This is a genomic window from Zobellella iuensis (assembly GCF_016746085.1).
Lineage (GTDB): Bacteria > Pseudomonadota > Gammaproteobacteria > Enterobacterales > Aeromonadaceae > Oceanimonas > Oceanimonas iuensis.
This window is the reverse complement of the sequence record NZ_JAERTZ010000031.1, coordinates 1-42556: the sequence shown is the minus strand read 5'-3', so window position 1 is coordinate 42556 and position 42556 is coordinate 1. Positions and strand designations below refer to the sequence as shown.

32 protein-coding genes are annotated in these 42556 nt (G+C 62.9%); 13 read left to right on the top strand and 19 right to left on the bottom strand.

All coding sequences use genetic code 11. From position 1 onward, the window contains the following. Positions 1-234 precede the first annotated feature (234 nt). Positions 235-2139 carry a biosynthetic arginine decarboxylase gene (gene speA / locus JKV55_RS17655; RefSeq protein WP_202088190.1) on the bottom strand — a complete coding sequence of 635 codons (1905 nt, stop codon included), beginning with the start codon at positions 2137-2139 and terminating at the stop codon, positions 235-237. Positions 2140-2580: 441 nt separating this feature from the next. Here speA and olsF point away from each other — a divergent pair, with 441 nt between their 5' ends. Then, a complete protein-coding gene (olsF, locus tag JKV55_RS17650) occupies positions 2581-4314 on the top strand; it encodes a bifunctional ornithine lipid synthase OlsF (protein WP_202088189.1) in 1734 nt (577 codons plus the stop codon). On the opposite strand, the gene JKV55_RS17645 is transcribed toward olsF, so the two are convergent. The 3 genes from JKV55_RS17645 to JKV55_RS17635 all read right to left on the bottom strand — a co-directional run bounded on the left by JKV55_RS17645 (position 4294) and on the right by JKV55_RS17635 (position 5958). Further along, positions 4294-4566, bottom strand: a complete 273-nt coding sequence (locus tag JKV55_RS17645; protein WP_202088188.1) for an Rdx family protein — start codon at positions 4564-4566, stop codon at positions 4294-4296. The genes olsF and JKV55_RS17645 overlap by 21 nt on opposite strands. Positions 4567-4653: 87 nt before the next feature. Further along, on the bottom strand, positions 4654-5382 hold the full coding sequence (locus JKV55_RS17640) for a hypothetical protein (RefSeq protein ID WP_202088187.1): 729 nt from the start codon (positions 5380-5382) through the stop codon (positions 4654-4656). Between the two features lie 15 nt (positions 5383-5397). Next, complete coding sequence (locus JKV55_RS17635) at positions 5398-5958, bottom strand: YceI family protein (protein ID WP_202088186.1); 561 nt, start codon at positions 5956-5958, stop codon at positions 5398-5400. 623 nt (positions 5959-6581) lie between these two features. Here JKV55_RS17635 and JKV55_RS17630 point away from each other — a divergent pair. Further along, positions 6582-7460, top strand: a complete 879-nt coding sequence (locus JKV55_RS17630) for a LysR family transcriptional regulator (RefSeq protein WP_202088185.1) — start codon at positions 6582-6584, stop codon at positions 7458-7460. Positions 7461-7475: 15 nt separating this feature from the next. Here JKV55_RS17630 and folE read toward each other — a convergent pair whose 3' ends face one another. Continuing rightward, positions 7476-8132, bottom strand: a complete 657-nt coding sequence (gene folE, locus JKV55_RS17625; RefSeq protein ID WP_202088184.1) for a GTP cyclohydrolase I FolE — start codon at positions 8130-8132, stop codon at positions 7476-7478. A 165-nt stretch (positions 8133-8297) separates the two neighbouring features. On the opposite strand from folE, the gene moeA reads away from it, so the two are divergent. Both moeA and moeB read left to right on the top strand, forming a co-directional pair. Beyond that, on the top strand, positions 8298-9539 hold the full coding sequence (moeA, locus tag JKV55_RS17620) for a molybdopterin molybdotransferase MoeA (RefSeq protein WP_202088183.1): 1242 nt from the start codon (positions 8298-8300) through the stop codon (positions 9537-9539). Further along, positions 9539-10312 (top strand): molybdopterin-synthase adenylyltransferase MoeB, encoded by a 774-nt coding sequence (moeB, locus tag JKV55_RS17615; RefSeq protein ID WP_202088182.1) that lies wholly within the window; start codon positions 9539-9541, stop codon positions 10310-10312. Before moeA ends, moeB begins: the two co-directional genes overlap by 1 nt. 81 nt (positions 10313-10393) lie before the next feature. Here the strand turns inward: moeB and queE are convergent, their stop codons facing one another. From queE to ppsA, 6 genes are all read right to left on the bottom strand, one after another. Continuing rightward, the gene (gene queE, locus JKV55_RS17610; RefSeq protein WP_202088181.1) at positions 10394-11113 is read right to left on the bottom strand and encodes a 7-carboxy-7-deazaguanine synthase QueE; all 720 of its coding nucleotides are present in this window, start codon (positions 11111-11113) and stop codon (positions 10394-10396) included. Beyond that, entirely contained in the window at positions 11110-11466 is a 357-nt protein-coding gene (locus JKV55_RS17605) for a 6-pyruvoyl trahydropterin synthase family protein (RefSeq protein ID WP_202088180.1), read from the bottom strand. Before JKV55_RS17605 ends, queE begins: the two co-directional genes overlap by 4 nt. Then, entirely contained in the window at positions 11454-12161 is a 708-nt protein-coding gene (gene queC, locus JKV55_RS17600; protein ID WP_202088179.1) for a 7-cyano-7-deazaguanine synthase QueC, read from the bottom strand. The genes JKV55_RS17605 and queC overlap by 13 nt, the downstream gene beginning before the upstream one ends. Before the next feature lie 86 nt (positions 12162-12247). Beyond that, positions 12248-13075 carry a helix-turn-helix transcriptional regulator gene (locus JKV55_RS17595; protein ID WP_202088178.1) on the bottom strand — a complete coding sequence of 276 codons (828 nt, stop codon included), beginning with the start codon at positions 13073-13075 and terminating at the stop codon, positions 12248-12250. Beyond that, entirely contained in the window at positions 13072-13680 is a 609-nt protein-coding gene (locus JKV55_RS17590; RefSeq protein ID WP_202088177.1) for a LysE family translocator, read from the bottom strand. Before JKV55_RS17590 ends, JKV55_RS17595 begins: the two co-directional genes overlap by 4 nt. Positions 13681-13811: 131 nt before the next feature. Then, positions 13812-16190, bottom strand: a complete 2379-nt coding sequence (ppsA, locus tag JKV55_RS17585) for a phosphoenolpyruvate synthase (RefSeq protein WP_202088176.1) — start codon at positions 16188-16190, stop codon at positions 13812-13814. Between the two features lie 198 nt (positions 16191-16388). On the opposite strand from ppsA, the gene ppsR reads away from it, so the two are divergent. Both ppsR and JKV55_RS17575 read left to right on the top strand, forming a co-directional pair. Continuing rightward, entirely contained in the window at positions 16389-17201 is an 813-nt protein-coding gene (ppsR, locus tag JKV55_RS17580) for a posphoenolpyruvate synthetase regulatory kinase/phosphorylase PpsR (RefSeq protein ID WP_202088175.1), read from the top strand. Between the two features lie 352 nt (positions 17202-17553). Then, on the top strand, positions 17554-18966 hold the full coding sequence (locus JKV55_RS17575; protein ID WP_237332981.1) for a uracil-xanthine permease family protein: 1413 nt from the start codon (positions 17554-17556) through the stop codon (positions 18964-18966). Positions 18967-19097: 131 nt separating this feature from the next. Here JKV55_RS17575 and malG (JKV55_RS17570) read toward each other — a convergent pair whose 3' ends face one another. The 3 genes from malG (JKV55_RS17570) to malE (JKV55_RS17560) all read right to left on the bottom strand — a co-directional run bounded on the left by malG (JKV55_RS17570) (position 19098) and on the right by malE (JKV55_RS17560) (position 22864). Continuing rightward, complete coding sequence (gene malG, locus JKV55_RS17570; protein WP_202088174.1) at positions 19098-19988, bottom strand: maltose ABC transporter permease MalG; 891 nt, start codon at positions 19986-19988, stop codon at positions 19098-19100. A gap of 16 nt (positions 19989-20004) precedes the next feature. Next, positions 20005-21588 (bottom strand): maltose ABC transporter permease MalF, encoded by a 1584-nt coding sequence (malF, locus tag JKV55_RS17565; RefSeq protein WP_094040786.1) that lies wholly within the window; start codon positions 21586-21588, stop codon positions 20005-20007. Between the two features lie 91 nt (positions 21589-21679). Beyond that, positions 21680-22864, bottom strand: a complete 1185-nt coding sequence (malE, locus tag JKV55_RS17560; RefSeq protein ID WP_094040785.1) for a maltose/maltodextrin ABC transporter substrate-binding protein MalE — start codon at positions 22862-22864, stop codon at positions 21680-21682. Between the two features lie 390 nt (positions 22865-23254). Here malE (JKV55_RS17560) and JKV55_RS17555 point away from each other — a divergent pair, with 390 nt between their 5' ends. The 5 genes from JKV55_RS17555 (at position 23255) to malT (ending at position 30575) form a co-directional block, all read left to right on the top strand. Continuing rightward, positions 23255-24226, top strand: coding sequence for an alpha-amylase family protein (locus JKV55_RS17555; protein ID WP_202088173.1), 972 nt, complete (start codon positions 23255-23257; stop codon positions 24224-24226). A 3-nt stretch (positions 24227-24229) separates the two neighbouring features. Continuing rightward, positions 24230-25336 (top strand): maltose/maltodextrin ABC transporter ATP-binding protein MalK, encoded by a 1107-nt coding sequence (gene malK / locus JKV55_RS17550; protein ID WP_202088172.1) that lies wholly within the window; start codon positions 24230-24232, stop codon positions 25334-25336. A gap of 85 nt (positions 25337-25421) precedes the next feature. After that, the gene (locus tag JKV55_RS17545) at positions 25422-26648 is read left to right on the top strand and encodes a maltoporin (RefSeq protein WP_202088171.1); all 1227 of its coding nucleotides are present in this window, start codon (positions 25422-25424) and stop codon (positions 26646-26648) included. Between the two features lie 183 nt (positions 26649-26831). After that, positions 26832-27659: a MalM family protein gene (locus JKV55_RS17540; protein WP_202088170.1), complete on the top strand. Its 828-nt coding sequence runs from the start codon at positions 26832-26834 to the stop codon at positions 27657-27659. A 204-nt stretch (positions 27660-27863) separates the two neighbouring features. Further along, positions 27864-30575: an HTH-type transcriptional regulator MalT gene (gene malT, locus JKV55_RS17535; RefSeq protein ID WP_202088169.1), complete on the top strand. Its 2712-nt coding sequence runs from the start codon at positions 27864-27866 to the stop codon at positions 30573-30575. A gap of 88 nt (positions 30576-30663) precedes the next feature. Here the strand turns inward: malT and ovoA are convergent, their stop codons facing one another. The 5 genes from ovoA to malE (JKV55_RS17510) all read right to left on the bottom strand — a co-directional run bounded on the left by ovoA (position 30664) and on the right by malE (JKV55_RS17510) (position 38642). Further along, entirely contained in the window at positions 30664-32781 is a 2118-nt protein-coding gene (ovoA, locus tag JKV55_RS17530; protein ID WP_202088168.1) for a 5-histidylcysteine sulfoxide synthase, read from the bottom strand. Between the two features lie 88 nt (positions 32782-32869). Next, a complete protein-coding gene (locus JKV55_RS17525; protein WP_094040184.1) occupies positions 32870-34795 on the bottom strand; it encodes a hypothetical protein in 1926 nt (641 codons plus the stop codon). A 145-nt stretch (positions 34796-34940) separates the two neighbouring features. Next, a complete protein-coding gene (malG, locus tag JKV55_RS17520) occupies positions 34941-35831 on the bottom strand; it encodes a maltose ABC transporter permease MalG (protein WP_202088167.1) in 891 nt (296 codons plus the stop codon). 1 nt (position 35832) lies between these two features. After that, positions 35833-37407 carry a maltose ABC transporter permease MalF gene (gene malF / locus JKV55_RS17515; protein ID WP_202088166.1) on the bottom strand — a complete coding sequence of 525 codons (1575 nt, stop codon included), beginning with the start codon at positions 37405-37407 and terminating at the stop codon, positions 35833-35835. Between the two features lie 68 nt (positions 37408-37475). Continuing rightward, on the bottom strand, positions 37476-38642 hold the full coding sequence (gene malE, locus JKV55_RS17510) for a maltose/maltodextrin ABC transporter substrate-binding protein MalE (RefSeq protein ID WP_202088165.1): 1167 nt from the start codon (positions 38640-38642) through the stop codon (positions 37476-37478). Positions 38643-39101: 459 nt separating this feature from the next. Between malE (JKV55_RS17510) and JKV55_RS17505 the strand changes: the two genes are divergently transcribed. Continuing rightward, a complete protein-coding gene (locus JKV55_RS17505; RefSeq protein WP_202088164.1) occupies positions 39102-40232 on the top strand; it encodes an ABC transporter ATP-binding protein in 1131 nt (376 codons plus the stop codon). Between the two features lie 21 nt (positions 40233-40253). Beyond that, positions 40254-41945 carry a glycoside hydrolase family 13 protein gene (locus JKV55_RS17500; protein WP_202088163.1) on the top strand — a complete coding sequence of 564 codons (1692 nt, stop codon included), beginning with the start codon at positions 40254-40256 and terminating at the stop codon, positions 41943-41945. Positions 41946-42556 lie beyond the last annotated feature (611 nt).

The window sequence follows — 42556 nt, the reverse complement described above, 5'->3', positions numbered from 1 at the left end:
GGAGAGTGGGAGGGTAAGAAAAGAGCTTGGCGGCCATGAGTATGGTGCACCAAGCCCGTGTAAAAATATGAAAAATGTCAACAAAAACTTGTGACTAAAAGCCAGGCTAGAAGCCGGAAGCCGGAAGCTAGAAGCCGGAAGCTGGAAGCCGGAAGCTAGAAGCCGGAAGCTAGAAGCCGGAAGCTGGAAGCCGGAAGCATTGCGCCTCCGGCCTTTGGCGTTACGCCGAACGTATCAGAGCTCTTCTTCCAGGTAGGCGTAGCCTTCCAGGCCGGCGGAGAGCTCCTTCAGCAGCATGGCGCGGGTTTCCTCGTCCAGATCCGGGTGGCTGGCCTGCAGCTCGTACTGGGCGTTGATCACGCTGGGATCGATGTCCACATAGCGCAACAGCTCGGCCACGTTGCTGCCGGCCTTGATGTTGTTGATCTGCACCTGGCCCTGTTCATCCAGCACCACCTCGGCGCTGTGGGTATCGCCGAACAGGTTGTGCATGTCGCCCAGGATCTCCTGATAGGCCCCCACCAGGAAGAAGCCCAGGTACTGGGGCTGACCAGGCACGAACTCCGGCATCGGCAAGGTGGTTTCCACCCCCTGGCCGTCCACATACTGATCGATGGCACCGTCGGAATCGCAGGTGATGTCCAGGATCACCGCCCGTCGGGTCGGCGGACGATCCAGCCCGTCCAGCGGCAGCACCGGGAAGATCTGATCGATACCCCAGGCATCGGGCAGGGACTGGAACAGGGAGAAGTTGACGAAGCACTTGTCCGCCAGCTTCTCGTTCAGTTCGTCCATGATGGGACGGTGCGCCCGGTTGACCGAGTCCAGCCTGGCCTTGATGCCGAGGCAGATATTGAGGTGCACTTCCTCGGCCCAGGCCCGGTCCTCCAGGCTCATCAACCCCATGTTGTACTGCTCGTGTACGTCGGCCAGCTCGGCCACGGTATCGTGGTAGATTTCGAGCAGAGGCGGATCTTCCCGGCACAGATCTTCCCAGGTTTCCCACATGTTCTGCAGCAGGAAGGGGGCATCGTCCGCCGGCGTCGCCGGCTGGGTCGGGGTGGCCGACTCTATGCTGATCACATTGGCCACCAGCAGGGCATGGTGGGCGGTAATGGCCCGGCCCGACTCGCTGATGATTCGAGGGTACGGCAGATCGAACTCGCGACAGACGTTGCCGATGCCCCATACCACGTTGTTGGCGTATTCGCGCAAATTATAATTGGCGGAGCAGTAGCTCTGGGAACGGGTCCCCTCGTAGTCCACGCCCAGGCCGCCGCCCACGTCCACTATGTCCACCGGCACATCCAGCCGGCGCAGCTCGGCGTAAAAGCGGCCGCATTCGCGGATCCCCTTCTGGATGTCACGGATATTGGCAATCTGTGAACCCAGGTGGAAGTGCAGCAACTGCAGCCAGTCGATACAGCCGGCGGCCTTCAACTGGTTGATCAGGGCCAGCACCTGGGAGGCACTCAGGCCGAACTTGGACTTCTCGCCACCGCTGGACTGCCACTTGCCGGCGCCCTGGGACGCCAGCCGGGCGCGCACGCCCAGGCGCGGCGTCACATTGATACGCCTGGCTTCTTCCATCACCAGGGTCAGCTCCGACAGCTTCTCGATCACGATATAGACCTGGTGGCCCATCTTGGTACCGAGCAGCGCCAGGCGTACGTATTCCTTGTCCTTGTAGCCGTTGCAGACGATTACCGACTCGGTTTCATGGGTATGGGCCAGCACCGCCAGCAGTTCGGGCTTGGAACCGGCTTCCAGTCCCAGCCGTGGCTTGTCTTTATAGGCCTTGGTGACCGCGTCCAGTACCCCCCGCTGCTGGTTGACCTTGATCGGGTAAACGGTCAGGTAGTCCCCTTCATAGCCATAATCTTCGATGGCGCCGTTGAAGGCGTTGAACAGGGCATCGATCCGGCTCTTGATGATATCGGGAAAGCGCAGCAACACCGGGGCGGCATAGCCCTCGGCCTTGAGCTGCTCAACCACCTCGGACAACACTACTTTTGCTTCGGGGCGGGTCTTGTCGGGAGTAACGACGACCCGTCCCTGGTCGTCCAGATGAAAGAAACCAGCGCCCCAGTAAGGCAGGTTATAAACCTTGAGCGCATCGTTTGCGGACCATTCTGCCATGTTCTTTGTCCCCGTCTATCGGTGTAAGGACCATAGAAGATCCGGGCCTCGGCAGGCCCGGAGCGATAATTGTTTGACGCCTCGATGGTATCGAGAACCCGCTGCCCGGGGCAAAAATACTCAAAACAGCTCTGTTTTATAGTAACGGGTCTTGCTGCCACTTACCCCGAAAGGTGCCATAAAAATCGGGGCAGGCGAGTGTACACAGAGACTTTAACCATGACCAGAGTATGACGGTGGCAGAAGACAATTTTATTGCGCGGCCAGCGCCTGAACCGCCGGCGGCTGGCTGATGACATCGCGGGCATCGTTAAAGCCGCGCCCATGGGCTTCCGTCATCTGCAGCAGATCGCCCCCCTGTCATAGAATGATCATGGCGGCGCAATACCACCGTCATGGGGGTTTCCTAGCTTGAATACCACTGCAAGGGAGGAAACCGTTATGTTATCTGTCGATATCCTGGCCGCCGAGTACCTGCCCAGATGGCAGCATGTACCCGGTTGTAAGGCGGTATTGCGTTACCTGTTGCACGAGCAGGCGTTTACCGACTTCGCCGCCCAGTATCCACACCTGCGCGGCCTCGACTTCGTCGAGCAGGTGCTCGACTATTTTCGTTTTCAGATCCAGTTGCGCGAGCAGGAGCTGGAGCACATTCCGGCTTCCGGCCCGGTGGTGATCATCGCCAATCATCCCATCGGCTCCCTCGACGGCCTCGCCCTGCTCAAGCTGGTGTCCCGGGTCCGGCCCGACACCAGGGTCATCGCCAACCAGATGCTGGCCCGGCTCGAACCCTTGTCTTCGCTACTGCTGCCGGTGGACAACATGACCGGCAAAACCGCCCGCACCCAGCTCGGTGCCGTCCACCGTCACCTGGACCTGGGTGGCGTGGTGATCGTTTTCCCCGCCGGCGAAGTCTCGCGTCTGGGGGCCAAGGGTATCCGCGACGGCCGCTGGCATTCCGGATTTATCCGTCTGGCCACCAAGGCCAGGGCGGCCATAGTGCCGGTGCATATCCGCGGACGCAATTCCGCCATCTTCTATCTCAGCTCACTGGCCTGCCGTCCTTTGGGCGGCTTACTGCTGGTACGGGAAATGTTCCGCCAGCAGGACAAAGCGATCTCCCTGCGCATCGGCCAGCCAATTGCCTGGGAATGCTGTCGGCAGAGCGGCCTCACCGACAAGGCCCTATGCCTGCTGTTTCGCCGCCACCTGTACCGGCTGGGCAAGGGCAAATCCGGCCTGTTCGCCACCCAGGTCGCGGTAGCACCGCCCGAGCCGCGACAGCAGTTGAAAAAAGCGGTGGAGCAATGCGAGTTGCTCGGCCAGACCCAGGACGGCAAAGCCATTTATCTGACCCGGGCCAGCCGGGCCGGCCATTGCGTGATATTGCGGGAAATAGGGCGACTGCGGGAGCTGTCGTTTCGTGCCGTGGGGGAAGGCACCGGTAAACGGCGGGACCTGGACCCTTATGACGATGATTATTACCAACTGCTGTTGTGGGATCCACAAGAGCTGGAAGTGATCGGCGCCTATCGCTTTATCCCCACCGCCGAACAACTCGCCCGAAAAGGTCCGAACGGCCTCTACAGCCACCATCTGTTCGATTACGGCGAAGAGATGGCCCCCTTCCTGGCCCAGGGCCTGGAGCTTGGCCGCAGTTTTATCCAGCCCGCCTACTGGGGGCGGCGCAGCCTGGATTACCTCTGGTTCGGCATCGGCGCCTTCCTCGCCCGCCACCCGCACTACCGCTACCTGTTCGGCCCGGTCTCGCTGAGCGCCGCCCTGCCGGTGGCGGCGCGGGATCTGCTGGTGGCCTTCTACCGCCTGTACTTCCCGGCCACCGCCGCCCTGGCCCGCTCCCGTCGCCCCCTGCCGCCGACGGCACCCGCCCTGCGCGATACCTTCGGCGGCAGGGATTACCAGCAGGATCTGACCCTGCTCAAACAGTTGCTGGACAATCTCGGGGCCGCCATCCCCACCCTGTACAAACAGTATTCGGAGCTGTGCGAGCCGGGCGGCGTACAGTTTATCGACTTCGGCACCGATCCGGAGTTTGCCGACTGTGTCGATGGCCTGGTCATGGTGGACTTGCAGCGGCTCAAGGCCGGCCGCTACCAGCGCTATATCGCGCCCCATCTGCCGCCGGCGGAGAAGTCAGCGGTCGCTGTGGCCTAGGCTGCGCTCGGGGGCGATTTTATCCCGCAGCCGCTGCTTGATGTCCTTGGCTTCGGGAAAGCCGTTGTCGGCCACCCGGCACCAGATCAGCGCGCCGTCCACATAAATCTGAAACTGGCCCTTGTCCCCCGGGATCAGGGCCACCTCCCCCACCTCGTCGGCAAAGGTCGACAATATCTCCTGAGCCAGCCAGGCCGACCGCAGCAGCCAGCGACACAGGGTGCAATAGCGGATCTCCACTCTGGGTTTCATGCTTTCTCCTCCCAAAAGGCGCAGCATGACCCAAGCCGCCGCCGGGGTAAAGCGCGAGAAAGCGCCCGAGGGCGCTTTCCGTACCGGTCAATACAGGGACACCTTGGGCCATACCAGCCAGAGACCGACGGCGCCGGCCAGCACCGCCGAGGCCAGGGCCCCCAGGGCCGCGGGCCAGGGGCCTCGGCCGCGCAAGCCCTGATCCACCAGCGGCGGCACCAGCGCCAGCGCCACCACCCACCAGTCCATGGGGATGAACTGCCAGCACAGGGCGAGCCAGAGCACATAGCCGGCGGTCATGTCCCGGTCGGACATCCTCCTGGTCAGTCCGGCCAGCCAGAGGAAACCGGCCAGCACCGCCAGGGCTCCGCCGGCCTGGGCCAGCAGCACGCTGCCGCCGATGGCCACCACCAGGGTGAACATGGCCGCCCCGGCCACGAAGCCGATCCCGCTTCCGGGGCCTGCACGCCATTCCCGCCAGCCCTGCCACAGCCAGAAGGCCAGCAGGCCGATAATGGCTTCGGGATAGCGGGGCAGCAGGGCCCACAGCGCCAGGACGAAGACGCCCCCGGCCAGCACAAAATGCAGTGCCCGGCTTACACCGGCCGGCACCAGCCCCGCCAGCGCCACCGCCCAGAACACGAAGGGAAACCAGTGAATACCCCGGGTCGGCCAGAAGTACCACTGGGTCGCCCATCCCAGGGTTGCCCATACCGCCAGCCCCGCTGCCCACCAGAACAAAGACGGGCGCCACCATCCGATGGCGCCCGCTATCGCAGCCGGCAGCAGGGTTTGAATCAGCAGATCCAAGCCCATGACAGCCTCCTTCGGTTACTGGCGAATACCTTCGATAAACAGCCTGATGGCTATCTCGTCACCCACGCCGGGCAGGCCATAGCTCATGCCGAAGTCGCTGCGCTTGATCCGGGTCTCGGCGCTGAAGCCATTGCGGTAGCCGCCCCAGGGATCCGCGCCTTCCCCGATAAAACGCACGTCGAAGGCCACCGGCTGGGTTACCCCATGTACGGTGAGGTTGCCGGCCAGGGTGCCGCTGTCCTTGTCACCTTCATAGCCGGTGCTTTCGAAGCTCAGGGTGGGATACTGACGTACGTCGAAGAAGTCGGGGCTGCGCAGGTGCTTGTCCCGGTCTTCATGGTTGGTGTCGATACTCTCGGCCTGAATGGTGAGACGAGCCCTGGCCGCGGAGGGATTGTCGCCGTCAAAATGATAGTCCCCCTCGAATTCGTTAAAGCGACCCACCAGGGTGCTGACTTCCAGGTGGCCCACCTCGAACACGACAGAGGTATGGGCCGGATCGACCTTATAATCGGCGGCCAGGACCGGGCCGGCCAGCAGCAGGGAAGAGAACAACAGGGTAGCGGTGGTTTTCATAACGATCTCCGTCATTATTGGTATGCTGCGTATCATTCGCAGATTTCTGTTCGCTGTTGATAGTAGAATGCCTTGCAAATGAGAACAATCTCGCCTGAAATAAAACATTATCTACTAATAGTAAATAATACTATGCTTTAGTCAGCGTCTGTATCGAGCCGGTGACCGACATGATACACAGGCCCAACTCGGCACCATGGTGGTCGGCTGTCTGTGAAAGCATAGTTCGAAGAGAAAGGCAGGCAGAGAGAAGAGGGTAAAAAATACCGGCGCTTGCGCGCCGGCTCGGGACCAGCTCGGCAGAACAAATTCAGGTCCCTAAAGGGCAATGCTTATGCAAGCACCCAGGGACGGCCGGATTCCAGCCTAATAAAACCCGTACCGCATCGCCGCTTGCATCAGCCTGGTTACTCTATAGGTTGCATAAGTATGAATTAAATGAATTATTAACATTTTTGCATGGCAGATTTTAATATTACTACTGGTGTTGTCCCTACCAGGGTAACAACCATGGATCAACGGCGATGAGTCGGACCACGCAACGACATCCATGCTGAAAACAGGAAAAAATCCTGCACACCGGCGAGCCAGGGCGTCCAGAACAGGCAACAGAGGAGATCGTGATGGATCAGCTATCCGCTATCCGGGTGTTTTGCAAGGTGGTCGAGCTGCACAGCTTTACCAAGGCCGCCCAACAACTGGAGTTGTCGGTAGCCATGGTATCCAAACAGGTCAGCTTGCTGGAGCAGCATCTCAACGCCCGGCTACTGATGCGCACCACCCGCCGGGTCAGCGTCACCGAAGCCGGGCATCTTTATTATGAGCGTTGCCACGCCATCCTGGCGGAGCTGGAACAGGCCAATGCCTTGATATCGGCGCACAGCCACCAGCCCAGCGGTCGCATCCGCCTCTCGGTACCCATGGATTTCGGCAACCTCAAGGTGGCGCCGCTGCTGGCGGAATTCAATCGACGCTATCCCGATATACAGCTCGATCTGGAATACAGCGATCGGCTGGTGGCCCTGGTGGAGGAAAACTTCGATCTGGCGCTGCGCATCGGTACCCTGGCCGACTCCTCATTGATCGCCCGGCCACTGGCGCAGGTATCGCTGCTCACCTGTGCCGCCCCCGACTACCTGGCCCGACACGGTACCCCCACCCACCCGGAGCAGCTCAATGAACATAACTGCCTGCTCTATACCCTGAGCGAACCCCAGTGGCTATACCATCACCATGGCCACCATTATCACATCAGACCCAAGGGAATCATGCGGGCCAACACCGGGCGTGCCCTGGCGCTGGCCGCCAGCCAGGGAATGGGGATCATCATGCAACCCCTGTTTATCGTGGAGGATTATCTGGCCAGGGGGGAATTGCAGCCCGTGCTGGAGGACTTCCAGTTGCCGGTGCTCAGCCTTAACCTGGTGTATCCGCACCGGCACTTCCTGCCCAGCCGGGTCAAATGCTTCGTGGACTATATGGAAGACTGTTTCAAACACTAGCGGCGCCGCCGGCGTTCAGCGCACCACGCCGCTCAGAAACTCCTGGCGGGTATCGGGTCGGCTCTTGAAGATGCCGCCCAGGGAGGTGGTGGTGGTGGTGCTGGTGGCATCCATCACCCCGCGCGCCTTGACGCAGTAATGGGTGGCGGTGATGCTGACCGCCACATCATCCGACTCCAGCAGTGTCTGCAGTGCCACCAGCACCTGCTGGTTCAGCCGCTCCTGTACCTGGGGCCGGCGGGCGAAAAACTGCACTATACGGTTAATTTTGGACAGGCCGATCACCTTGCCGCGGGGAATGTAAGCCACGGTGGCGGTGCCGTCTATGGTCACGAAGTGATGTTCACAGGTGCTGGTCAGGGTGATGTCCCGTACCTGCACCATTTCATCTACCTTCATCTTGTTGTCGATCAAGGTAATTTTCGGGAAATGCGCATAATCTAGCCCGGAAAAAATCTCCCGGACATACATCTTGGCAATACGATCCGGGGTTTCGGCCAGGCTGTCGTCTTCCAGGTCAAGCCCCAGCACGTCCATCATTTCGGTCATCAGCCCGGTGATGCGGGCTTGTTTTTCGTCCAGGGTCAGGTTGTTAGCCCGCATGGGGGTTTCCAGCCCCCGGGCCTCCAGGGCGGAACGAACCCGGATAGCGGCATCACTCAAAGCGGTCATGGCAGTCTCCGTTGGAGAATTGAAGAATCAAAACAGCAGGAATGGTAGTCCATTTGACGGCCGCTGTGAATGGCGTTTTCGCATCGCGGAATGCCCAAGAAATATGATAAAAGATGTCTTAATCTGAAATGATAACCCCGAGCCTTCTATAACCAGGTGATCCACATGGCCATTCACGACTGCTGCAGCCAACCCGGACTGCGTCCCTTTATTGATGCCAAGACCGATATGCTGAACCGCTTGGAAGCGATCCGCACCACCGAACTCATCCCCCTCGAGCAGGCCCTCAACAGCATACTGGCCGACGCCATCAGCTCTCCCATAGACGTGCCCTCCTTCGCCAATTCGGCGATGGACGGCTATGCCCTGCGCGCCGAGGACATAACGGCAGGCGTGGGCCTGCAACTGATCGGCACCAGCCTGGCCGGCCATCCGTTCAGCGGCCGGGTCGGCCCCGGTGAATGCGTACGCATCATGACCGGCGCCGCCCTGCCGCTCGGTGCCGACAGCGTGGTGATGCAGGAGAACTGCCGCTCAGAGCACAATGTGATCACCCCTGAAGGGCCGGTAAAAACGGGCCAGCATGTCCGTTTCCCCGCCGAGGATCTGGCCCAGGGCGAGACGGTGTTCGAGGCCGGCACCCGCGTCAATGCCCGGGTGCTGTCGGTGCTGGCGTCCCTGGGGCTGGAGCAACTGTGCGTATTCCGCCCGCTGACCGTGGCCCTGCTGTCCACCGGCGACGAGCTGAAAAACCCGGGCGAGCTGCTCGCTCCCGGCGATATCTACGATTCCAACCGTATCGGGGTGCGCGCCATGCTGGAGCGGCTGGGCATCAGGGTCATCGACTACGGCATCCTGACCGACGATCCCGAGCTTATCCGTACTCATTTCCTCAAGGCCGCCCGGGAGGCCGATGCGCTGATCACCTCCGGCGGCGTCTCGGTGGGCGATGCGGACTACACCAAACAGGTGCTGGAAGAGGTGGGCCGGATCGGCTTCTGGAAGCTGGCCATCAAGCCGGGCAAGCCCTTCGCCTTCGGCCATATCGGCGATTGCGCCTTCTTCGGCCTGCCCGGCAACCCGGTGTCCGCCGCCGTCACTTTCCACCTGCTGGTGCGCCCGGCCCTCGCCCGCCTGGCCGGCGAAGCCCTTGAACCCACCCCGCTGCTGCAGGCCCGCGCGCTGATGCCGTTCAGGAAAAGCCCCGGCCGCATGGACTTCCAGCGCGGCATCGTCAGCACCCAGCCGGACGGCAGCCTGGGGGTGGTGGCCGCCGGCTCCCAGAGTTCGGCGGTATACAGCGCCATGGCCGAGGCCAACTGCCTGCTGCACCTGGAGCAGGACAGGGGCAACGTGGCCGAGGGGGACAGCGTGACCCTGGAGCTCATCGACGGGCTGTACTGGTGATGAAGGAGCTCAGCGACCAGGAATGGCTGCGCTATAACCGCCAGATAGTGCTGCGCCAGTTCGATATCGAGGGCCAGGAGGCCCTGAAGAATGCCGCCGTGCTGGTGATCGGCGCCGGCGGCCTGGGTTGTGCCGCCGCCCAGTACCTGGCGGTGGCCGGCGTCGGCCGGCTCACCCTGGTGGACCACGATGTGGTGGAGCTGTCCAACCTGCAGCGCCAGGTGCTGCACCAGGATGCGGATCTGGGCCGGCCCAAGGTGGATTCGGCCGCCGACAGCCTGCGCGCCGCCAATCCCTGGCTGGAGGTGGCCACCCATGCCGCCCGGGCCGACGAGGCCCTGCTGCGTAGTCTGCTGCCACAGCATCAGCTGGTGCTGGATGGCACCGACAACCTGGACAGCCGCCAGCTGGTCAACCGCCTTTGCTGCGAAGCCGGGGTGCCGCTGATATCGGCGGCGGTGATCCGCATGGAAGGCCAGCTGTCGGTGTTCACCTACGGCGAGGACGAGCCCTGCTACGCCTGCCTGTCCCGGTTGATGGGCGGCGGCGTGCTGAGCTGCGTGGAGGCCGGGGTACTGGCCCCCATGGTGGGGGTGATGGGCGCCCTGCAGGCGCTGGAGGCGGTCAAGCTGCTGGCCCATATGGGCCGCTCACCGCGCGGCAAGCTGCTGCTGGTGGACGGCATGACCCTCAGCACCCGGGAGTTGACCCTGCCCAAGGCCGCAGACTGCCCGGTGTGCTCCCGCCCCGGGGGCAGTGGCACGCCAGCCTAGGGCTATCGTAGGGCGTAGGGCCCATTTCAATGGGCCACATTCGGTCGACTGAAGTCGACCCGCCCATAGGCTGGCCGCCGGCTAGACCCCCCGCTCGTTATTCCAGATCAGCACATGCAGTTGCGGCAGCACCCGGGCCCGGTACCAGCGATCGCCGGTGACCCTGTCGACCAGCCAGCGCAGCCTGGCATTGAGTTCCTGGGTATCGGTTTCCCGCTCCGGCTGCTCCGGGGTGGCCGGCGCCGGGTTGCAGGGCTGCAGGTAAAGCGGCAGTTGCGGATAGTCGTCCGCCAGGGCCCGCGCCCAGCGGTAGTCCGCCTCGTCGGCGATCACCAGCTTGAGGCTGACCTGGGTACCGGCCCCGGCGGCGGCGAGGCTCGCCTCGAACCGCTCCCGGTTGAACGCCATGCCCGAGGACGGCGGCTTGGGGCTCAGGGTCAGGTGATCGAGCATCTTAAACCAGGGTTGCGCCTTGCTGCCCTGGGTTTCCATGGCAAAGGTATGGCCCTGCCCGTGGCCGAGCCGCAGCAGTTCATCGAGCGGCTGCAGCGCCGGGTTGCCGCCGGAGAGCGTCACCAGTATGGGCGCGCCGCCACTCAGCCGGTTCACCTCGGCCAGTATGGCCGAGGCCGCCATGGGCTGCCAGTCGGCCTTGAAGCGCGGCTCCACCGCATAGAGGGTGTCGCACCAGCGGCAGCGAAAGTCGCAGCCGCCGGTGCGCACGAACACGGTGGGCACGCCGATCAGCGCCCCTTCCCCCTGGATGGTGGGACCGAAGATTTCACTGATGGCGATGCTCATGGCCGGTACTCGGCCCAGGTCTTGGGCGTCTCCGATACCGCCACCGCACTCACCTCGGGCCAGCGGGCATGGGCCCAGTCGAACAGGTACCTGGCCAGCCGCTCGGCGGTGGTGCACTCGTCGCCCAGCACCTCGTTGAGGTGGCGGTGATCCAGCTCGTGATCGATAAAGCGTTTGAAGTCCGCCAGCTCCAGGTAGTCGCGCACAAAGCCGTACTGGTCGAGCTGTTCGCTTTTCAGCTCGATCACCACCACGTAGTTGTGGCCGTGCAGCCGGGAACAGGGATGATGATCCGGCATCTGCTTCAGCTGGTGGGAAGCGGAAAAATGAAACTCTTTCTTTATGGTGTACATGCTTTCACCCTCGCCACCGCTTCCCGCCAGTACTGCTCGTCTTTATAGGGCGTGGGATCGGCCACCCCGGCCAGGGCCATGGCCTCGATGCGCTCCACACAGGTGCCGCAGCGGCCGCAGTGGATGTCGCCGCCTTCGTAGCAGGACCAGGTATCGGCCACCGGCACATTGAAGCGCGCCGCGTCCCGGGCGATCTCGGTCTTGTCGGCATCGACATAGGGCGCCAGCAGGGCCACCTCGGCCACCCCTTCCAGGGCACGGGCCTGCATCTCGCCGAACAGGCGGATAAAGTCGGGCCGGCAGTCGGGATAGATGAAGTGATCGCCGCCGTGCACCGCCAGGGCCACGGTGTCGAGGCCGCGGGCGGCGGCCACGCCGAAGGCGATGGTGAGCATGATGGCGTTGCGGTTGGGCACCACCGTCACCTTCATGTTCTCTTCGCTGTAGTGGCCGTGGGGTACCTCGATGTCGTCGGTCAGGGCCGAGCCCGACAGCTGGCGGCCGATATGGCCGATGTCCATCACCAGGTGCGGCACCGCGAGCCGCTCGGCACAGCGGCGGGCGGCATCGATTTCTTTCTTGTGGCGCTGACCGTAGTCGAAGGTCAGCAGGGCGCCGAGGGATTGCTCCGCCGCCAGCCGGTGGGCCAGGGTCACGGAGTCGAATCCGCCGGAGCAGATCAGTAAGGCGTTCATATTGTGTCCTTGTTTTGTCCGGGTAGGCTGCGACCGGGGGGGTAATGCGGAGGCCATTTTAACGGCCGGCCCCGCCTTGTCCATCATTATCTGGGCGGCGTGTCGCCATCCGGCGCCGGATGGCGGAAAAATCCCTGGTATTGGCCCGGGGTCAGCGCCAGACGGCGCTTGAAGTGGCGCTGAAAATGGGCCTGATCGGCAAAACCGAGTTCGCTGGCCACCCGGCTGAGCGCCAGGCCCCGGCGCAGCAAGCCCTTGGCCTTGTCGATGCGCCGGTCCAGCTGGTAGGCATGGGGGGACAGCCCGTAATACTGCTTGAAACCCCGGATCAGCTGGTAACGGCTCAAGTCCGCCAGTTCGCTCAGTTCACCCAGGGTCAGCGGCTCGGCCAGTTGATCCCGGATGCACTCCCCGACCCGGCGCAGGGCGGGAATATCCAACGCCGGCTCGGGCAGGGGCCCGAAACGGGGCATCAGGAAGTCGAGCAACGCCGTTTCCGCCGCCAGGGGTTCCCGCCCCCGCGCGAGCAGGGCAAACAGGCGATCGAAGGGCCGATAACCCAGTCCGGAGTCGTCCAGCGGACCGGCAAAGGGTCGAAAGTCCTGAGCGCCACCGAACAGTTCCCGCTGCAGCCCGCCCAGCCAGCGGCTGTCCACGAACAGCATACGGTAGGACCAGCGGCCAGCGTCGGGATTGCAGGAATGGGCATCGCCGGGGTTGATGGTGACCAGGCTGCCCCTCCCCACCCGGTAGTCGTGACGGCCATTGCGGTAGCGGGCCGCGCCCGCGTCGATGACGCCGAAGGAAAACTCGTCGTGGGCGTGGGTATGGTAACAGGCACGGGAAGCATGGGCCCGGCGCAGCTCCACCTGCGGCAGCGAGGGGCTGCGGCGAATATCCAGCTCTTCCATCATCTCCCTCCCGCAACGGGTAAGAACAGCCCTACCACGGTAACCGCCAGCAGCAGGCCCATCAAGCGATTAAAACGCCGCTGGCGCGGTCCGTTCAGCCAGTGCCCCAGCAGGGTACCGAAGCCGGCCCAGAGCCCCACGCCCAGCAGGCACATGGCGAAGGACAGGGCGCAGAACAGCATCAGGTAAAGAGAAACCGGCTCATGGGCGGTCACGAACAGCCCTACCCCCGACGCGGCCACCAGCCAGGCCTTGGGATTGAGCCACTGGGTCAGCGCCCCCTGCCACCAGGACGGTGCCACTCCCGGGTTCGCCTGCAGTTCGGCCACCGGTGCCAGGGCGATGCGCAGGGCCATGTACAACAGGAAGGCCGCGCCCAGATACCGCAGCAAGGCCGCCAGCAGCGGCTGCTCCTGCAGCAGTTGCGCCAGCCCCATTCCGGCGAGCAGCACCACCAGGGTATAGCCGAGGGTGGCGCCCAAGACATAAGGCAGGGTGCGCCAGAAGCCCACCCCCGCCCCGGCGCTGGTGGCGATCAGGTTGACCGGGCCGGGGGAGACGGCGCCGACAAAGGCGAACAGGATCATGGAGACAAGGGTACCGAGCATAATGGCCTCGCGATAAGTGACGAATGCCTGTCACTCTAACGGCCGTCCGCCCGGCGGTATTGAATGAAATTGCAGGGCGGAGAAAAAGCAAAGGGCGCCGCAGCGCCCTTTTATAGGATAACCGAATCGGCTTATTTCTCGCCGAACTGCTCGGCCAGGTACAGCCAGGTATCGATCACCGTATCCGGGTTGAGGGACACGGAATCGATGCCCTGCTCCACCAGCCAGGCGGCGAAGTCGGCGTGATCCGAGGGGCCCTGGCCGCAGATGCCCACGTACTTGCCGGCCTTGCGCGCCGCCTGGATGGCCATGGACAGCAGCGCCTTCACCGCCTCGTCCCGCTCGTCGAAGGAGCCGGCCACCAGGCCCGAGTCCCGATCCAGCCCCAGGGTGAGCTGGGTCATGTCGTTGGAGCCGATGGAGAAGCCGTCGAAGTAGGCCAGGAACTTGTCCGCCAGCAGGGCGTTGGAGGGCAGTTCGCACATCATGATCACCTTGAGCCCGGCTTCGCCGCGCTTCAGGCCGTTTTCGGCCAGGATGTCGATGACCGAGGCCGCTTCGGACAGGGTGCGCACGAAGGGGATCATGATCTCGACGTTGGTCAGGCCCATGTCGTTGCGCACCCGTTTCACCGCCTCGCACTCCATGGCGAAACAGGCCCGGAAGTCCTCGGAGACGTAGCGGGAAGCCCCACGGAAGCCGAGCATGGGGTTTTCCTCGTCCGGCTCGTAGGCATCCCCGCCCAGCAGGTTGGCGTATTCGTTGGACTTGAAGTCGGACAGCCGCACTATGACCCGCTCGGGCCAGAACGCACAGGCCAGGGTCGAGATACCTTCGGCCAGCTTGGCCACGAAGAACTCGCGCGGGCTGTCGTAACCGGCGATCATCTCGTCGATCTTGAGCCTGAGTTCGGGGCTCTGCTGATCGTATTCCAGCAGCGCCTTGGGGTGCACCCCTATCATGCGGTTGATGATGAACTCGAGCCGCGCCAGGCCCACGCCGGCGTTGGGCAGCTGGGCGAAGTCGAAGGCCCGGTCCGGGTTGCCCACGTTCATCATCACCTTCACCGGCGACAACGGCATGGCGCCCACCTCGGAGGTGGCCACCTTGAATTCGAGCTTACCGTCGTAGATAAAGCCGGTATCGCCCTCGGCGCAGGATACGGTGACCGCCTGGCCGTCCCGGATGCGGCTGGTGGCGTCACCACAGCCCACCACGGCGGGAATGCCCAGCTCGCGGGCGATGATGGCGGCGTGGCAGGTACGGCCACCCCGGTTGGTGACGATGGCGGCGGCCCGCTTCATGATCGGCTCCCAGTCCGGGTCGGTCATGTCGGTCACCAGCACGTCGCCGGCCTTGATCTGGTCCATCTGTTCGATGCTGTCGATGACCTTGGCCACGCCGGCGCCGATCTTGTGGCCGATGGCGCGGCCCTCGGCCACCACCTGACCCGTTTCATTGAGGGCGAAGCGCTCCAGCACATTGGCGTCCTGGCGGCTGCGCACGGTTTCCGGGCGGGCCTGGACGATATAGAGCTTGCCGTCGACCCCGTCCTTGGCCCACTCGATGTCCATGGGGCGATCATAGTGTTTTTCGATGATCAAGGCCTGCTTGGCCAGCTCCATCACTTCGTCGTTGGTCAGCGAGAACTGGCGGCGCTCTTCCTTGCTGGTTTCCTTGATTTCCACCTGCTTGCCGTGCTCCTCGGCGTTGGCGTAGATCATCTTCTGCAGCTTGGACCCCAGGGTCTTGCGCACCACCGCCGGCCGGCCGGCCTTGAGGGTGGGCTTGTGCACATAGAACTCGTCCGGGTTGACCGCCCCCTGCACCACCATCTCGCCCAGGCCCCAGGCGGAAGTGACGAACACCACCTGATCGAAGCCGGACTCGGTGTCCAGGGTAAACATCACGCCGGAGGCGGCGATGTCGGAGCGCACCATGCGCTGGATGCCGGCGGACAGCGCCACGCCGCGGTGGTCGTAGCCCTGGTGCACCCGGTAGGAAATGGCCCTGTCGTTGAACAGGGAGGCGAACACATGCTTGATGGCCACCATCACCGCGCCCAGGCCGCGCACGTTGAGGAAGGTTTCCTGCTGGCCGGCGAAGGAGGCGTCGGGCATGTCCTCGGCGGTGGCGGAGGAGCGCACCGCGAAGGAGGCTTGATCCCCGGCCTGGCCGGCCAGCTCGGCGTAGGCGCCGGCGATGGCGCTTTCCAGCGCCGGCTGGAAGGGGGTGTCGATCACCCACTGGCGGATGGTGCGGCCCGCCTCGCCCAGGGCGGCGATATTGTCCACGTCCAGCTGGTCGAGCAGGTCGTGGATACGGGCGTTGAGCCCGCTCTGCTCCAGAAATTCGTTAAAAGCGAAGGCGGTGGTGGCAAAGCCGCCGGGTACCGACACGCCGGCGCCGGCCAGTTGGCTTATCATCTCGCCCAGGGAGGCATTCTTGCCGCCAACCCGATCCACATCGTGCATGCCGAGTTGTTCGTACCAAATCACATAGTCCTGCACAGCCACGTCTCCAAAAAAGTTGTGTTCTCGGGGTTTCCGTATCTCACCGTATGTCACAGTGGTTCGCGTGCGTTGTTCCGGCCCTTTATTATTTGATTGCGACAGTGGGCCTGCGCACGCAATGATTCTACAATGGCGCCAAAAAGCAGGTAAACGTTTTACCCGGGACAAATGTTAAAAGTGAGATCTGGAGGCCCTGTGCACACGGTTTTTTATGTTTCCGATGGGACGGCGATCACAGCCGAGGTGTTCGGCCACGCGGTGCTGAGCCAGTTTCCCCTGCCCTTCGAGCAGTTCACCATCCCCTTTGTGGAAGACGTGGACAAGGCGCGGGCGGTGCAGGCCAGGATCAATGAGAGCTATCACCAGAGCGGCAAGCAGCCGCTGGTGTTCCATACCATAGTGGATGACGAGCTGCGCCGCATCATCACCGACAGCGATGCCATGTGCTACGACTTTCTCAATACCTTCGTGGCCCCCATCGAGCAGCAACTGGGGATCAAGGCCGAGCCGCGCACCCACCGCACCCACGGCATGGAAAACAAGCAACATTACGACGCCCGTATCGATGCGGTGAACTATGCGCTCGACAACGACGACGGGGTCAATACCAAGGAGTATGACGAGGCCGATATCATACTGGTGGGCGTGTCCCGCTGCGGCAAGACCCCCACCTGCCTGTACCTGGCGCTGCAGTTCGGCATCCGGGTGGCCAACTACCCCTTTATCGATCAGGACATGAGCCGGCTGAGCCTGCCGCCCGCACTCAAGGCCAACCGCCACAAGCTGTTCGGGCTGACCATAGACGTCAACCGGCTGCAGGAGATTCGCCAGCGCCGCCGGGCCGACAGCCGCTATGCCGCCATCGACCAGTGCCGCTACGAGCTCTCGCAGGTGGAGAAGCTGTTCCGCATGGAGGCCATTCCCTTTATCGACACCACCTACCACTCGGTGGAAGAGATCTCGGTCAAGATCCTGGAGCGCACCGGCATCCGCCGCCGCATCTACTGATTGCACACAACTTGAACCAAGAACATTGCGATACAAAACACATCATTGGACACAAAAAAGAACAAAACATTGATTTGTTGTTTACAAAAATGTATACATTAGTCCCAGTGTTTAACCCCGCCGTTAAACCTAACAATCATAATGAACATGGACGTCTGGTCCTTGCCTGTGCACAGGTTGTGTCTTCTTCCCCGTCGGCACAGCCCGTCACCGGCAAGCCGGTTCGTTCCACAGGGCAACCGGCGACGTGATGTCGGCACCGGTGGTTGCAGCCTTGCTCTCGCGATAACGAATAACAAGGCGTGAGCAGGAAGCTGACACTCACTCGAGCAATACCCAGGGACTTTTCGCAATGAAACACAGTCAAAGCAAGTCAGTATTCGATTACCATGGCAAGCCCTCGTTCGGCAAGGCACTGCCGCTCTCCTTCCAGCATATCCTGGCGATGATCATGGGGGCCGTGACCCCGCCGCTGATCGTGGCCGGCGTGGCCGGCGCCAGCGCCCAGGAAACCATGTTGCTGGTGCAGATAGCCCTGCTGTTCTCGGGCATCTCCACCCTGTTGCAACTCTACCCGGTCGGCCGCCTCGGCGCCGGCATGCCGACCATTTTCGGGGTCGGTTTCGCCTATGTGCCCAGCCTGATTGCCATAGGTACTGTATACGGTATTCCCGGTATTTTGGGTGCACAAGTCGCCGGCGGTATCGCCATGATAGTGGTGGGCATCTTTATCAAACAGATCCGCCACCTGTTCCCGCCGGTGGTGGCCGGCACCGTGGTGCTGGTGATCGGCCTCTCCCTCTACGATATCGCCATCAAGTACATGGCCGGCAGCGGCAATACCGCCGCCGAAGGTTTCGGCGGCGGCCAGAACTGGCTGGTGGGCCTGACCACCCTGGCGGTGGTGCTGTGCTGTTCCCAGTTCGCCAAGGGCTACCTGCGCCTGGCCGCCATCATCTGCGGCATACTGGTGGGCTATGTGATGGCCTTCTTCTTCGGCATGGTCGACTTCTCCCGGCTGCATGAAGCGCCCTGGGTGATGGTGCCGACTCCCTTCGCGCTCGGCATCGAATTCCACGCCTCCGCCGTGATCTCCATGGTGGTGATCTGCATCGTCAACTCGGTGCAAACCATCGGTGATTTGTCCGCCACCGCCGTGGGCGGCATGAACCGGGAGCTGAAGGACAAGGAGCTGTCCGGCGGCCTGCTGGGCAATGGCTTCTGTACCCTGGTCGGCTCCATCTTCGGCGCTCTGCCCACCGCCTCTTTCAGCCAGAACGTGGGCATAGTAGCCATGACCAAGGTGATCAGCCGCTATGTGCTGGGCATCGCCGCCGCCTTCCTGGTGCTGGCCGGTTTGCTGCCCAAGTTCGGCGCCGCCATGACCACCATTCCCTATCCGGTGCTGGGCGGTGCCACCATCATCGTATTCGGCATGATCACCATGACCGGTATCCAGCTGCTGGTGAAGGACGAGCTGTCTTCCCGCAATATCACCATAGTGGCGCTGTCGGTGGCCCTGGCCATGGGCATCAATACCGTGCCCGAAGCCATCGCCCAGTTACCGGACACCGCCCGCATGCTGGTCGGCTCCCCGGTGATCGTGGCCGCTACCGTCGCCTTTACCCTGAACATGCTGCTGCCGAAGAAGTCGCTGCAGGATGAAGCCCGTGAACGGGAACAGATAGAGCAAGACATGAACGGCGACGAAGCGCCCGCCGCCGCTTATCAAAACAAGCAGAGAAAGGTGGAAGCCGGCAACTGAAAGGGTCAGCCCCGGGGCAAGGATCTTCCCCCTGAATAGCGAGAAGCCGGTCACTGACCGGCTTTTCGTTTTATTGACTATCTGATAATTCCGGGAAAGCCGGCCAAAAGATCAACTCTGCCGATACCACCCTATCCCTTCACCCCACCGGAAGTGAGGCCGCCCACCAGCCAGCGTTGGGCCAGCAAAAACACCGCCGTGATGGGAATGGCGGAGAGCACGGCGGCGGCGGCGAAGTCGCCCCACAGGTAGTTCTGGGGATAGAGGTACTGCTGCATGCCCACCGCCAGGGTGTAGTTCTCCACGTTACGCAGCAGCAGCGAGGCCACCGGTACCTCGGTGATGGCGGCGATAAAGGAAAGGATGAACACCACCGCCAGAATGGGCACCGACAGCGGCAGCAGCACCAGCCGGAACGCCTGCCAGGGCGTGGCGCCGTCCAGGGCCGCCGCTTCCTCCAGGGAGCGATCAATGGTTTCGAAATAGCCCTTGATGGTCCACACGTGCAGGGCAATGCCGCCCAGGTAGGCGAAGATCACCCCGCCGTGGGTGTTGAGCCCCAGGAAGGGAACATAAAGCCCGATACGGTCGAACAGGGCATAGAGGGCCACCAACGACAGCACCGCCGGGAACATCTGGAAGATCAGCATGCCCTTAAGCAGGCTTTCCTTGCCGCGAAAGCGCAGCCGGGCAAAGGCATAGGCACAGGTGGTGGACAGGGCCACTATGCCGAGCGCCGTGATAACGGCGATTTTTACCGAGTTCCACAGCCACAGCAGCACCGGAAAGGGCGGCTGCGTCAGGCTGCCGTCCGGGTTGCTGACGGCGATGCCGAGCGCCAGCTTCCAGTGTTCCAGCGAAGGGTTGCTGGGAATAAGCTCGCCGGTGGCGTAGTTGCCGCTGCGAAAGGAAATGGCCACCACCACCAGCAACGGAAACATGATGAGGGCGCAAAAGGCGATAAGCCCCGCGTGGGCGGCCCATACCCGGTAACGCATCGATTTTGGTCTTACCATAGCCATGGTATTGCTCCTTGGGTTATTTCTCGCTTAGTTCCAGTTTGCTGGCCTTGATATTGAGCACGGCCAGGGCGCCCACCAGCAGGAAGATCAGGGTGGCGATGGCGGCGGCCAGGCCGAAGTCCTGGGTACCCGAGCCCTCGAAGGCGATGCGGTAGGTGTAGCTCACCAGCAGGTCGGTATAGCCGGCGGGGGTGGTGGTGCCTATCATGTCCGGACGGCCGTTGGTCAACAGCTGGATCAGGACGAAGTTGTTGAAGTTGAAGGCGAAGCTGGCAATCAACAGGGGCGTGAGCGGCCTCAGCAACAGCGGCAGGGTAATGCGCAGGAAGTTGTCCAGCGGGCCGGCGCCGTCCATGGCCGAGGCTTCGTACAAATCCTCGGGAATGGCCTTCAGCAGCCCCATGCACAGTATCATCATGTAGGGATAGCCCAGCCAGGTATTGACGATGACCAGCATGGTCCTGGCCAGGGTCGGATCGGTGAACCAGCTGGGGCTGATGCCGAACAGGCCCGAGAGCAGCATGTTGATTTCACCGAAGCTCTGGTTGAACAGGCCCTTGAAGATCAGGATGGAGATAAAGGCCGGCACCGCATAGGGCAGGATCAGCAGCAACCGGTAGGTGCCCTTGCCCCGGAGCGATTCCCATTGCACCAGGCAGGCCAGCACCATGCCCACCGCCAGAGTGAAAAACACGGTGAGCCCGGAGAACAGCACCGTCCAGATGAAGATGGAGATAAAGGGCCCCTGGATGCCCTTGTCCTGGATCACCCGCAGGAAGTTATCCCAGCCGATAACCACGGTAAAGCCGGGGCTGACCGGCTCGCCCACAAAGTTGCCCCCATCGTCGATGGGCTGGTAAAAACCGATGTCGAAGTTGGGTGCCAGCCGTTCGCCGGTGCGCTGGTTGAACAGCACAAAGTCGTCTTGCGGCACATAGACGGGCTCGCTGGCGGCAAAGCGGCGCAGCGAGCTCATGGTGAGCAGTTCACCGTCGGGCAGGGCCACCGCCAGCGCGGCCAGCGCGGCCCGGTTCTGGGTGATCACCCGCAGGGGCGCCGCCTCGCCGGCCGGTGCCTCGCTGGCCGGGCTCATGTCCAGGGGTTCCTGGGGCGGGGCCGCCAGGCTGAAGGCATCGCTCAGGTAGCGATCGCCGCTCGCGTCATCGGTCAGCCACAGGCGCCACTGGCCCTCGTCTTCCTGGTAGAGGGCAAAGCCCATGTCCCTGCCGGTCTGGAAGCGTTGTTGTTGCAGCACCTGCTGTACCCGTTCCAGGGTGAGCTGGTTCTTGCCGCTGTAGTTGGTAAAGGCGATGCCGATGGTGCACAGCAGCGGAAACAGCACGAACAGGCCCATGCCCGCCAGCCCCGGGTAGACATAGCGCCAGGAGTAACTGCGCCGGTTGGCGAATATATAGAGGCCGCTGCCCACCAATACCAGGGTCAGCATGGCGAAGAGGATTTCCCCCTGGGCGTACATCAGTATCACCAGCCAGGCGTTGACAAGGCCGATGCCCCCGATGCACAGCCATTTCAGCCAGGCGGATAACGGCGGCCACGCCGGGGATTTAGGGGGAAGTGTGGTCGTTTCTGATAACTGCATGATACTGCTCTGTTGATGTGCCTGGGCGGGATGCCCGTTTGATTCAAAAGGTACAGTGACCGCCACCGGCATGACCGGTGGCGGTTTTTTCTTACTCGGTGATCCGGGCGGCGGCGTCGTCAAGCGCGGCCTTCACTTCCTGGCGGCCGTTGATGGCGTTCAGGATGGCGCTGCGCTCGGCATACCAGAAGCCGGCCATTTCCGGGATGTTCGGCATGATTTCACCCTTCATGGCGTTCTCCATGGTGGCGCTGATCCGTGGATCGCTGGACAGCTTCTTCTGGTAGGAGCGCAGGGCCACGGCACCCAGCGGCTTGTCATTGTTGACCTGCTCCAGGCCCTTATCGGTCAGCAGGAAGTTTTCCAGAAACTCCTCCGCCAGTTCCTTGTTGGGGCTGGCCGCGTTGATGCCGGCGCTGAGAATGCCGGTAAAGGGCTTGGAAGGCTTGCCGTTGAGGGTGGGCAGGGTGGTCACGCCGTAGTTGATGCCGGCCTTGTCGATATTGGCCCAGGCCCAGGGACCGTTGATGGTCATGGCGGTTTCGCCCTTGTTGAAGGCGGCCTCGGCGATGGAGTAATCGACGTCGGCGGAAATATGCTTGTTGTTGACCAGATCAACCAGCGTCTGTAGGCCGCGCAGGGAACCGTCGTTGTTCACCCCCACATTCTTGGGATCGTAACGTTCACCGTCGAAATGGAAGGCATAACCGCCGTCGGCAGCGATCATCGGCCAGGTAAAGTAGGGTTCCTGCAGGTTCCACATGATGGCGGACTTGCCCTGGGCACGCAATTTAGTGTCCAGCTCCGGAATATCCTCCCAACTGGTGGGGGGCTCGGGCAGCAGGTCCTTGTTATAGATAAGCGACAGGGCCTCAACCGCCACCGGGTAGCCGATATATTTGCCGTCGTACTTCACCGCGTCCCAGGTAAACTCGTGCAGCTTGTCGATCAGTTCCTTGCTGGGGTTGATTTCGGCCAGCAGGCCGGACTGGGCGTAGCCGCCGAAGCGGTCGTGGGCCCAGAAGATGATGTCAGGGCCATCGCCGGAGGCGGCAACCTGGGAATACTGTTCTTCCAACTGGGCCGGATGCTCCACCCGCACTGGCACCCCGGTTTCCTGCTCGAACCACTGCCCCACCTCGGCCAGACCGTTGTAGCCTTTGTCGCCGTTAATCCAGATCAGCAACCGCCCTTCTTCGATGGCGGCGAGGGCGGAGGATGACATCATCAGGCCGGCCAAGACACCGAGGGCGACCTTACCCATTGCTTTTTCCATAGTTCATATCCTTATCCGTGAGGGGGGTAAAAACGAAAACCGCCGCACCGAGCATAACGGATTCCGATTATCCCCATCTTCCGCCGCCCGGACGGCCCCGGCATCCTCCTCCCCACTACGCCCCCCGGTCGCCAAACGTGAGTGAAGTCACAGACCCGCCGGTTATGTGATCCGACGCACATCGAAAACATCCGTTATCGTTAACCGGCTCACAAAAACAGCGCCAAAAAAACACTTGCCGCCCCACCCAGCCCGTCCCCCTCCCCCCAAGCGCCATTTCTCCTCCTCCCCCCTCCTCCCCCGCTAAAATTTGCCCGGACGGAGGATTCCCCCCCCTTTGCCTGCGGGCATGATGAGACCAATGACAATAACCCCGTGAGCCAGGTCCGAATGACATTCGATACCCGATCTTCAAGTCTGCCCCGTAACGCGACCCTGTATCGCGTGGACAGCGCCCACTTCTTCGACGGTGACGGCGACGGTCGGGGCGATCTGGCCGGGGTGTTGCTACAACTGGATTATTTTACCCGACTGGGGGTGGATGGGTTGGTACTGACCCGGCATGACCGGCGTGGTCTTGCGGAGGGATATTGGCAGGCGATCGCGGATCGGCTGCAACAGGCGGGATTATCACTTTGGCTGGAAGAATACCGGCACTACCGCTCCTGGCCACAAGGGCAGATCCTGCCCCTGTGCACCCTGGTCGATCACGGCCCCGTCGGGCTGACCCACTGGCTGGAAAAACGGGCCCAGGGCGGAGCGGCGATCTGGGCCACCGGCGGCCAGGATCTGGCCCGGGTGGTCAGCCGCTGCGGCGGTGGCGATCTCAAGGTCGCCCTGCCCTACCTGGCGCTGCTGGCCTGCCTGCCCGGCCCCGTCAGCCTGTGGCAGGGAGAAGAGCTGGGCCTGCCCCACGCCGCCGAACTGGGAGATACCCGGGGCAACCGCAGCCCCCTGCCCTGGGTCGAGTATCCCGAGCAACCGTCCCATCCCATGCAACGGCGGGTCGCCGCCGAGCACAGGGCCATGGCCATCAGTCGCCAGGAGCAGGAGCCCGACTCCCCCCTTAACCAGTGCCGCCGGCTGCTGCAGTGGCGCCGCCGGCAGCCGCTGGTGGCCAATGGCCGGATCGACGTGACCGGCCTGCACGATGGCCTGCTGTGGGTACGGCTGGTGGGAGAACAGCCATCGCTGACCGTCGTGCTCAACCTGCTGCCCTATCGCCAACACCATCATCTTCCCCCGCAAACCCGCGGCTGGCAAGCGGAGCTGACCCTCGGCCAGGCCGAGATGAGCGACGACCATACACTGAACCTTGGCGGTTTCGCCGCCGCCATCGTCAGGCCCAAGGAACAGGAGTAATTCATGGCCAATGTCACCCTGCACAATGTGTGCAAATCATACGGAGACGTCCATATCTCCAGGGATATCAACCTGGAGATCCACGACGGCGAGTTCGTGGTGTTTGTCGGTCCGTCCGGCTGCGGTAAATCCACCCTGCTGCGCATGATTGCCGGCCTGGAAGAGATCACCTCGGGAGAACTGCAGATCGGTGAAGCCCGCATGAACGAGGTGCAGCCCTCGGAGCGGGGCGTGGGCATGGTGTTCCAGTCCTACGCCCTCTATCCGCACCTGTCGGTGGCCGACAATATGTCGTTCGGGCTCAAGCTGGCCGGCGCCCCCAAGGCGGAGATCCGGCAGCGGGTCAACCACGCCGCCGAAATCCTGCAACTGGCCCATCTGCTGGAGCGCCGTCCCAAGGAACTGTCCGGCGGCCAGCGCCAGCGGGTGGCCATCGGCCGCACCCTGGTGGCCGAGCCCCGGGTGTTCCTGCTCGACGAACCGCTGTCCAACCTGGACGCCGGCCTGCGGGTGCAGATGCGCATTGAAATCGCCCGCCTGCACAAGCGGCTGAAGAGCACCATGATCTACGTCACCCACGATCAGGTCGAGGCCATGACCCTGGCCGACAAGATAGTGGTGCTGGACGCAGGCCGGGTGGCCCAGGTGGGCAGGCCGCTCGAACTCTACCACTACCCCGCCAACCGCTTCGTCGCCGGCTTTATCGGCTCGCCCAAGATGAACTTCCTGCCGGTGAAGGTGACCGCCGCCGAGGCCGGGCGAGTGGAGATAAGTACCAACGACACCCGCTTCTGGATCCCGGTGGACGGTCGCGCCGTGCAGGAGGGTGCCAATATGTCGCTCGGCATCCGTCCCGAACACCTGCTGCCCGCCGAACAGGCATCGGTCCGCCTTAACGGCGAAGTACAGGTGGTGGAGCAACTGGGCAACGAAACCCAGATGCACGTCCGCATCCCCGCCCTCAAATGCAACCTGATTTACCGGCACAACGACGTGCAACTGGTGGAGGAAGGTCAATTGCTGGAGATAGGCATTGCGCCCGAGCGCTGCCACCTGTTCCACGAAGACGGCCGGGCCTGCCGCCGGCTGCACCCCGAGCCCGGCGTCTGACCGGGCACCGATACAACCGACCTTTTTAATCAAGCAAGGCCGACCAGGGAATGGTCCCTGCACCAGGCCAACAAGGAGAACTCAAATGAACAAATGGCGTTTACTTCCCACTGCCTCCGCCGTGGCGGCGGCAGTCATGGCCACCCAGGCCATGGCGGTGGATTTTAGTGGCTATGCCCGTTCCGGTATCGGCTGGACCAGCGGCGGCGGTGATCAAGAGTGCTTCGCCGCCACCGGTGCCGCTGCCAAGTACCGCCTCGGCAACGAGTGCGAAACCTACGCCGAACTGAAGCTGGGCAAGGAATTGTGGGCCGAGGGTGGCAAGAGCTTCTACTTCGACACCAACCTGGCCTACGCCATTTCTCAGCAGAACGACTGGGAACAGGTCGAGCCTGCCTTCCGAGAGGTCAACGTCCAGGCCCGCAACGTCTTCGACGCCCTGCCGGGCGCCACCCTGTGGGCGGGCAAGCGCTTCTATCAGCGTCATGACGTGCACATGCTCGATTTCTACTACTGGGATATCTCCGGCCCCGGCGCCGGCCTGGAAAACGTCGACCTCGGCTTCGGCAAGCTGTCGCTGGCGGTCACCCGCAACACCGAGGAAGGCGGCGCCGCCGGCTTCGGGAGCGATGACAATGCCTACAACAACGTCTTCGATATCCGCCTGGCCGGCCTGCAGACCAACCAAGACGGCAACCTGGAACTGGGCCTGGACTACGGTCGCGCCGGCACCAAACACGATGCCTCTCTGCATCCGGACGCCACCAAGGACGGCTACATGCTTACCGCCCAGCACACCCAGGGCAACTTCTTCGGCGGCTTCAACAAGTTCGTGGCGCAATACGCCACCGATTCCATGACCTCCTGGAATTCAGGCCACTCACAAGGTGCCAGCACCAGCAACCACGGCAACATGCTACGCCTGATCAACCACGGTGTGGTACAGCCCGCCAGCGACTGGGAGCTGATGTACGTGGCCCTGTACCAGGATATCGATCTGGACAACAACAACGGCAGCACTTGGTACTCGGCGGGCGTGCGCCCCATGTACAAGTGGAGCAACACCATGAGCACCCTGCTCGAGCTGGGCTATGACAACGTCAAGGACCAGGCCAGCGGCAAGCGCAACGATCAGATGAAATACACCCTGGCCCAGCAGTGGCAGGCCGGCGACAGCATCTGGGCCCGCCCGGCCATCCGCCTGTTCGCCACCTACGCCGACTGGAACGACAAGTGGGGGGACCGCGCCGGCACCCCGGAGGCGAACGACGGCGAAGTGACCTTCGGCGTGCAGATGGAAGCCTGGTGGTAATGGCCCGGGCCGGCCTCGGGGCCGGCCTGTTCGGCGATTGGCCGGGTTTTATTCCGCTTTGCCGTAGCGGGAAATTCCTGCCCCTGTTACTCCGTCGTCACTCCCGCGAAGGCGGGAGTCCATGAAGGCAGGCACTGGATGCCCGCCTTCGCGGGCATGACCACAGCACAAAGGAGCACCTTTATGAACAAGACCCTGACGGCACTGTGCCTGTTCGGCACCATGCTGGCCGTCCAGCCCCCGGCAACGGCCGACGGACGCCAGGAAGTGCCTGCCATCGGCCAGCAGCAGCTTGCCGCCCTGCAATGGCAGCCACTGAACCCACCGGTCACCGAAACCCTCGTGCTCGATGACGCCGGCCCCCGGCTCGACACCGGACTGGGCGAAGGGCCGGTCGCGGCCTTCACCCTGCCCGCCGACCGGGGCACCCTGGAGCTCACCCTGCACAGCCTGGTGAACGAGCACAATCAGGTCTTCGCCCCCAATGTGCTGGTGCTGGATGAACAGCTGCGGCCCGCCGCCTTCTATCCCGCCGACGCCTTTCCCTTCGCCTCCGGCCGGCTGCTGCTGGACAACCGGCTGGCAGGCAGCATCAGGTTGACGCCCATGCCGGGGCAACAACGGATCCATATACTGGTGTTCACCCGGAGCGAAGACCTGGCCCGCCATACCATGATGCCCCACCCGGCCAAGGTGCATGCCCAGGCCATCGGCAACCAGCCGCCGGCCATCCCGGATGTGCGGGTGTCCCATCAGCCCCAGGGCAAGCTGCAACTGAAGGTGGCGGCCGAGCAGAAGCAGGGTGCCGTGGTCATAGGTCCGCAGCCGCTGGCGGCAACAGCAGCCAGTCCGGCCGCAGCGCCCCAGCCCGAAACCGAAGCCTACTTTACCCAGGCCATCCGCGCCGCCGCCGGCCAGGGGGATATCGACAAGGCCCTGCGCCTAATGGAGGAAGCAGAACGGCTGGGCATCGATGCCGCCCGCCGCACCTTTGTGGAGGCGGTGAAATAACCCGTCTGTCCGCTAAGTTCCTTGTGTTTGGGTGTGCATAGCACACCCTTTTTTTCACCCATCCCTGCACCGTCACCCGTCCCCGAGCACAAAAACTGTGATCGGACACGGTTAAATGAGGCCTGCGGTTGTGCTCCGTACCACCCCGGGCAGGATATTGGTAGACTATTCCGAACGAACACCAGGGAAGACAAAGACTTCGCCATGCTGATCCCGTCCAAACTGAACCGGCCGTCACGGCTGCACCACACCCTGCTGCGCCCGCGGCTGCTGGCCTTGCTGGGCCAGGCCGAACATTATCCGCTGCTCCTGCTGCACTGCCCGGCCGGCTACGGCAAAACCACCCTGGCGGCCCAATGGACCACCGATCACGAACACCTGGGCTGGTATTCCCTGGACGACAGCGACAATGACCCCCAGCGCTTCGGCCACTATCTGATCGCCGCCCTGGCCCGAGCCACCGGCCAGGCCTGCCCCAAAACCCTGTCCATGGCCGAAAAACGCCAGTTCAGCAGGCTCAGCACCCTGTTCGGCCAGCTGTTCGAGGAACTGGCCGGCTGGCACACCCCAACCCGGCTGGTGCTGGACGATTATCACCTGATCCGGGAAGAACAGATCCACGATGGATTGCGCTTTTTCCTCCGCCATATGCCCGAGTCTCTCAGCCTGCTGGTAGCCTCCCGCACGCTACCGCCACTCGGCATCGCCAATCTGCGGGTACGGGGGCAACTGTTCGAAATAGACAGCAGGGAACTGGCCTTCAACCACCAGGAAACCGGCCAGTTTTTCCGGCAGCGGCTGGATAAGCCCCTGGCCGAGGCCGACTCGGCCCGGTTATGCGACGATGTCGAAGGCTGGCCCACCGCCCTGCAACTGATCGCCCTCTCTTCTCGCCAGGGCCACCTCGAACCCCGGCAGTCGGCCCAGCGCCTGGCCGGACTCAACCAGGCGCACCTGCGGGATTACCTGGAAGAAGAGGTACTGGACAGAGTGGATCCGGCCACCCGCGATTTTCTGCTGCGCTGCTCGGCGCTGCGCTCGCTCAACGCGGCCCTGGCCAACCGGCTGACCGGCCGGGAAGACGGCCAGTTGTTGCTGGAGAACCTGGAGCGCCAGGGACTCTTCACCCAGCGTCTGGATGCGGAAGGGGTCTGGTTCCGTTTTCACCCCTTGTTCACCCAGTTTCTGTCCCACCAACGGGAATGCGAGCAGCCGGGGCTGGGCCCGCAGTTACACGGTATGGCGGCCCAAGCCTGGCTGGAGCAGGATTTTCCGGTGGAAGCGCTCTACCATTGCCTGGCCGCCGACGATCCCGCCCTGTTGCAGCAATTGTTGCTGGAACACGGCTGGCCGCTGTTCCACGGCGGAGAGCTGAGGCTGCTGGAGCACAGCCTCGACCGGTTGCCCGAAAGCCGGCTGCTGCTGACCCCCAGCCTGGTGCTGCTGCGCGCCTGGCTGGCCCAAAGCCAGCATCGTTACCCGGAAGTGGAACAACAGCTCGGCCGTGCCGAACAGGCGATGGCGGTCGAAGGACTGACGCTGAGCCCCGGTGACCAGGGCGAGTTCCAGGCACTGCGTGCCCAGGTGGCGATCAACGCCGGCCAGCCCCGCCAGGCCCTGGCCCTGGCGGAGGAAGCCCTTGCCCAGTTGCCGGCCGATCGCAGCCACAGCCGGGTGGTGGCCACCACCGTCACCGGCGAGGTCTACCACTGCCTGGGACAACTGACCCGGGCCCTGCCGGTCATGCAGCAATGCGAGGCCATGGCCCGCCGCTACGGCATCTACCACCAGGCCCTGTGGGCCATGCTGCAGCAGAGCGAAATACTGCTGGCCCAGGGCTACCTGCAGGCCGCCTTCGAAATACAGGACAGGGCCTTTGAACTGGTGCAGGAGCAGCACCTGCAGCAGGTGCCGCTGCATGAGTTTCTGCTGTATCTGCGCTCCCGGGTGCTGTGGAGCTGGCATCGCCTGGACGAAGCGGAAAGCGCCGCCCGCAAAGGGCTGGAGGTGCTGGAAGATCTCTCGCCCCAGCAGCAGCTCAAGTGCAGGACCATGCTGGTGAAGATCTCCCTGGTGCGCGGCGACGTAGACAACGCCCGGGTACACCTCCAGCACTGCGAACAGCTGCTGCGGGGGGGGCATTTCCATATGGACTGGGTGGCCAGCGTGGATCAGACCCGGCTGCTGCTGTGGCAACTGGTGGGCGACGAGGTCGCCATCCGCCAGTGGCTGGCCGAGGCCCAGGCTCCGGAAGGCGACGCCAACCACTTTCAGCAGGCCCAGTGGCGCAACCTGGTCCGGGCCCAGATGCTGGCCGGCGACCCCGACACCGCCCTGGAACTGCTGCAGCAGCGCAACGACACCGCCCGCCGGCTGCAATTGGTGAGCGATCTCAACCGCAACCTTATCCTGCAGGCCCACCTGCACCTGCGCCGGCACGAAACCGACGAGGCGCGCCAGTGCCTGCTGGAAGCCCTGACCCTGGCCAACCGCACCGGTTTCATCAGCCACTTTATTCTGGAAGGGGAAGCCCTGGCCCAGTTGCTGCACCAGGCCGCCAGCCAGGCCTCCCTGGACGACATGACCCGGCACCGGGCCCAGCGGTTGCTGAAGGAGTTGAGCCAGCATCAGCACCGGCACCGTTCGGCCCATTTCGACGAGGCCTTCGTGGAGAAACTGCTGACCCACCCCCAGGTGCCCGAACTGGTGCGCACCAGCCCGCTGACCCAGCGGGAGTGGCAGGTGCTGGGATTGATCTACGCCGGTTACAATAACGAACAGATCGCCGCCGAGCTGGACGTGGCCGCCACCACCATCAAGACCCATATCCGCAACCTCTATCAGAAGCTCGGCATCAACCACCGCCAGGAGGCGATAGCCCAGGCCAAGAGCCTGCTGGAACTGATGGGATACTGAGCACCGGGCCGTTGTCAGCCATCTGAAGCCGATCAGCGACCGACTGTCTCTTTATCCGAGGAGACCAGAGCACCGGTCTCCGTTTTTCTTACTTCAGTTTCCACAGGGTCATTTCCGCCAGGCTATGCTGGAACTTGCGACGGGTTTCACGGATCACGAAGGGAATGTCTTCCTGGCCCACCAGCTCGAAACGCCCGCCCAGTAACGCCTTAAGACCGTCCAGGGTGGTGAAGTTCTCGCCGTTGACCTTGATGCCGCCCAGCCACTTGGCCTTGGGGGTGTAGTCCTCCAGCCAGGTGTAGGGCGAGGTCAGCACCAGGTAGCCACCGGGGTTGAGCCGCTCGTGCACCTGGCCGAGGAACAGGCTGGGATCGTAGAGCCGGTCAATCAGGTTGCCACAGAAGACGAGATCGTAGCCGCCGAAACGGGCTTTCAGGTTACAGGCATCGCCCTGCACGAACTCCACCTTGTGGGCCACCTCGGCGTAGCCCAGGACGTGCAGGCTGGTCTCTTTGAATTCCACCAGTTCGCCCTCGGTGGGAATGGCGAAGCGGGTCTGGCCGCTCTCCTTCAACTGGAAGCCGTGCTGGATAAAACGGGCGGAAAAGTCGATGCCATCCACCGCCCCGAAGTGCAGCGCCAGCTCGAAGCTGGCCCGGCCCACCGAGCAACCCAGATCCAGCGCCCTGCCCTTGTTGAGCCCGGGCAGACGCGCCAGCAGGGTGCGCACGCAGGCCACCGGATAGTTGGCCACGCCGAAGTATTCGGCCCCGTAGTGGAACTCCAGGTACTGGGCCACCAGTTCGTCGGTTTCATAGGTATTCACGGGTTCCACGGGCACCTCTGCATAGTCTGATTCGATATAACGAAAGCCGGCATGCTGGAAGAAATGCCGGCGGAAAGCATAGCGGGAATAACGGGTGGCCTCGTTGCCGGTCGAGATCCAGGAGCCCCCCTTGAACAGGTTGTGACGGTTGTCGAAGGTGGGGGTGGAGAAGTCGTCATACAGTGGATGCACCTCGAAGCCGGGAAAGCCATCGATGGGGGTTTCGGTCCACTGCCAGACGTTGCCGATCACATCATGGATGCCGTCCACCGCAAAACGGTCCACCGGGCAGGAAGACGCGAAATGCTCCAGGTTGATGTTGCCCGGTGCCCGTGCCCAGCCGGGCTGGTCGGCGTCGAGCCGGTTGCGCAGCAGGGTCCATTCGGCCTCGGTGGGCAGCCGTATATGGCTGCCGTCCTGGGCCGCCTTCCAGTTGCAGAAGGCCTTGGCTTCCAGGTAGTTGACCTCCACCGGCCAGTTCAGCGGCAAAGGCACTTCCTGCAGCAGGTTGCGCTGGTAGTACTCGCCCTGGCGCTCGAGCCAGAAGCGGGGCATGGTGGCCCGGCTGAAGGCGAGCCACCGGCGGCCCTCCTCGGTCCAGTATTGAGGGCTTTGGTAGCCGCCGTCCTGCACAAAGCGCAGATATTCGTCGTTGGATACCAGGTAGCGGGACACCCGGAACGGCTGCACCGTCACCGTCTTGCTGCCGTACTCGTTGTCCCAGCCGTAGGTGGCGGCCGTGGCCGGCTTGCCCAGGGTCAGGGTGTCGCCGGCCACCGGCAGCAGGCCGTTTTCCGGCGCCGGACCCGACTCGGGACAGGCCGAAGACCAGAACGGGTGGGGTTGCAACCAGTCCAGCGGCAGCATGCGCATGATCACCGAGGAAGTTTCCAGGTGGATACGCTCATGTTCTATGCCCATCAGCACTATCCAGGCCGGGGAGTCGGGGGTGATCGGCAGGCCGAGCGGCATCTCGCCGATAAAGGCATCCACCCGCTCTCGTACCCGCCGGCGATAGGCCCGGGTGTCGGTCACCGAGGGCCAGTCGTAGTTCGCCTCGTTCAGATCGTCCCAGGACATTTCGTCCACGCCGATGGCGAACATGGACTCCAGCCTCTCGTCCAGGCGCCGGTCCAGGTACTTGCCCAGCACCAGCTTGTTGATAAAGAACACCGCCGTGTGGCCGAAATAGAAGATAAGCGGGTGGCGCAGCGGCTCCGGCCGCGGGTAATAGGCGTCATCGTCGGTGATGCAATCGAACAGGGATTCGTACAGACTGAAGGTCCGGTGAAAATAGGTCCTGACCTCTTCCCGCTTTCGCTCCACCGAGTCCCCGGTCAGTAGAATGGTTCTGGTGACTGCCTCTGCAAGTAGTTCCATGGAAGATCCCCGACAAGGTGTTTTTGCTTTACGTTACCCGGTTAGCCGGGCGATGAGAAGCAAAAGCCCCGTTGTTTTCCGGCCAGGTTCATTCCCCCCACCGGGTAAGCCGTGCCATGGCCGCACCATCGGGCCCGGCCAGGCCGTCACCGGCCACCGGAGGCTGCACCCAGAAGCGAAGGCTGTGCGCCGCCACCAGGTGAGATCCGCCTTCGTCCGACAGCTCGATACCCGGCCTGGCACTGTCCAGTGCCAGACGCCAGGGGGTACGACCGGGCAGGCGATGATACTCGGCCCGGTCACCGCGATTGAGTTGCCACAGCACCGAGCCCAAGCTGGGTTCGGAAATCAGCAGTTGCAGGCTGCGCAGCCCCGGCTCTCGCCGCTCCACTTCTTCCATGGCTTCACCGTCTGGACGCAGCCAGTGCATATCCGGATAGGAGGTCTGGGGAGAAGCATAACTCATGCGTTGCTGCAGCGGGATGATCCACTGCCGGCGCAAGGCGGCCAGCCGGGAAATAACGGTACGTAGCCGCCCCTCGGGATCCGCTCCCCAGTCCAGCCAGCCGACGACATTGTCCTGATCGTAGGCATTGACGTTGCCGCGCTGGCTGTGCGCGGCCAGATCCGAACCCAGCAGGTGCGGTACCCCAAAGGACAGCAGCAGGCAGGCCAGCAGGTTGCATTGTCGCCGGAACGCCACGACGTCGTCCCCGGCGGCCTGTCCCTGCCCGCCCCGGCCAGGGCCGCCGACCAGATCCACCAGGGTGGGGCCGTCGTGGCTGCAGATATAATTCACAGGCAGGAGTGCCGGCCAGCGCTGTTCGCTGAACCGACCACGCGACCCGGTCAGACAGTGGGCGAGCTCCGCCGGCGCTACCTTGTCCCCGCGCCAAAAGCCGGTAATGCCGTCGCGGAAACGGTCATTGCCTTCGGCGAAATCATCGGGAAAGCGCCCCGACTGGTCACCGTGGGGGCCCCTGTCCCGGGGTTCGGCGATCAGCTTGCAACGCTGCAGCACCGGATCCTGCGCCAGCGCCCGGAAAAAGGGCGAAGACTCGGCGAAGTGCTCCCCCTCCCGTCCCAGCGTGGTCGCCATACCGATGCGAAAGCCGTCAACCCGGAATTCCTCCGCCCAGAACCGCAGGCAGTCCATCACCTGGCGCAGGGCGGCGGGGTGGCGCAGATCCACCGTATTACCACAACCGCTGTAGTTGGCGAGCAGGCCATCCTGATCGCGCAGGTAATAGTCGGGACAGAGGTGTTTCCAGTGCCATACCGGCCCCTCTTCCCCGCCTTCGGCGGTATGGCCGAGTACCAGATCCAGGATCACCTCGATGCCGGCACGGTGCAGCTCGCGCACCAGGGTCTTGAACTCATTCACCGGATCCTGCCGGGCGTAACGCCGGCTGGGTGAAAAGGGCGCCAGCGGGTTATAGCCCCAGTAATTGGTCAGGCCAAGCGGCGGCAGTTCGGGCTCGTCCCGCCATTCCGCCACCGGCATCAGCTGCACCGCCGTGATGCCGGTCTCTTTCAGCTGCCTGATCACTCCGGGATGACAAAGGCCGGCGTAGCGACCCCGCTGCTCGATCGGCACGGCCGGATGACGATGTGTAAAACCCTTGACGTGCACTTCTGCAATCACCGTCTCGTGCCAGTCGTGCCGGGGGGAGCCAACCCCTTGCCAGTCGAAGCCGGCGTCGTAGGGATGGGCGAAAAACGGCAACTCCGACAGCTGGGTGGCATAGGGATCGAGCAGGTAGCGGGGCCGGCTGCCTCGCCCGCTCTGGTAGCAGTATCGCCAGTGCCGGTCCACTCCGGGCACGAACAGATGACGGACGCCCTTGTGGCAGTCGGTCAGCGGCAGCCAGAAGCGGTGCTTCTGCGGGTTTTCCAGCACCAGACGCAGGCTGGGGTCGTCCGGAGCGTAGACGGCAAAATTCACCCCATCCCCACCACAGCGGGCTCCGAGGGGAAAGGGCAATCCCGGGCGGCAGGACAATAACAGGGGCATAGGCTCTCCTTAGCCTGAACATACAAACAACAGACACGCCCGGCACCACCGGGCGAAAAACAGGGATCCTGAGAACAGCATAGCGCCTGACGGTTCCCCGCCGCCGGATGGCGACAGGGAACCGTCGGGACCTTCCCGACCTCGGCTAGCCCTTGACGCCGCCGTCGGACAGGCCGGACACCAGGTAGCGCTGGGCCAGCAGGAACATCAGGGTGATCGGCAGCCCCGACAGTATGGCGGCGGCGGCGAAGTCGCCCCACAGGTACTTGTGATCCACCAGGTACTGGCGCGCACCCACCGCCAGGGTCATCTGCTCGGTCTTGCGCAGCAGTACCGAGGCCAGGGGGTAATCGGTGACGGTGCCGATAAAGGCCAGCACGAACACCACCGCCAGTATGGGCACCGCCAGCGGCAGGAACACATGGCGGAAGGTCTGCCAGGGGGTAGCACCGTCGATCTGGGTGGCCTTGTCCAGGGCCGGATCGATGGCGTCGAAATAACCCTTGATGATCCAGATGTTCATGGTCACCCCGCTCAGGTAGCAGAGGATCAGCGACCAGTGGCTGTCGATGCCGAGGATGGGCGTCACCTTGCCCAGGGCGTCGAAGATGGCGTAGAGCGCCACCACCGCCAGGGCACTGGGAAACATCTGGATCAGCAGCAGCGAATCCAGCAGGCCGCCCTTGCCGCGGAACTTCATCCGCGAGAAGGAATAGGCCGCGATGGTGGACACCGCCAGCACCCCCAGGGAGGCGATGGTGCCGACCTTGACCGAGTTCCACAGCCACAGCAACACCGGAAAGGGCGGCGTCACCCGGGTGCCGTCGGGCCGCACATAGTCCAGCCCCAGGGCCAGCGCCCAGTGCTCCAGGGTGGGGTTTTCGGGAAAGATGCTGCCGGTGGCGAAGTTGCCCTCCCGGAAGGAAATGGACAGTATCATCACGAACGGAAACAGGATCAGCAGCAGGAAAATCCACAGGAAGCCGTGGGCCAGGATTTTACGCAGCAGCAGGTTGCGCGGATATTCGACGATCATGTTATTTCCCCTTGGCGGCCACGGCACGGCGCAGTGCCACGAAGTTGGCATAGGCCATGGCCCCGACGATAGCGAAGATCAGGGTGGCGATGGCACCGGCCAGGCCGAAGTTCTGGCCCGAGTCCATAAAGCTGATGCGATAGGTAAAGGACGCCAGCAGATCGGTGGAGCCGGCCGGGATCAGGGTGCCCGGAATGTCCGGCAGGCCCCGGGTGAGCAGCAGGATCAGCACCAGGTTGTTGAAGTTGAAGGCGAAGGCCGAGATCAGCATGGGCGCGAAGGGCGGCAAAATCTGCGGCAGGGTGATGGAGAAGAAGCTGCGCACCGGGCTGGCTCCTTCCAGGGCCGCGGCCTTGGCGTGATCGCCGGGCACCGACTGCAGGTAACCCATGGCCAGCAGCATCATGTAGGGATAGCCCAGCCAGGTGTTGACGATAATGGTCATGGCGCGGGCCAGGGTCGGGTTGGTGAACCACTCGGGCCGGATGCCGAACACCGCCTCCAGGATCATGTTGATTTCGCCGAAGTTCTGGTTGAACAGGCCGCGGAACACCAGGATGGAAATAAAGCCCGGCACCGCATAGGGCAAAATCAGCAGGATGCGGTACAGGCCGCGAAAGCGCAGGTGCTCCCACTGCAGTATCACCGCCAGCAGCACCCCTACCCCGAAGGTGAACAGCACCGACAGCAGGGCGAAGGCGACCGTCCAGATAAAGATTTCCAGCATGGGGCCGCGGATGCCCTCGGAGAACAGGATGCGCTTGAAGTTGTCCAGGCCCACGTTGACCCGCCAGCCGGGGGCCACCTGGTTGCCCGCTTCGTCCCGGTAGAAGCCCACCGAGTGATCCGCCACCAGTATGCCGCCGTCGAGCCGGTTGCGCAGCCGGCCGTCCTCGAGTTCTTCGAACACGGGCTGGACATGGGCCATGGTGCGGATACCGGAGGTGGTCAGGCGCTGGCCGTCGGGCAGCAGGGCGGTGATGGCGCCCAGCTCGCCGCGCAGGCGCACCAGGTCGCGGGCCGGCAGAAAGGCGTCGGCCCGCGCCGCCAGTTCCCCGCTTGCCTGCATCGGCAACCGCTGGGGCTGGCCATCGGCGACGAAGGGGTCGCTTATCAGATCGCCGTCGGCACCACGCAGCACCAGCCGGTAACCGCCCTCGACCGGCAGCAGGAAGAAGGGCCGCTCGCTGCTCTTGTCCACCGTGACCTGGGACAGGTGAATGTCGTTGACCCGGTGGAAAGACAGCAGGTTGCTGGCGCTGTAGTTGGTGAAGCCGACGTAGCTGGTGTAGATCACCGGAAAGGCGATGAACAGCCCCACCGTCACCACCGCCGGAAACACGAAGCGGGCGGTGTAGAAACGCCGGTTGCCGTAGATCAGGGCAAAGCCCACCAGCACCGCCATCACCAGCACCGCGAACAGCGGCTCGCCGGCCAGGTACAGGCTCCACACCGCGTACAGCAGTGCCAGCGACACCACCCCGAGAACACTCAATTTGACCATGTTGGCCAGGGACCACCGCGACGGCTTCTCAACCCCCATCACCGGTTCCGCACAGACCGTCGGCGAACTCATGCCAGCCTCCAAAAATACATTGTGATCGTTGCTACAGGCTGCCGGCACCCAAGGTGCCGGCATGGCCATTATTTCGCCAGCATCCGGGTGGCGGCGTCATCCAGCGCCTTCTCCACCGTCTGCTGGCCGCCGGTGATGTTCTGCAGCGCCGGGTTCATCGCCGCCCAGAACTTGCCGGTTTCGGGAATGCCGGGCATGGGCACGCCCTGGGCCGCGATCTGCTGGGTGGCCGCCACGTTCGGATCCCGGGACAACACTTGTGAGTAGGCCTTGTGCGCCACCGCACCCAGGGCCACCGCCTCGTTCAGCCCGGCCAGGCCGGCTTCGGTCAGCAGGTAGTTCTCGATGAATTCCACCGCCAGATCCTTGTTCGGGCTGGCGGCGTTGATGCCGGCGGAGATCACCCCGATAAAGGATCTGGGCGACTGGCCCTCGATGGTGGGCAGGGGCGCCACGCCGAAGTTGATGCCGGTGGCCTTGAGGTTGTCCCAGGCCCAGGGGCCGTTGATCATCATGGCCAGTTCGCCCTTGTTGAAGGCGGTGTCCATCACGTTGTAATCGGCCCCGACCGGCATCACTTTTTCGTCGATCAGCCGCTTGATCATCCTGGCGCCCTTGACCGCGCCCTCGTTGTTGACGCCCACGTCGCGCGCATCGTAGACCCCGCCTTCCTGCTTGAACACATAGCCGCCGTTGGCCATCAGCAGCGGCATGGAGAAGTAGGCATTGTTGTAGTCCCACATGATGGCCTTGACGCCATCGGCCAGCTTGAGATCGAAAATCTGCTCGAAGGAGCTCGGCGGCTCGGGCAACAGATCCTTGTTGTAGATAAGGCCCACCGCCTCGATGGAAAGCGGATAACCCCAGATGCGGCCGTCGAGGGTCAGGGCGTCCCAGCTGAAGTCGAACATCCGCTCCCTGATCTCCTGGCTCGGCTCCACCGGCGTGAGCAGGCCGCCGGCGCCCCATTCGCCGAAGCGGTCGTGGGCCCAGAGGATGATGTCCGGCCCCTGGCCGTTGGCGGCGGACTGCTGGAACTTGTCGGTCACCGGCTCGGGATGTTCCACCACCACCTCGATACCCAGTTCCTCGGTGAACTGCTGGGCCACGGCGACCACGCCCCTGTTGGTGCTGCCGCTCCAGATCACCAGCTTGTCCTGTTCAAAGGCCAGCGCCGAGCTGGACATCACCCCGGCAATCAGACCGGCCAGCAAATTGATCTTAAACTTCATCATGGTTGTACCTTCCTATCATGTTTTATCCAGACTCCTGCCTGGCGGACCGATGACAATGCGCGCCAGCCTCTGGGGGGAGAAACGGCGGACGATCAAATTTAAAGCGCTTTCAACCATAGATGCAAGGCAGAACCATCAGCATGCCACCATAGTGTGATCTGACGCAACATTTCAAGAGAACAACAACCGAACCCTTAAAAATGAAACATAAATCACACAAAAAGCCCAATATGCGTTATTAATTTTCAAAAAAGAAAACTGAAAACAACAAAATTAAGGACTCATGCTCTCTCCCTCCCGAAAAAATGAGGCGCGCGTCACAAGTCATGGATCTGGCGGTTGCTTCCACGCCCGGTTAAGCTAATTTCAAAGCGTTTTAAATTTTAAGGAAGCAAGGTGCCCTGGCGACAATTCCGCTGCCGGAGTCACGCGGCGGGCGTCCTCATAATGGAGCAACAGATGGTGAACACAGCAACCCAACAGGAGCAGGCCCACAAGGTACTGTCGATCAATGCCCTGATTAAAAGCTACGGCGGGACCGACATCCTCAAATCAGTGTCGGTGGATATGAAAGAAGGGGACTTCCTGGTGCTGGTCGGCCCCTCGGGCTGCGGCAAATCCACCCTGCTCAACTGCATTGCCGGCCTGGAAGAGACCACCGGCGGCCAGATCCTGATCGACGGCCGCGACGTGACCCGGGTACCGCCCCGGGATCGGGATATCGCCATGGTGTTCCAGTCCTATGCCCTCTATCCCACCATGACGGTGGCGGAAAACATCGCCTTCGGCATGAAAATCCGCAAGGTTCCGAAGGAAGAGCAGCAGCGCAAGACCCGGGAGGTGGCGCAAATGCTGCAAATCGATCACCTGCTCGATCGCAAGCCATCGCAGCTCAGTGGCGGCCAGCGGCAACGGGTGGCCATGGGCCGGGCACTGGTGCGGGAGCCGGTGCTGTTCCTGTTCGACGAGCCCCTCTCCAACCTGGATGCCAAGCTGCGGGTGGAGATGCGCGCCGAGATCCACCATCTGCACAAACAGACCAACGCTTCCATCGTCTATGTGACCCACGATCAGATAGAAGCCATGACCCTGGGCACCAAGATAGTGGTACTGCGCGACGGCCATATCCAGCAGGTGGGGACCCCACAGCAAATCTACGACGAACCGGCCAACATGTTCGTGGCCAACTTTATGGGCACCCCGCCGATGAACCTGCTGCCCGCCCGGGTCGAGCTCAGCGATGCCGGCGTCCTCCTCGAGGTGTGCGGTCCAAACGGCTTTACCCTGGTGGATAGTCGCGCCACCGAACGGCTGCGTGACTACCAGGACAAGGAAGTAGTGGTAGGCCTGCGTCCCGAGGCGCTGCATCCCTACCGCGAAGCGCGACACGATCACGCCATCCACCTGCCGGTAGCCAATGTCGAGTCCTCCGGCTCCGATACCTTTGTGCAACTGCAAGCCGGAGAGCACAGGCTCAACGCCCGCCTCGGTGGCCGGAGCCGCGTCGCGGAAGGCGAGCCGCTGGCCCTGGCCGCCGAGATGGATCATGTCTGCTATTTCGATCCCCAGACCGAACTACTGATCAAGTAACCTGAATCAACGAGGATTTTTATGCCCGGGCAACCCCCTACCTCCGTCACCCGCCACTGGTGGAAAGAAGCCGTGGCCTACCAGATCTACCCGCGCAGCTTTATGGACTCCAATGGCGACGGCATCGGCGATCTGAACGGCATCACCGCCAGGCTGGACTACCTCCAGGATCTCGGCATCGATGTGATCTGGATCTGTCCCATGTATCCGTCCCCCAACGACGACAACGGCTACGACATCAGTGACTACCAAGGCATAATGGCCGAGTTCGGCACCATGGCCGACTTCGACCGGCTGCTGGCCGAGGTGCACGCCCGTGGCATGAAGCTCATCCTCGACCTGGTGGTCAACCACAGCAGCGACGAGCACCCCTGGTTTATCGAGTCCCGCTCTTCCCGCGGCAACCCCAAGCGCGACTGGTATATCTGGCGCGACGGCAAAAATGGCGCCGAGCCCAACAACTGGGAGAGCATCTTCAAGGGTTCGGCCTGGGAATATGACCAGACCACAGAGCAATATTACCTGCATCTGTTTTCCCGCAAGCAGCCGGACCTGAACTGGGAAAACCCCGAGGTACGCGACGCCATCTACGAGATGGTACGCTGGTGGCTGGACAAGGGCATCGACGGTTTTCGCCTCGACGCCATCAGCCATATCAAGAAGGAAGCCGGCCTGAGCGACGTCCCTGCCCTGGAAGGCCAGGCCTATGGTGCCGCCTGGGACAAGATGATGAACGTCGACGGCATTATCGAGCACCTGGACGAGATGTGCCGGGAAACCTTCAACCGTTACGACGTCATGACGGTGGGCGAAGCCAACGGCGTATCACCGGCCCAGGCGGAAGACTGGATAGGCGAACGGCACCAGCGGCTGGACATGATCTTCGCCTTCGACCATGTGGGGCTGTGGGCGGAAGATGAGGCGGCGGGCCTGGACCTGTCACAGATCAAGCAGGCCTTCGGTCGCTGGCAGACGGGAGTGGAAGGTTTTGGCTGGAATGCGCTCTTCGTGGAGAACCATGACGTGCCCCGCATCATCTCCAAATGGGGTGACGCCGAGCACTATTGGTACCAGAGTGCCACCGCCATCGCCAGCCTCTATTTCCTGATGCAGGGTACGCCCTTTATCTACCAGGGTCAGGAAATCGGCATGACCAACACCACGTTCGGGAGCCTCGACGATTTCAACGACGTGGCCGCCAAAAACCAGTATGTCCAGATGAAGCAACAGGGCGTGGATGACGCCGAGATCATCCGGACCCTGTCGCAGACCAGCCGGGACAATGCCCGCACCCCCATGCAGTGGGACGCCGGCCCCGGGGCGGGCTTTACCACTGATCGCTCGTGGCTGGCGCTCAACCCGAATTTCGAAACCATCAACGTGGCGTCCCAGTGGCGCGACTCGGACTCGGTACTCGGTTTCTACCGCCAGTTGATCCGCCTGCGCAAGGCCGAGCCGGCCCTGATCTACGGCCGCTACCGGCTGGAGCTGGAATCCGACCCCCAGGTGTACGCCTACAGCCGCCTGCTCGACGGCCAGCACTGGCTGGTGCTGGTCAACCTGAGCGATCGCCCGGCGCAGCGGCGGCAGTTGCCCTGGCCGCTGCACCATGGGCGGCTGGCCCTGGCCAACTACCCGGTTGAGCCGCACCCGGCCGAAGACACCCTGGATCTGCGCCCCTTCGAAGCCCGGGTGTACCGGCTGAACGACTGATATCCCCTTCCTTAATACCGCCGGCATGGGACCCCATGCCGGCTCTCCTCCCGATATTGCCACCGCTATACCCGTTCGGCCAAACCGCCGTCCATTTGTAGGGGTCGAATTTATTCGACCGAACCCCGGCGCCGGTGGCGGGATTGGTCCGTTGAAACGGACCCTACGACCAAACCGGCGTCCATTTGTAGGGGTCGAATTTATTCGACCGAACCCCGGCGCCGTTGGCGAAATGGTCCGTTGAAACGGACCCTACGGCCAAACCGCCGTCCGTCGTAGGGTTGAATTTATTCGACCGAAACCGGCGCCGGTGGCGGGATTGGTCCGTTGAAACGGACCCTTGGCCAAACCGCCGTCCGCCGTAGGGTCGAATTTATTCGACCGAACCCCGGCGCCGTTGGCGAAATGGTGCGTTGAAACGGACCCTACGGCCAACCCGGCGTCCATTTGTAGGGGTCGAATTTATTCGACCGAACCCCGGCGCCGGTGGCGGGATTGGTCCGTTGATCATAAACGGACCCTTGTATGTTGAAGCGAGATGAACTGATAGAGTTAAAAACAGTTACCGGGGAGGCCGTTGGACCCTGGAGGCAGCATTCGCTGACCTCGCA

What these genes read in the sequence shown, in the direction of transcription:
- JKV55_RS17630 (WP_202088185.1), top strand. Translation starts at nt 6,582, where the DNA reads ATGGATCAGCTATCCGCTATCCGGGTGTTTTGCAAGGTGGTCGAGCTG.
- olsF (WP_202088189.1), top strand. Translation starts at nt 2,581, where the DNA reads ATGTTATCTGTCGATATCCTGGCCGCCGAGTACCTGCCCAGATGGCAG.
- JKV55_RS17540 (WP_202088170.1), top strand. Translation starts at nt 26,832, where the DNA reads ATGAACAAGACCCTGACGGCACTGTGCCTGTTCGGCACCATGCTGGCC.
- JKV55_RS17640 (WP_202088187.1), bottom strand. Translation starts at nt 5,382, where the DNA reads ATGGGCTTGGATCTGCTGATTCAAACCCTGCTGCCGGCTGCGATAGCG.
- ovoA (WP_202088168.1), bottom strand. Translation starts at nt 32,781, where the DNA reads ATGGAACTACTTGCAGAGGCAGTCACCAGAACCATTCTACTGACCGGG.
- JKV55_RS17575 (WP_237332981.1), top strand. Translation starts at nt 17,554, where the DNA reads ATGAAACACAGTCAAAGCAAGTCAGTATTCGATTACCATGGCAAGCCC.
- JKV55_RS17645 (WP_202088188.1), bottom strand. Translation starts at nt 4,566, where the DNA reads ATGAAACCCAGAGTGGAGATCCGCTATTGCACCCTGTGTCGCTGGCTG.
- malF (WP_094040786.1), bottom strand. Translation starts at nt 21,588, where the DNA reads ATGCAGTTATCAGAAACGACCACACTTCCCCCTAAATCCCCGGCGTGG.
- moeA (WP_202088183.1), top strand. Translation starts at nt 8,298, where the DNA reads ATGGCCATTCACGACTGCTGCAGCCAACCCGGACTGCGTCCCTTTATT.
- JKV55_RS17525 (WP_094040184.1), bottom strand. Translation starts at nt 34,795, where the DNA reads ATGCCCCTGTTATTGTCCTGCCGCCCGGGATTGCCCTTTCCCCTCGGA.
- JKV55_RS17605 (WP_202088180.1), bottom strand. Translation starts at nt 11,466, where the DNA reads ATGTACACCATAAAGAAAGAGTTTCATTTTTCCGCTTCCCACCAGCTG.
- malG (WP_202088174.1), bottom strand. Translation starts at nt 19,988, where the DNA reads ATGGCTATGGTAAGACCAAAATCGATGCGTTACCGGGTATGGGCCGCC.
- JKV55_RS17505 (WP_202088164.1), top strand. Translation starts at nt 39,102, where the DNA reads ATGGTGAACACAGCAACCCAACAGGAGCAGGCCCACAAGGTACTGTCG.
- speA (WP_202088190.1), bottom strand. Translation starts at nt 2,139, where the DNA reads ATGGCAGAATGGTCCGCAAACGATGCGCTCAAGGTTTATAACCTGCCT.
- malK (WP_202088172.1), top strand. Translation starts at nt 24,230, where the DNA reads ATGGCCAATGTCACCCTGCACAATGTGTGCAAATCATACGGAGACGTC.
- malE (WP_094040785.1), bottom strand. Translation starts at nt 22,864, where the DNA reads ATGGAAAAAGCAATGGGTAAGGTCGCCCTCGGTGTCTTGGCCGGCCTG.
- JKV55_RS17590 (WP_202088177.1), bottom strand. Translation starts at nt 13,680, where the DNA reads ATGCTCGGTACCCTTGTCTCCATGATCCTGTTCGCCTTTGTCGGCGCC.
- JKV55_RS17500 (WP_202088163.1), top strand. Translation starts at nt 40,254, where the DNA reads ATGCCCGGGCAACCCCCTACCTCCGTCACCCGCCACTGGTGGAAAGAA.
- malF (WP_202088166.1), bottom strand. Translation starts at nt 37,407, where the DNA reads ATGAGTTCGCCGACGGTCTGTGCGGAACCGGTGATGGGGGTTGAGAAG.
- JKV55_RS17595 (WP_202088178.1), bottom strand. Translation starts at nt 13,075, where the DNA reads ATGATGGAAGAGCTGGATATTCGCCGCAGCCCCTCGCTGCCGCAGGTG.
- malG (WP_202088167.1), bottom strand. Translation starts at nt 35,831, where the DNA reads ATGATCGTCGAATATCCGCGCAACCTGCTGCTGCGTAAAATCCTGGCC.
- queE (WP_202088181.1), bottom strand. Translation starts at nt 11,113, where the DNA reads ATGAGCATCGCCATCAGTGAAATCTTCGGTCCCACCATCCAGGGGGAA.
- JKV55_RS17635 (WP_202088186.1), bottom strand. Translation starts at nt 5,958, where the DNA reads ATGAAAACCACCGCTACCCTGTTGTTCTCTTCCCTGCTGCTGGCCGGC.
- moeB (WP_202088182.1), top strand. Translation starts at nt 9,539, where the DNA reads ATGAAGGAGCTCAGCGACCAGGAATGGCTGCGCTATAACCGCCAGATA.
- JKV55_RS17555 (WP_202088173.1), top strand. Translation starts at nt 23,255, where the DNA reads ATGACATTCGATACCCGATCTTCAAGTCTGCCCCGTAACGCGACCCTG.
- queC (WP_202088179.1), bottom strand. Translation starts at nt 12,161, where the DNA reads ATGAACGCCTTACTGATCTGCTCCGGCGGATTCGACTCCGTGACCCTG.
- malE (WP_202088165.1), bottom strand. Translation starts at nt 38,642, where the DNA reads ATGATGAAGTTTAAGATCAATTTGCTGGCCGGTCTGATTGCCGGGGTG.
- folE (WP_202088184.1), bottom strand. Translation starts at nt 8,132, where the DNA reads ATGACCGCTTTGAGTGATGCCGCTATCCGGGTTCGTTCCGCCCTGGAG.
- malT (WP_202088169.1), top strand. Translation starts at nt 27,864, where the DNA reads ATGCTGATCCCGTCCAAACTGAACCGGCCGTCACGGCTGCACCACACC.
- JKV55_RS17545 (WP_202088171.1), top strand. Translation starts at nt 25,422, where the DNA reads ATGAACAAATGGCGTTTACTTCCCACTGCCTCCGCCGTGGCGGCGGCA.